This is a genomic window from Brevibacterium sp. FME17 (assembly GCF_014897515.1).
Taxonomy (GTDB): Bacteria; Actinomycetota; Actinomycetes; order Actinomycetales; family Brevibacteriaceae; genus Brevibacterium.
The window spans coordinates 1-57,671 of record NZ_JABUYD010000023.1 but is presented as its reverse complement, the minus strand read 5'-3'; the positions used below and the strand labels follow the sequence as shown (position 1 = coordinate 57,671).

General features: G+C 59.0%; 52 protein-coding genes and 1 pseudogene (1 of these 53 running past the window's edge). 12 read left to right on the top strand and 41 right to left on the bottom strand.

Annotated elements, in window-relative coordinates:
• Positions 1-1,120, bottom strand: the 5' portion of a protein-coding gene (locus INT40_RS16995; protein ID WP_193072854.1) for an MFS transporter. Its footprint begins 407 nt before the window's first position; only the first 1,120 of its 1,527 coding nucleotides appear in the window; it begins with the start codon at positions 1,118-1,120; the stop codon falls past the left edge of the window.
• Between the two features lie 951 nt (positions 1,121-2,071).
• Here INT40_RS16995 and INT40_RS16990 point away from each other — a divergent pair.
• From INT40_RS16990 to INT40_RS16975, 4 genes are all read left to right on the top strand, one after another.
• Positions 2,072-2,464 carry a nuclear transport factor 2 family protein gene (locus INT40_RS16990; RefSeq protein ID WP_096161382.1) on the top strand — a complete coding sequence of 131 codons (393 nt, stop codon included), beginning with the start codon at positions 2,072-2,074 and terminating at the stop codon, positions 2,462-2,464.
• Between the two features lie 195 nt (positions 2,465-2,659).
• Complete coding sequence (locus INT40_RS16985; protein ID WP_096161381.1) at positions 2,660-3,547, top strand: proline iminopeptidase-family hydrolase; 888 nt, start codon at positions 2,660-2,662, stop codon at positions 3,545-3,547.
• 842 nt (positions 3,548-4,389) lie between these two features.
• Positions 4,390-4,857 (top strand): Panacea domain-containing protein, encoded by a 468-nt coding sequence (locus INT40_RS16980; protein WP_193072856.1) that lies wholly within the window; start codon positions 4,390-4,392, stop codon positions 4,855-4,857.
• 146 nt (positions 4,858-5,003) lie between these two features.
• Positions 5,004-5,576 (top strand): helix-turn-helix domain-containing protein, encoded by a 573-nt coding sequence (locus INT40_RS16975; RefSeq protein WP_193072857.1) that lies wholly within the window; start codon positions 5,004-5,006, stop codon positions 5,574-5,576.
• Here the strand turns inward: INT40_RS16975 and INT40_RS16970 are convergent.
• The 8 genes from INT40_RS16970 to INT40_RS16935 all read right to left on the bottom strand — a co-directional run bounded on the left by INT40_RS16970 (position 5,525) and on the right by INT40_RS16935 (position 15,601).
• Positions 5,525-6,163: an RES domain-containing protein gene (locus INT40_RS16970; protein ID WP_193072865.1), complete on the bottom strand. Its 639-nt coding sequence runs from the start codon at positions 6,161-6,163 to the stop codon at positions 5,525-5,527. The genes INT40_RS16975 and INT40_RS16970 overlap by 52 nt on opposite strands.
• Before the next feature lie 631 nt (positions 6,164-6,794).
• Positions 6,795-7,985, bottom strand: coding sequence for a low temperature requirement protein A (locus INT40_RS16965; protein WP_319020941.1), 1,191 nt, complete (start codon positions 7,983-7,985; stop codon positions 6,795-6,797).
• A 251-nt stretch (positions 7,986-8,236) separates the two neighbouring features.
• Positions 8,237-8,704, bottom strand: a complete 468-nt coding sequence (locus INT40_RS16960; RefSeq protein WP_193072869.1) for a hypothetical protein — start codon at positions 8,702-8,704, stop codon at positions 8,237-8,239.
• Positions 8,705-9,009: 305 nt separating this feature from the next.
• On the bottom strand, positions 9,010-9,450 hold the full coding sequence (locus INT40_RS16955) for a hypothetical protein (protein WP_193072872.1): 441 nt from the start codon (positions 9,448-9,450) through the stop codon (positions 9,010-9,012).
• A 373-nt stretch (positions 9,451-9,823) separates the two neighbouring features.
• Complete coding sequence (locus tag INT40_RS16950) at positions 9,824-13,129, bottom strand: hypothetical protein (RefSeq protein WP_193072874.1); 3,306 nt, start codon at positions 13,127-13,129, stop codon at positions 9,824-9,826.
• Positions 13,130-13,132: 3 nt separating this feature from the next.
• Complete coding sequence (locus INT40_RS16945; RefSeq protein WP_193072876.1) at positions 13,133-13,987, bottom strand: hypothetical protein; 855 nt, start codon at positions 13,985-13,987, stop codon at positions 13,133-13,135.
• 75 nt (positions 13,988-14,062) lie between these two features.
• A complete protein-coding gene (locus INT40_RS16940) occupies positions 14,063-14,410 on the bottom strand; it encodes a hypothetical protein (RefSeq protein ID WP_143924337.1) in 348 nt (115 codons plus the stop codon).
• 90 nt (positions 14,411-14,500) lie between these two features.
• Positions 14,501-15,601 (bottom strand): hypothetical protein, encoded by a 1,101-nt coding sequence (locus tag INT40_RS16935; RefSeq protein WP_193096555.1) that lies wholly within the window; start codon positions 15,599-15,601, stop codon positions 14,501-14,503.
• A gap of 272 nt (positions 15,602-15,873) precedes the next feature.
• Here INT40_RS16935 and INT40_RS16930 point away from each other — a divergent pair, with 272 nt between their 5' ends.
• Positions 15,874-17,511 carry a glycoside hydrolase domain-containing protein gene (locus INT40_RS16930; protein WP_193072880.1) on the top strand — a complete coding sequence of 546 codons (1,638 nt, stop codon included), beginning with the start codon at positions 15,874-15,876 and terminating at the stop codon, positions 17,509-17,511.
• Between the two features lie 6 nt (positions 17,512-17,517).
• Here the strand turns inward: INT40_RS16930 and INT40_RS16925 are convergent, their stop codons facing one another.
• The 22 genes from INT40_RS16925 to INT40_RS16820 all read right to left on the bottom strand — a co-directional run bounded on the left by INT40_RS16925 (position 17,518) and on the right by INT40_RS16820 (position 37,577).
• On the bottom strand, positions 17,518-17,967 hold the full coding sequence (locus INT40_RS16925; RefSeq protein WP_193072882.1) for a hypothetical protein: 450 nt from the start codon (positions 17,965-17,967) through the stop codon (positions 17,518-17,520).
• A 368-nt stretch (positions 17,968-18,335) separates the two neighbouring features.
• Positions 18,336-18,959 (bottom strand): hypothetical protein, encoded by a 624-nt coding sequence (locus tag INT40_RS16920; protein ID WP_193072884.1) that lies wholly within the window; start codon positions 18,957-18,959, stop codon positions 18,336-18,338.
• Positions 18,956-19,627: a hypothetical protein gene (locus INT40_RS16915; RefSeq protein ID WP_193072886.1), complete on the bottom strand. Its 672-nt coding sequence runs from the start codon at positions 19,625-19,627 to the stop codon at positions 18,956-18,958. The genes INT40_RS16920 and INT40_RS16915 overlap by 4 nt, the downstream gene beginning before the upstream one ends.
• Positions 19,602-23,036: a M23 family metallopeptidase gene (locus tag INT40_RS21260; protein ID WP_193072888.1), complete on the bottom strand. Its 3,435-nt coding sequence runs from the start codon at positions 23,034-23,036 to the stop codon at positions 19,602-19,604. Before INT40_RS21260 ends, INT40_RS16915 begins: the two co-directional genes overlap by 26 nt.
• 45 nt (positions 23,037-23,081) lie before the next feature.
• The gene (locus INT40_RS16905) at positions 23,082-23,564 is read right to left on the bottom strand and encodes an HNH endonuclease (RefSeq protein WP_226831578.1); all 483 of its coding nucleotides are present in this window, start codon (positions 23,562-23,564) and stop codon (positions 23,082-23,084) included.
• A complete protein-coding gene (locus INT40_RS16900; protein ID WP_193072891.1) occupies positions 23,564-24,013 on the bottom strand; it encodes a hypothetical protein in 450 nt (149 codons plus the stop codon). The genes INT40_RS16905 and INT40_RS16900 overlap by 1 nt, the downstream gene beginning before the upstream one ends.
• A 3-nt stretch (positions 24,014-24,016) precedes the next feature.
• A complete protein-coding gene (locus tag INT40_RS16895; RefSeq protein ID WP_193072894.1) occupies positions 24,017-25,081 on the bottom strand; it encodes a hypothetical protein in 1,065 nt (354 codons plus the stop codon).
• The gene (locus INT40_RS16890) at positions 25,068-25,658 is read right to left on the bottom strand and encodes a hypothetical protein (RefSeq protein WP_193072897.1); all 591 of its coding nucleotides are present in this window, start codon (positions 25,656-25,658) and stop codon (positions 25,068-25,070) included. Before INT40_RS16890 ends, INT40_RS16895 begins: the two co-directional genes overlap by 14 nt.
• A complete protein-coding gene (locus INT40_RS16885) occupies positions 25,655-26,035 on the bottom strand; it encodes a hypothetical protein (RefSeq protein WP_193072900.1) in 381 nt (126 codons plus the stop codon). Before INT40_RS16885 ends, INT40_RS16890 begins: the two co-directional genes overlap by 4 nt.
• 5 nt (positions 26,036-26,040) lie before the next feature.
• Positions 26,041-26,334 carry a hypothetical protein gene (locus INT40_RS16880; protein WP_193072903.1) on the bottom strand — a complete coding sequence of 98 codons (294 nt, stop codon included), beginning with the start codon at positions 26,332-26,334 and terminating at the stop codon, positions 26,041-26,043.
• Positions 26,335-26,479: 145 nt separating this feature from the next.
• Positions 26,480-26,887 (bottom strand): hypothetical protein, encoded by a 408-nt coding sequence (locus tag INT40_RS16875; RefSeq protein ID WP_193072906.1) that lies wholly within the window; start codon positions 26,885-26,887, stop codon positions 26,480-26,482.
• Positions 26,888-26,901: 14 nt separating this feature from the next.
• The gene (locus tag INT40_RS16870; RefSeq protein WP_193072909.1) at positions 26,902-27,900 is read right to left on the bottom strand and encodes a hypothetical protein; all 999 of its coding nucleotides are present in this window, start codon (positions 27,898-27,900) and stop codon (positions 26,902-26,904) included.
• A 362-nt stretch (positions 27,901-28,262) separates the two neighbouring features.
• Positions 28,263-29,450 (bottom strand): hypothetical protein, encoded by a 1,188-nt coding sequence (locus INT40_RS16865; protein ID WP_193072911.1) that lies wholly within the window; start codon positions 29,448-29,450, stop codon positions 28,263-28,265.
• Positions 29,451-29,722: 272 nt separating this feature from the next.
• Complete coding sequence (locus INT40_RS16860; protein WP_193072914.1) at positions 29,723-30,106, bottom strand: hypothetical protein; 384 nt, start codon at positions 30,104-30,106, stop codon at positions 29,723-29,725.
• A 13-nt stretch (positions 30,107-30,119) separates the two neighbouring features.
• Positions 30,120-30,323, bottom strand: a complete 204-nt coding sequence (locus INT40_RS16855; protein ID WP_193072916.1) for a hypothetical protein — start codon at positions 30,321-30,323, stop codon at positions 30,120-30,122.
• A 68-nt stretch (positions 30,324-30,391) separates the two neighbouring features.
• Positions 30,392-30,673, bottom strand: a complete 282-nt coding sequence (locus INT40_RS16850) for a hypothetical protein (protein ID WP_193072918.1) — start codon at positions 30,671-30,673, stop codon at positions 30,392-30,394.
• Between the two features lie 81 nt (positions 30,674-30,754).
• Positions 30,755-31,774, bottom strand: coding sequence for a hypothetical protein (locus INT40_RS16845; protein WP_193072920.1), 1,020 nt, complete (start codon positions 31,772-31,774; stop codon positions 30,755-30,757).
• A gap of 35 nt (positions 31,775-31,809) precedes the next feature.
• A complete protein-coding gene (locus INT40_RS16840; RefSeq protein WP_193096553.1) occupies positions 31,810-33,000 on the bottom strand; it encodes a hypothetical protein in 1,191 nt (396 codons plus the stop codon).
• A gap of 76 nt (positions 33,001-33,076) precedes the next feature.
• On the bottom strand, positions 33,077-33,754 hold the full coding sequence (locus INT40_RS16835) for a hypothetical protein (protein ID WP_193072925.1): 678 nt from the start codon (positions 33,752-33,754) through the stop codon (positions 33,077-33,079).
• Positions 33,755-33,767: 13 nt separating this feature from the next.
• Positions 33,768-34,526 (bottom strand): L,D-transpeptidase family protein, encoded by a 759-nt coding sequence (locus INT40_RS16830; protein ID WP_193072933.1) that lies wholly within the window; start codon positions 34,524-34,526, stop codon positions 33,768-33,770.
• Positions 34,527-34,716: 190 nt separating this feature from the next.
• Positions 34,717-36,648 (bottom strand): hypothetical protein, encoded by a 1,932-nt coding sequence (locus INT40_RS16825; RefSeq protein ID WP_193072935.1) that lies wholly within the window; start codon positions 36,646-36,648, stop codon positions 34,717-34,719.
• Between the two features lie 164 nt (positions 36,649-36,812).
• Positions 36,813-37,577 (bottom strand): HNH endonuclease family protein, encoded by a 765-nt coding sequence (locus INT40_RS16820; RefSeq protein WP_193072937.1) that lies wholly within the window; start codon positions 37,575-37,577, stop codon positions 36,813-36,815.
• Positions 37,578-37,689: 112 nt separating this feature from the next.
• Between INT40_RS16820 and INT40_RS16815 the strand changes: the two genes are divergently transcribed.
• Positions 37,690-37,932, top strand: coding sequence for a hypothetical protein (locus INT40_RS16815; RefSeq protein WP_193096552.1), 243 nt, complete (start codon positions 37,690-37,692; stop codon positions 37,930-37,932).
• A 77-nt stretch (positions 37,933-38,009) separates the two neighbouring features.
• Here the strand turns inward: INT40_RS16815 and INT40_RS16810 are convergent, their stop codons facing one another.
• Positions 38,010-38,240, bottom strand: coding sequence for a hypothetical protein (locus INT40_RS16810; protein WP_193073200.1), 231 nt, complete (start codon positions 38,238-38,240; stop codon positions 38,010-38,012).
• 6 nt (positions 38,241-38,246) lie between these two features.
• Complete coding sequence (locus INT40_RS16805; RefSeq protein WP_193073197.1) at positions 38,247-39,404, bottom strand: hypothetical protein; 1,158 nt, start codon at positions 39,402-39,404, stop codon at positions 38,247-38,249.
• A gap of 1,779 nt (positions 39,405-41,183) precedes the next feature.
• Between INT40_RS16805 and INT40_RS16800 the strand changes: the two genes are divergently transcribed.
• Complete coding sequence (locus INT40_RS16800; RefSeq protein WP_193073196.1) at positions 41,184-41,666, top strand: hypothetical protein; 483 nt, start codon at positions 41,184-41,186, stop codon at positions 41,664-41,666.
• A 367-nt stretch (positions 41,667-42,033) separates the two neighbouring features.
• Here the strand turns inward: INT40_RS16800 and INT40_RS16795 are convergent, their stop codons facing one another.
• Positions 42,034-43,527, bottom strand: coding sequence for an MFS transporter (locus tag INT40_RS16795; RefSeq protein WP_193096551.1), 1,494 nt, complete (start codon positions 43,525-43,527; stop codon positions 42,034-42,036).
• Between the two features lie 71 nt (positions 43,528-43,598).
• Here INT40_RS16795 and INT40_RS16790 point away from each other — a divergent pair, with 71 nt between their 5' ends.
• Positions 43,599-44,480 (top strand): helix-turn-helix transcriptional regulator, encoded by an 882-nt coding sequence (locus INT40_RS16790; RefSeq protein ID WP_319022016.1) that lies wholly within the window; start codon positions 43,599-43,601, stop codon positions 44,478-44,480.
• Positions 44,481-44,732: 252 nt separating this feature from the next.
• Here INT40_RS16790 and INT40_RS16785 read toward each other — a convergent pair whose 3' ends face one another.
• The 3 genes and pseudogenes from INT40_RS16785 to INT40_RS20745 all read right to left on the bottom strand — a co-directional run bounded on the left by INT40_RS16785 (position 44,733) and on the right by INT40_RS20745 (position 46,103).
• Positions 44,733-45,092 (bottom strand): hypothetical protein, encoded by a 360-nt coding sequence (locus tag INT40_RS16785; protein ID WP_193073193.1) that lies wholly within the window; start codon positions 45,090-45,092, stop codon positions 44,733-44,735.
• Entirely contained in the window at positions 45,082-45,210 is a 129-nt protein-coding gene (locus tag INT40_RS21055; protein ID WP_264298427.1) for a hypothetical protein, read from the bottom strand. Before INT40_RS21055 ends, INT40_RS16785 begins: the two co-directional genes overlap by 11 nt.
• 602 nt (positions 45,211-45,812) lie before the next feature.
• A pseudogene (locus INT40_RS20745) lies at positions 45,813-46,103 on the bottom strand (helix-turn-helix domain-containing protein).
• Positions 46,104-46,314: 211 nt separating this feature from the next.
• Between INT40_RS20745 and INT40_RS16775 the strand changes: the two are divergent.
• Positions 46,315-47,646: an NAD(P)/FAD-dependent oxidoreductase gene (locus INT40_RS16775; RefSeq protein ID WP_193073190.1), complete on the top strand. Its 1,332-nt coding sequence runs from the start codon at positions 46,315-46,317 to the stop codon at positions 47,644-47,646.
• 44 nt (positions 47,647-47,690) lie between these two features.
• Here the strand turns inward: INT40_RS16775 and INT40_RS16770 are convergent, their stop codons facing one another.
• The 3 genes from INT40_RS16770 to INT40_RS16760 form a co-directional block, all read right to left on the bottom strand.
• Positions 47,691-48,902, bottom strand: a complete 1,212-nt coding sequence (locus INT40_RS16770) for a PucR family transcriptional regulator (RefSeq protein ID WP_193096550.1) — start codon at positions 48,900-48,902, stop codon at positions 47,691-47,693.
• Positions 48,903-49,003: 101 nt separating this feature from the next.
• On the bottom strand, positions 49,004-50,506 hold the full coding sequence (locus INT40_RS16765) for an aminopeptidase P family protein (RefSeq protein WP_193073187.1): 1,503 nt from the start codon (positions 50,504-50,506) through the stop codon (positions 49,004-49,006).
• Entirely contained in the window at positions 50,503-52,587 is a 2,085-nt protein-coding gene (locus INT40_RS16760) for an alpha/beta hydrolase family protein (RefSeq protein WP_193096549.1), read from the bottom strand. Before INT40_RS16760 ends, INT40_RS16765 begins: the two co-directional genes overlap by 4 nt.
• 303 nt (positions 52,588-52,890) lie before the next feature.
• Between INT40_RS16760 and INT40_RS16755 the strand changes: the two genes are divergently transcribed.
• Both INT40_RS16755 and INT40_RS16750 read left to right on the top strand, forming a co-directional pair.
• Positions 52,891-54,045: a serine hydrolase domain-containing protein gene (locus INT40_RS16755; RefSeq protein ID WP_193096548.1), complete on the top strand. Its 1,155-nt coding sequence runs from the start codon at positions 52,891-52,893 to the stop codon at positions 54,043-54,045.
• 101 nt (positions 54,046-54,146) lie between these two features.
• The gene (locus tag INT40_RS16750; RefSeq protein WP_193073181.1) at positions 54,147-54,509 is read left to right on the top strand and encodes an MFS transporter; all 363 of its coding nucleotides are present in this window, start codon (positions 54,147-54,149) and stop codon (positions 54,507-54,509) included.
• 984 nt (positions 54,510-55,493) lie between these two features.
• On the opposite strand, the gene INT40_RS16745 is transcribed toward INT40_RS16750, so the two are convergent.
• Complete coding sequence (locus tag INT40_RS16745) at positions 55,494-55,763, bottom strand: hypothetical protein (RefSeq protein WP_193073180.1); 270 nt, start codon at positions 55,761-55,763, stop codon at positions 55,494-55,496.
• Positions 55,764-56,811: 1,048 nt separating this feature from the next.
• Between INT40_RS16745 and INT40_RS16740 the strand changes: the two genes are divergently transcribed.
• Positions 56,812-57,636 (top strand): hypothetical protein, encoded by an 825-nt coding sequence (locus tag INT40_RS16740; protein WP_193096547.1) that lies wholly within the window; start codon positions 56,812-56,814, stop codon positions 57,634-57,636.
• Positions 57,637-57,671: the final 35 nt, after the last annotated feature.

Here is a 57,671-nt window from a genome sequence, read left to right as displayed (position 1 = left end):
CAAGACCGATGACTCCCAGGGAGATCCCCATTCCAACGTAGCTTGGCATACTTTCGCTCAGCCCCAGGGTGGCCAACCCAATCGCTCCGATCAATAAACCAGCAGCAATAGCGCGACCCAAACCCAGTCGGGATAGGACAAACCCCACGATTGCGATGACGGCCACTGAGGCGATGGTCGCGGGCATTTCGGCCATGCCTGCCCAGAATGGTGAATAGCCGCGTACCAGCTGCAAATACTGGGAGAAAAAGAACAACAACCCGAAGAACGCGAAGATCGACAGTGTGTTCGACGCCACGGCTCCATTAAACGCCGGAATTCGGAAGAGACTGATGTCAACCAATGGTGTTTGCAGCCGGCGCTGGCGACGCACGAACAACCACCCCGACAGGGCCCCGATCAGTAAAGAAGCCAGTACTGACCAGTCCAGTCCTTGGCCGATCGCATGTTTGATGGCATAGACCACCGGCACAATGGCCAGCACCGAAAGCACCGCGGACAACAGGTCGATCCGCCCGGCATGCGGATTCTTAGACTCCGGTAGCAACCAGATACCCAACACAACAACGAGCCCGATCACGGGCACGTTGATCAGGAATACCGACCCCCACCAGAAGGATTCCAGCAACGCACCGCCGACCAGCGGCCCCACTACGCCGCCGGCCATGGCCCCGGCCGACCAGAAAGCGATGGCCTTGGTCCGCTGGATTGAGTCATGAAAGAGATTGCGAATGATCGACAATGTCGAGGGCATGATGGTGGCGCCAGCGATGCCCAACAACGCCCGGGCAGCGATCAGTACTTCCGCAGACGGTGCGAAAGCAGCCAGAACCGAAGCCAAACCAAACGCCATACTGCCGATCAACAACAGCCGCTTGCGCCCGACCCTGTCAGCCACGTTACCCATGGTCACGAGGAGACCTGCTAGTACAAACGAATAGATGTCGCCGACCCACAGGATCTGCGTAGCGGTCGGCGCGAGGTCGGCGGTGAGCGCGGGCACCGCCATATAGAGAACTGTGCCGTCGATGGCCAGCAGTATGACGGCGAGGATGAGCACGACGAGCGAGAGCCATTCCTTGGCACCGGCTCTAGGTGGAGTGATAGATGGGGTGTTCACGTAAATCAGCCTAACAGACCATATGGTTTGTTAGTAAGTCCGATTGGCTTGTTACTAACAGGTGCCAACATTAATGTGTGGGTGGAGGAGTTGGGGCGACTTCTTTCCCGGTCAAAGGACGCCACTGTTTGGTGGTCACGGACCGATGATCAGGGTCAAAGGCGTTTGTTTTTCGGTGAGGGAACGTTGTGCGGGTCGCCACAGTTGCAAATGTGCCACTGTCGACATCGACTGCACTGTAAACGGTGTACGTCCTCGCAGGGCTCACTCCAGAATTTGACGGCAGCACGGTCGCCTTTGCTCAGTGGTTGCGCAGGGCCGCGAAGACCAAGTCATTTAAGGTTCTAACTCACACTTTTGCCTGCGAATGGCGATGCCGCCATTCTGCGGCGAACGAACACCGTTACCTGTCAGCCAACGCCACGGTTCGGCGTAGCTTAGTCGGTCGTGGCCGCGGCCAGATCGGCGGTGACTGTTGGCGAGCCCGGTCACGGGTGGCGACGAGGCCCTCCACACGGGCAGTGATCGCCCGATAAGCGTGAGCGGCCTGTTGGGATTCCCGTTTCCTCGCCGTCGCCTCCTGGCGGAAAAATTCTGCCCCCTTGGTTGCGACCAACTTCCGAGCGCTAGCGAGACGGGCTTCCTTTTGGGGTGACGTCGGCACAGTCTTCGTCGAACTGTTCCGAGTAGGCGACTGCATTCGGCGAGCAGGAACTGTCGTGACCTGGCATTTTAGGCCTGCTGCTCTCACTGCTTGAGAAAAACAAGACTTATATTCCGAAGTTCCTGTCCCTAAACTTCGAATCGTGGCCGAGAAGGCACGGCCAGAGGGCACCGTGGACGAAGGTGCAGTTGCGCCCAGATCAGGATGGTCGGCGGTGGCGTCTATTCCTCGAGTCGCAGACATTATCAATACCTCGTTTCGGCGAGAAATAAGGAAGGCACGATCGAATGACAGTTCAGAATATCGGGGAGACGGCAATGGAGTGTTTGCGTAGTCTGGAAGAGTACGACTTCGAACGTATGCGGGCCCTGTGTACAGAGACGGCAACTATGTGGCACAACGACGGTCGCGGAGACCAGTCGGTTGACGAGAAGATCGAACAGCTCAGACCACTTGTCGCGGCCGTCGATTCGTTACGCTACGACGTTATCCGACAGTTTCAGAAGCCGGACGAGGTCCTTCAACAACAGGTGCTCCACCTGGCGATGGCTGACGGCTCTCGCAGCGACGTAATGGCGACGATGTACTTTCGGTTCAAAAATGGACTGATCGACAGAATTGAGGAGTCTGCCTACCAGCCACCAGACGTGAACAACCCGGCTACTAACAAGAGCACGTGAAGTTGGACCTTCTTGATTTGAAGCCCTATTTCTGACCGCCCGGGTTCGTGTCCTGCTAAGCGTTCAGGATATGAAACATCCATGTTGAAATTTACAGCGCCTGCGCTGATGGGGTAGAAGCTCAACTTCTGGGAAATGTTGTTCCGGTGCAAGGCTGGATGACTGGGCTTCGGCCCGTTGGTTTGTATATGACACTTGATTGAATACGAGGTTGACATGATTGAAGGGTATATATCTGTGCCGGGAGGAGACGTCTGGTATCGCAGGATGGGTAGTGGTGGTGTGCCGCTGGTACTCGTTCATGGTGGACCGGGCTATCCAAGTGATCCATTGTTCGAGGCCTTCGAGCCACTCGCGCGGGAACGCGAAATAATCTGGTACGACCAACTTGGAGTCGGACGTTCTGATCCGATCAACGACACGTCTTTATTGACTGTGGATCGTTTCCTTGACGAACTCGGCGCCGTTATTGAAGGTCTCGGTCTTGACCGTCCGCACGTTTATGGGCACTCGTGGGGTGCGATGCTTGGCCTCCAATATGCCGCCGAGCGGGCGCCCAACTGGACAAGTCTGATTAGTGCCAACGGTGTGGCGAGCATACCTCGGTTCCAAAAGGAAGCCCGAGAATTGATGGCCAAACTTCCAGGCAACGTGCTTGACCGCACATATGGCCGTGAGCTCCGGGGACAGACCGACGATCCCGACTATTGGCTAGCCCAAGAAGAGTACCTACGGGCGTGCGTGGTACGGACCTCTCCCGTAAACCTCGACTCGGATCGCATGAGCATGCTCACGTTCCGGACGATGATTGGACAGTCTGACTACCATGTCACAGGTACTCTTACGGAATGGGATATCTTCGAGAGTTTGGAACGGATTCGGGTTCCTACATTGGTTCTCGGTGGGGAGTTTGACGAATGCGTACCTGTGCACCTCGCAGACATTGCAAGTAAAATTTCTGATTCCCAACACATCACCCAGACCGGCGTCGCGCATATGGGATATCTCGAGTCGGAGCCGCTTCGCAGCGAGTACATTGCAATAATCCGGAACTATCTGACTCGTATCGAAGCTCGTCCGTAACCACGAACCACAGCTGGGGCGAGGTGAGCAGCGTTTCATCATCACCGGGCTTGGTGATATTCCGGGCCCGTCGGGCAGTCTTGATGCGCTCTTCCCGAAGCGAACCTGGGCCTGAGCACCGGTGACGTGAGTGTGACCAGTGATGGTGCCGCATGTGACGCTGGCCTCATTGTCAAGAGCATCGCCACGTGGATATCTGCAGACGCTAACCTCTTCAGTGGGGAGATCGGAGTCTCTTACATCATGACAAACCGCACCCATCAATTTGGGGCCCGTAACTACGCCGAGACCTCAGTTGCCTCATTCGCCCACGCGTTCAAAGCCACAAGACGGCGGGGAGCCGGCGCGCCGAGAGCCCCACCACCATTAGAGCCGCCGCGCAGCGCTGCGATCCGTGGGCGCTGAAAGGTAATATCGGTGGCGCTTAACTGCAATAGTCGTTGGCACTCAACACGCGGCAAAGATTCTCGGCGTCGCACTGCAGGTCCTCGTCAATCTCAGCGATAGCGGCCAAATTCCTTCCCACGGTCGCTTCGCTCACCGACGGGTTACCCTCCTCGATGTTCTGGCGTATCGAGACGAGCGGAAAGCGTGGCAATACCGAGCACTTGAGGCCCTGGGACAATACGGCGACGAGATGGAAGAGAGCCCTGGCCTCGCAGTTGCGCGGATGAAGGAAGCTTGAAAGATCGTCGCGCACAAGCGTCGAGCCCAGGAAGAGATCCCCGCAACCGAGGACGCCTGACTGTAAGGTTTCAGCCCCAAGTTGTTCTCTTGGCCGACGAGCCATGTCAGGGGCTGCGGCTAGTGTTGGCCTAACTGGCGAGTTTGAGAGGGGCACGATGGTACAGACAAATGCTCATGATGTAGCAAACTACATCCTCAAGAAGACCGGGCGAATCCAGGCGATCAAGCTCCAGAAGCTCTGTTATCTTGCGCAGGGGTGGAGCCTGGCATGGCTTCGGGGACCTCTCTTCAACGATGAGATCCGTGCATGGCGTTATGGCCCCGTTGTCTACTCTCTCTATCAGGAGCATCGTGGATTGCACTATCTCGAGGAATGGACCCACGGGAATCCTGACGACTCCCATCTGAGTGCCGATCAGAAGAAAATTATTGATGCAGTGATTCAGCAGAATGCGCACAAGGGTGGGCTCGACCTGGTGTGTGAGACTCGCTCCCACGAGATATGGAAGACCAAGTTCGAAGAGGCAGAGCCGAGTCGGCGCGGTTATGAGGTCCTCACGGTCGAAGATATCCGAAAGGAATTCGACCGGCTCGACGACGAGCTCATGAAGGCCACGAGCTAAGCGCTCTTAGACGCAGAGCCCGACACGGATTGATCAATCTGTGTCGGGCTCAACGTATAACTTGCGAAGGATTCGGTAGACGCGGGAGTTGGCGACGGTCTACGATGGGTAAAACGCAAGAAACGAAAATCGAGAATCGAGACATCATGAGCACGAGTGCAGCAGCGCAGGACACCTTCTACGTGCCAGGGGACCAGGGCACAGGTGAGGTTTACGACTTCATCGAAGCTCACGCAGCGAAGACTGGCTCTCGGCCTGAACCTCGCTTCTACCTCTCGGGACCAGACGCAGGAGATCAGGTAGAGCTGCCGCATGAGATCTACGAGATCCTGGTCAAAGCTGTGGACGCAATGCGATCGGGCATGGCAGTCACCATCACTCCCAACTCTCTAACGATGACAACGCAGCAGGCGGCCGAGATTCTCGGAGTCACGCGCCCAACGCTCGTGAAGCTACTCGACGAGGGCAGGATCCCCTTTGAGAAGCCCAATACACACCGCCGCGTTCGCTTGGCGGATGTCCTCGAATACAAAGAGCAGCGGAAGGCTGAGCAGCACGAGGCAATCGCTGAAATGAGTGACTACACCGACGACGAAGAAAGCCGGGAGCAGGCGCTGGCGCGGATGAAGAAAGCTCGAAAGATCGTCGCAAATCGGCGCCACCAAGCTCACGGGTCGATGACGATTGATCCTGAATCTGGAACGGATTCCACGTTGTAACCTGCCATGTCTGCAACGATCGTGTTTGCAGAGGCTGATTCGCTGTCGAGGATGTCGCCGAGCTCATGTTCGCCCTCGCTGCCAAACATGAAGAGGCATTGAGGGTCGCGCCCGGCGCCGCATCGTGAGCGGGTGCGAATACCGCCCATTCCGGCTCTGTCGAAAGTGTGGGCCCAACGGCGAGTGATTGTGTAGGTGGGGTCCATCGGCGCAGATGCGTCTGCGGCCAACACCCCGAAAGACGCCGCTGCTTCGTGAAGAAAGTCGGCGGCGCTCAGTTGGGGTATTTCAAGACATGAGACTTCCACGCCAGTCAGCGCGGTCTCTGGGATTTCACGGCTGCCAAGTAGGACTGGACCGAGTCTCTCCCTGAGTGCTGTCGTCGAGGACGATCCGAGATTTAATGTGCCTCTCGGGCTGAAGAGATTGAACCGTCCAACGCTGCTGGAAAACCACCAAGGAGACTGCTCTCCCTGGTGGGCCCGATACCACCGCAGCCGATCCTTATGCTCGAAGGTTGGGAATTCAGAGTAATCCACGTCGAGATCGGGTAGTGACAAAGAGCTTTCTGCTCGTTCCTGACTCATGCAGATTCAGTCCGCCAGGAAGCGGCGTCATCCGCCGCCTGCATTAGCAGCCGGCGTCGAGCGTCTGCACCGTCACCGACTACTTCCACCGCGGTCCTGCCGTCAAAGGAGTTCATCGGCGCAGTGAGCCAATAGGCCACAGTCCATGGGTCGGCACCAGAGTTAAGGAGTGTTTCTATCACAGGAACTAAGTTGGATCGAACACCAGTGGCAGTGAACTGGAAGGCAGGGAAGACCTTCACCCCATCGGATGTAGTCACACGCAGGAGCCTGTTTCTCCGTGCTCGTTCTGACACAGCCTGCCTACTGACACCGAGCAGTCTCTCAACTCGTCCAGACGTGTAAAACGGGCCAATGCGATCATTGACTCGGCCAGCCGATTGGAAGGCATCGCGCATCGCATGGATCTTCACTTCGACCGCTGCCTCGGAGTAGTCTGAGGTTTCGTCAGATTCGATGAGATCGTCGACCATTTTGACTGCTCGACGCTTGAGAGCCTTGCGATAGCGGTCTTTCGTGTTCACGGCGATCAGCCTCCAGGCCTTAGTAGTTTCAACACCCATTATCTCGGATCTTGTCAAGCCTTGTCAAAAGAGTTTGGTGTCAGGTGGCTGGTATCCAACGAGACCGATCACTCAGCCTTTTCATCGAGCTTTGCAAGCATTTGCCCTTGATGTGTGTGGCCGATGGTTTCGTAGCCGACAACGGTGACAAACGGGGCCGCCATGATCAGTAACAGGCATACCGACATTGGTGCTCCGAGGGCTGCCATACCGACTGTCGCGGCGAGAATCGCCAGCGTGGTGCCTAAGAGAACGGCGTGAAACGTGCCTCCGGAGAAGAACAATAATGTGTGGAGGATGTAGACCATCGCTACATACAAGGCAACGGGCGCAGCCACAGCCAACACCACAGTCGTCTCGTTGAGTGCACTGTCGTGTTCAAGATATAGCCCAGCGACATGCAATCCGGCCCCGACACCGGCAGTACCGATGAATAGCGGAATGTGGCCGTACCCAAACAAGTACCCACGACGCTTGCGATGCTGGAGTACTTCTCCGAACGGGGTGGCGAAATAGACCCACCACATTCCAAAGGTCAGTCCCACACCGGCGATGACGACGGCAACCGTGTTGGTCGTCCAGGTCAGGCCGTCGGCGCCGCCAAGCAGCCCCGACGACGAAGCCACAGTCCCCACGACGCTCTCTCCTAGCGTGATGATCGCAAACAGGCTGAATCGCTCCGCCATGTGATGAGGGTGCCATGGGATACCATCGGCTGCACCCTGCGTGATCATGGGCAGGAGCAGCTCGAAGACTCCTATCATGAGGAAGAGTGGCACCATGACGAGAGTCGGCAGACCTGAGAACGACAGACCAACCCATGCGACCTGGATGAACACGGTCCACCTAATGTGGGAGTGGGCGACTTTGCGGTACTGCGGCGCGGATCGGGCCACCCGCCACCACTGGAAGACGATGGCAATACGCATCACCACATAGCCGATCACCATCAGGCGCAGGTCGAGGTGATGACCCTCCTCGACCGACCGGTACATTGCTGGCAATCCGAGCGCAAAGACTACGACGCCCATCATCTGGACCATAGTCAGAATCCGGTACAGCCAATCGTCGGTATCGAAGGCCGACCCGAACCAGCTGAAGTTGATCCAGGCGATACAGATGGCGAATGAGGCGAGGACGAACGCTCCGATTGCAGAAGCCACATGCCCTGCACTGGTCATTTCGGCCAACTGCGATGCAGATGTGCTGATGGCGACGACGAATGTTAGATCTAAGAGCAGTTCGAGTGGGGAAGCCACCCGTCCTTTTTCGCGTGGATCTCTTCCCACCATAGGGCTCAATCCATGGGCTATGCGGCCTGTCGGCGGCTGCCCTGGTTCTGTGTTGCTCAATTTTCCTCGAAACATTGTTGCTCGTTGGGGGCGGTCAATTGTCCGATCCTGAGGGATAGAGGCTGGACTGAAGAGGCGCGTAGTGCGGGACCTTGTGCGTCGATTGCCAGCCCCTCGGGTCGTGAACCTGCATCAGGAGCATGGAGCGGGCTCGGGATCTAACCTTCGCCGCAGAGCTCCGTGATCTGGTCGACGGCGCCCTGGACTGCGTCGGTGAGTCTGTCCTGGGCATCCTGGACCTGATAGAGCTCTCGCACCGTTCCGCTACCGCCGAGTGCGAACTTCGAAGGATCGAACTCGCTTAGTTCGTCCTCGGCCTTTTGCAAGATCTCGCCGAAGTTCTCGAGCTCTCCGACAAGGTCTTCATTGTTCACGTCCTCGCCCACCTTCGCAATGATGTCGTGTGTGGTGACGAAGTACTCCGACACTCCGGCGTCGTCACCCCTGAGGATGGACGCGACAGCTTCCCGAACGCTGGTCTTAGCGTTGACGTTCAGTGCGCGCTCCTTGTCCATCACGACCTGGCAGGCAGCCTTAGTGCTCTGGCCCTGGGCGCATGCCGACAACGCGGCACTCACCCCGACCACCAGGAATAACCCGCTGAGGCGGTGCAGTCGTCTCTTCATATGCGAGTTTCCTCATCTCTGTATATCGTCAGCCGCCCCAATTTCGCGCTGCACGGACATGGCTGCTCTTATTCTGGTTTGCTCAATTTCCTCGAAACGCCGATGCTCAACGACGCGTCTCGATGTCAGGTTCTGAGGGATGGAGGCGCGCCCGAAGAAGTACCGTGATCGGGGCCTTGAGTGATCGTTGAGGCCCCCTGCGCTTGTGCGAATTGCCGATTGAGTTAGCGCACACTCCGTGTCGTTCTATGCTCGTGTAACGATGGGCAGTGCAGCGATGATGGTGAGATGTCATGTTGGCGACATCAGGGTATGTACTGTGGTGGGTTCGGGTCTATGTATTCCTCTTCGAACTGAAAGTCGTTCATGACGCCCTGCTGATCGATAAAGAGACTGGCTTCGGGGCCGTTCTCCAACCCTTGACCACCCGGCAGCGGGTCCTCACAGGAAACCGTCACAGACACCATTTCGTCGTTGGCTTTCACCGTGTCAGGATCGGGCTTGCACTTCGATTTTTCGCCGACAACTCCATTTCCGATGTCTTCGAGATAGTTGCTCCCCGACATATCATGAGGCGGGATCGCCTCTGCCACTTCGTCAGAATGACCATTTGTGAAGTTCTCGACTGCCCAATATAAGGCCTGCCGATGGTCCTCGGGCATCTTCCCGGCACCTCCGCACGCTGTCAGAGCTGCCAGCATTAGTGCTGTCGCGGTCAGAGCTACAGGTCTCGTGTACTTCATCATTTGTCCTTTGTCGCAGGTCGACCGTCACACAGCCTCTCTAGGCACATGATAAGACGGGAAGTTGTTAGGTCTATGGTGACTACAGACTGACTACGCTCGGTTGTTCAATAGTCAACAGTGCTTGTTTGTCGGCGCGAAATCACGTAATAAGTGTTGGGATAACCCTCATGCCCGAGTTTTACGTCGGACCCACAATCCTTCGGCATCCTGTTTGGTGCTGACCTGCGCATATGTGCGACAACGACGATTCGCCGCACCCATGCGTGCCGGGTGCGGCGAATCCTGATATTGGTGGCAACTGTGCCATGACGAATGCCAAGATGATTCCTCCCATGTAATCTCTTGATTTCGCCAATTTATCACGGCTTTGGGTTCAAATCTTCGGTGGCATATCTCCTACATCTGGTGTCATTGATGAACGGGCGGGACGACCCACGACCGGAGATTCCGGCTTGAAAGGTTCCCGCCGCGGCTCTGCCGGCCGAGGTGGCTGGGGTGTTGGAATCGGCTCAGCTCGCGGTTCCGGCTGGGGTTCAGGGACCGGCTGCGAATCCGGCTGGGGTTCAGGGACCGGCTGCGAATCCGGCTGGATCGGTTGCGGCTGGGCCACCGGCTGTTGGGGCTGGACCGGCTGAGTTGGGCCAGCGGGCGGACCGTTGACGTTTGGGGCTCCACCCGACATTGCCTCACCGGTCGTTGGAATGTCCGCATATGGATCGTCGAAGTACTTACCTTCCTGTGCATCGATGAACTGGTCTTCGGCGAACTGGTCTGGACGAGTGTTCTCCGACGCCCGCGGATCCATCTGGTGATCGCGATTTCCGCCCGCGTTAACCTCGTTGATGTTGACCGGTCCAGGCATATCACTATTGATGACCCCAGCTGAGGCCTGCTGGGCCATGCTGGCCATAGTCATGCCGGCATCAGCTTTAGCCGCCGACGCCTGCTGCCCGGCGATTGCGGCACTGCCTGCGGTGTTCATCAAATGCGACTTCATTTCCTTGTGAGAGTCGACAGCGGCTCGACGATCTCGGCGAATGGCCTGACCTTCTTTGAACTTTTGCAGTCCTGAAGACTCGCGGGCCTTCAGCGCGTCCTTGGCATCGGACTTCGCTCCGGCGATGCCTCTGCTGGCATCCTCCTTGGCGTAGTTCTTGAGCATAGTCTCGCGTTGCTTGGCATCCTTTCGCTCGAACTGCCGGGCACGTTTGGTTTCCTGACGCATCGCCTTGTTGTTTGCATTAGCCTCCTTGCGAGCCGTCTCGTCGCCCTCTCGCTTGGACTTGGCCTCACCAAATGACATCGGAGTACGTGGAGGCAGCAGAGTGTCATCGATGCTCGCATTCGCGGCATCGTTGGGCCCGCGAGTCCCATCTGCTCCGGCGCCAAGACCACGAGCACCAGCGCCGGCCACTGCGGGGGTCTTCGGGCCCGACAGACCCTTGGGATCCATTCCATCTTCGCCATCGAGACCGCGGTTGCTGTTGGGAATGTCGCCAGAGCCCTTGTCACCACCCGACCCCAGTCCGGAAAGCGGGTTGCGACCACCAGGGCCGCCCTTCCCACCTCCTTCGCCGCCACCGGTCAAGGCATTCGCTCCCTCTCCGAAGGCTTCGCCGGTTGGCTTGCCACCTGCCCACGCCATCGCGCCAGACGGCGTGAACGGAGACGGTTTCTTGAACCACTTCTTGAACATGATGTGCAAGACCACAATGGCTAGGATCGGAGCAAAACCGGTCCACAGCATCGCCGCCAAAGATCCGCGTCCCAAAAGCTCGAGTCCGCCTGCCGTGAGTACCGAGGCAATCATGGTCACCACAATGAAGATCAGCGAGGCGAAGACAGACACAATCGTGGCCCCGACGAACGTCAACGCGGTCTCTTTGACTGCCGAAGCAATCGCAAACGGCAGGACATCCTTGATGATGGCTGCAATCAAGGCAATGAGTGCGACGACGAGCATAACCTTTGCCCCGAGGATGAGGACCGAGATGAGTCCGAATGCGAACATGGTCAAGGTCGCTGCCAGCAGGTAGAAGAGCGTCATGGTCTGGAATCCACCGCGGTCATAACCCATAAAGCGCTGGACGAAGCTGTTCACACCAGGGTCGGCGCCGAACTGTTCTGAGATACTTTTTTGACCTTCGGTGGAAGGTGTAATCGCTTCCGGTAGCGATTTGTCACTCGCAGCCTTGTTATACCAGTCGTCACAATTAATGTGCTTTGCGTCCTTACCCAGAGCCCGCTTCCATGCAGCACTGAGTGACCAGTTGTCATCCTCGTCGAGGGTGCACGCAGCCCACATGAACTGGCTTGTCGAGCGCTCCTGCGGGTCGGGGTAGCTCCCCCACGGCGACAAGCTGGTGGGCTTTAGATCGTGGTCTTCCAGCGGGGCGAGGTATCGCTCATTGGCTGGAATATTCCCGAGGTCGTCGAGGAGTCGGCAGTAGGTTCGAGACTCGTACGTGTCCATGTCTGTACCGTATTGCGAGGTCATCCACGCCATGAGACCCGTGTTTTCCCACATCGCCGAGATCGTCTGAGCCGTCGAGGCGTTGCCACCGGCCTTCTTGGCATAGTGCTTGTAGGCATCCTGCATGGACTGTCGCTGGGCCCAGCACGAGTTGACCTTCTCGTGGTAACCGTCCTCGGAGTTGGGATGGAAGGGTTCGAGCGTCTCTGTGACCAATCCTTGCACTGGGTCAGCCAGCGTCTCGACGGATGTGGTCAGGGTCTTGCCCACCCACCACGGGGAGCCGGTGCCAGGTTTCGCGTCATTCGTCTTCCCATCCTTGACTGTGTCTTGAGCTCCGGAGGTGAGGACGACGAAGACGACGACGAGGATGAGGGGCTTGAGCAGGAGGGAAAACAAGCTCACACCCGCCCCACCGCGCCGGTAGTAGCGCCAGGCGGCGATGACGATGGCGGCAACGACGGTGAGGCCGACGAAGCCGTTGAGGAGCATTTCTCCGATCTTGGCGAACGACAGGTCGACGTAGTATCCGGCAACGTCGAGGAAATCGAAGTCTGAGGCGGTGCGGGCCAACGTGGTCGTCATCGAGAATTCGCCGTTGCCCACAGCCATCACACCGCCGTTGATGATGGCGTGCGAGTTTGCTTGGGCGTTCGACATCTGGTTGCCGGCAACGTTGTTGAAGATGGTCGTGGTGGCGTTGTCCCAGCGGTAGAGAGGCAAGAGACGTGAGCTCCACGTCTGGGAGCCCAGCTTTTCCTTGTTGGACGTGTCTGAGAAGAACTGGTGCCATGGTTCGGTCCACGATTTCTTACCGACAGTCTTCACACACCCTGGATCATCGACAATGCCTTCTTTGTGATCCTTGAGGTCGGGCTCAGCGAAGCAGTTCTCGTACCAGCCTCCCTTTGTCGGGTCATCTTTGTCATCACCGGCTGCCAGGATGAAGTCGCTGGAGGCCTGAATCGAGGTCCGGTGGCCCGAGGTGTCAGCGAGGTCTCCTCCGATCCAGTCTTCAGGTGTATCAGCCGAGGGTGCGGCACCGATGATGAATGAGAGCAGAACGGCCCCGAGCAGTGACCACTGGAGAGCACGAAGGAGCCGGTCTCTGAAATCAAAGCCGGATGCTTTTGAAGCTGCGGTGGAACGCGCGGCCTTTGCCTTCGGTGCTGGTAGATCCAGCGTGGTGCGGGGAACGAACGCCATAACTTACAGGAACCCTTCAAGAGCGTCGTCGACACGTCCGAGATCGGTTGTGCCTGGGGGAGTGGCGGGTGCCGAGGTTGAGGTCTTCTTGGCCTTCCCGCGCTTCTTCCGTGGCGGGGGATCGGGTGTCTCCGTGTCGGCCGACAGCTCCGGCAACGGGCCGTCGAGCTCGAGCCCATCGAAGCCGGGGTCACTGACTTCAGAGACTGTGAGGTGGCCGGCGACCGCGGCCATTTCGACCTCGTCGGCGTTGGGGGCATGAGGGTTTCGTCGCCCGAACTTGCGAGGCTTGGCAGGAGGAGTCGCCTTGAAGTGGGGCAATTCGGTGCTGCGCCGAGTGATGGACTGAGCATCCTCGTCGCCGACAAGATCAGAGAAGATGTCGTGGACCTCATCGATGTCTCCCGAACCGAGCCCAGGCATAGATGAGGCCTTGTTCATCTCCCGGTTGCCTACATCAGTAACGACAGTCGAACGGTAGATGACGCCGGGGGAGTAGGCGGCGACGGGGATGCGCTTTCCGCACAGGATGAACTCGTTCTCAATGGCTGTCACTGAGTCGTAGACCGTCTTGTACAACCGCTGCTTCAATCCGGTGCGGGACCGCCACTCGACCATGACGATGATGGAGACGATGACGAAGGCAAATGCGCCAAACGCGTATACCCCGAGGAGGGGGGCAGTGATCGCCATGGCAATGATGCCGGGGAAGAAGCCAGCGACGGCCAGGTAGACGTAGCGGCGAGGTACTTCTGTTCCCCACATGACCGTTGTTCGCCCAGTCTGTGCTTCCTTGCCCGTGAGGTCGGTGAGAGTGAAGATGATCGGATACGTCTTCTTCTCATCTGTACTGGCCATCAGCAATCACCTCCATTTTCTCCTCGTCAGCCCTTGCCCACATGGGCAAGGGCTTGCCTGGTCCTGCCTGCGCGGTCAGAAGATCTTTTCGAACAGGCGGATACCGACATTGCCGACGAGGTCAGCCACACCCAGAGCAAGTGGAAGGATCACCGACGGTGCGGCCATGAGGGTGCCGACGACGAGTGCGCCGATGAGGAACTTCGTCCGGCCCTGATGAGCGTTTCCACCGCCACCACCGCCACCATCACCGCGGCGCTTGGCCCAGATGAAGCCGACAATGGCTGCGATGACGATGATGGTGCCGAAGATGCCAAGCAGCTTGGTGACATCAGAGTCTCCGGAGATGGCTGACCAGATGGTGTCCCAGTTGCCTCGGAGGTTGAGTTCTGCTGCCATGATGACGGGTTCTGAGGGGGTCACTGTTCTTTCCTAACTTTCGCGTACGAGGACCAGGCTTTGATGCCTCTACTACTGTCTATGCGCCGATTTTCGTCGCAGTCTCGATACTGCCTAGAACCACGCGAACGAGGGCTGAGGATCTTGGGCCTGCGCATCGTGAGTTGACGCCTTCGGCTTGGCTTTCACACCTTCGTCTTTGTTGTTCGTGGCCGTGTCAGAGACAGCTGCGCTGCCTGTCCACAAATCCCAGGCGTACTCGCCGTCACCGGTTGAAAGAGCATCGACGATCGCATCCTTCTGGTCGACTGACAGGGTGTTGCGGCCTGACCAGGGAGTGAAGAGCGCCTGGGTGCCATCAGTGGAATAGCCGTTGTTGTGGTCCTGCATCGCCTCGTGGATTCCCTGGGACTCGAGAACTTTACGAGCAGCGTTGCGGCGGTGGGACTTCACCGAGTTGGGAACGACTGCCGGCGCCCCGTGGTGGGCAAGAATTGCAGTGGAAGCTTTACGGCGCAGACCGTAGGCGTTGTGCATCCCTCGTTCCTCAGCCTCGCTCAGCAATGCCTCAGATCCTGCGACCTCCGGTGCCTCACTGGTGAAGTAGGCCTCTTCGGCTGAGTCCACGTTCGCGGAATTGAGCTCGGCGACCAGGGTGATGTCATCTGTGGCTGAGACTGTCATCTTCGACCGCGCCAGGCGGTCCTTACTGGGGCGATCATGCTTGTCTTTCGAGGCCCGGACCTCTTCGGTAATGCGATCGACTTCTGACGGGCGAAGACTGCGGCCCAAGTTCTGAGACATTGCCGCTGACCTGGCGTCGATCTCCGAACGGGTCTTGATCGTGCGGTAGTCAGACCCGTTGCGGAAAGCCTCGGCAAAACAGTTCTTCACCAGCTTCGTCACATACGCCTTTGGATTCTTCGCACGCTTGCCATCAGCAATGGATTCCATGACCTTGACGTAGGAGTTCTGCATCATCTCCTCGCGCGTGTAGTCCGGGTTCGACGAAGAGGCGCCGTAGCGGTTCCAGAGGTAGTTGACCGGCTTCTCAACATGGGAGAGGTGATCGTTGGTCAGAGGCTGGCCAGCATCACCGTCGTCATCGGTGTCGACAATGAGATCGGAGACATCAGGACGTGACCGGGCCGATTGCGCGAACTGGCCGCCTTCGGGGATACCAGCCTGGACACGGTTGGTTGTGAAAGTGCTCATGCCCGGTATACGTGCGGCAAAATGACAATCCGTCACAGGACGCCGGTAGCTTCGCGTCAGAATTGGCCCTGATGCCGGGGTCAGGGCGGCTATACACGGTGGTGAGCCTGCTGTCGGAGATGTCCTTCATCCGAGGTCTTGACTCAAATCAAAGGCGCTGAAATGGTGTCTAAAACCGAACATAGGCTTATACATTCGAATTTCACGCGCCAGATTCCAGGCCAAGGGGGTTCGTCTAGTCACAAGCTCAAATTGAGAGGAACGTGATCGTCATGGCTGATGGGCGCGACGACGTACAAGAGATTCAAGCTTGGTTGAACAGCGTTTTTGGTTCGAACTCAGAGTGGGAGAGCCTCGACGAGGATGGAATCGCTGGGTGGGGGACTATCCGAGGCATCATTCGTGGCTTGCAACTGGAGCTCGGATTCTCCGGCACTGACGTTGATGGCGTCTTCGGCAATGACCTCAAGGCTGCCGTGCCCGACCTCACGCCACCGACCAGTGAAGACCAGACATTCATTTCCATCGCGCAGTCAGCACTGCGGGTGAAAGGCTACAACGCTCCGGCTGTTGGGACGGGAGAGTTCGGCCACTTCTCCGACCTCACTGTAGAGGCGCTGCGGACGATGTGCGATGACGCAAATTATCACGCAACTGAAAACGACTACGGCAACCCAGTGATCACCGACGAAATCTGGAAGGGGCTGTGCAGTCAGGACGCGTACGTCCTCGTCTCAGGTGGGGACACCGAAATTCGGACCATCCAGAGGCGCCTAAACGGACCCGGATATCAGCCGCAGCTCGGACTCGCGCCAGCCGACGGTATTGTCACGCCACAGATGACGCGAGCATTGATCAGCGCCGTACAGCTCATTTCAGGCATCAAGAATCCAGACGGGTATTGGGGCGACAACACTCAGGCTGAGATCCCGTCTGTCATGACAGAGCAGGACGATTCTTCAGGCGTTTGGGCTGATGTCTTGACTTATGGCCTTTACTTGAACGGATTCGATTTCGTGAATGTGCAGTCTCCAAACTGGATCGATTTGGAGAGGACCCTGTATCAGTTCGCGAGCTTTATGCGCCTCAACGTTATTGGGGAAGGAGTGGCGACGGAAGACATGATCACGGCTCTTTTCATTAGCCACGGAAATCAGTCGCGCGGCTTCGACGACATCATCGCCGAGCCTGGAGAGCACGTGATGGGAATCGATCTTGCGACTCGGTTGGAAGACAAGACCGACACGTTCTCGAATGACGATGCGGCGCTGAGTTCGATGCACATCTCGTTCGTTGGCCGGTATATGCAAAACGCTCCGGACCCGGTGCTCGATAAGGAGATGACTCTCGAGGAGATCGACCAGCTTCTTGAGATGACCGTTGAGGACCCCGACACCGGCATGATCATCGGCTTCGGTATCGCTCCAATATGGCAAACCTCAGCCAATGGCCCCGACTATTTCATTCCGGGGAGAGGGACCACAGACGCACAACTGGCTCACACTAGGGCTGACGCACTCGGGATGCCGGGCGACGTGACCATCTTCTATGCAGTTGATTTCGACGCTTTCGGATCCACGATTGCGGATCTCATCGTGCCGTACTTCGAGGAGCTCAATGCTGAATCAACAGCTCTGGGCAGTAACCCGGTAGGTGTTTATGGTCCCAGAGCTGTGTGCAACGAACTTCACGACAAAGGCTTGGCCTCGGCGAGCTTCGTCGGCAACCTGTCGTACGGATGGACTGGAAATCTCGGACAGCCAATGCCAGATAACTGGGCAATCGACCAGTTCAATGAGATCGACGTCATGCTGGTCGACGACGATGACGGTACAAGCGAAACAGTCGGCGCCGACCAACTCATCCGCAATCCTGCCAACGGGAAACTGTGGACTCGTATGTCTAGGTAGTCGTGCCTAGCGGTTCTGATAGTAGAACTTGAGGTCATCGAAAGCGGGGGCTCTCTTTGGCGTGCCAGGGTCCCCGCTTTCGACTTTCTGCTGACGCTTTACGTACCGGTCGGGCATCCCTTCGATACGGGCTTGTCGGATGGTGAGGCTCACTTTTCCGAATTCAGGTTCGCGATAGAACTCTTCGTCGGACGTAATCTCCCACACTGACGCCTCCTGATTGTTGCCGGCGTCGCGATTGCCGATGAATCGCACAGTGGTGTCGAGTGCGTCCTCACAAACAGTGTGTGCTCCATCTCGGTGGATGGGTTGGAATGCAAACCTTGTCAGGTCGTCGGCTTTCAATGGGAGGCTTGAACTCTTCAGCGCGACAAGGATCAGGCGGTTCGGGTCGAATTCGTGCGAGTAGTTGTCCCATCCGTCCGAGCGAGTGTCGTCATACGACACCTCATCCATATTTGGAGACCCGGCGAATACAGGGGAGATGTTGACATTGACGCTGCTGCTGTCAGTCCAGACGGGCTCTCTCAGGCCGTCGCCTGACTGAGAGCACGCATTCTTAGGAGTCCGTGACGCTGGCGTGTCTTTGGAGGACTTCGAGTAGGTCCGCTCCTCACTCGATTCTTCTCCTTTGACGGGAGGCCCGTTGGGTTCCGGGGTGCACCCAGCCAAGAGGGTTGATACACATGCGAGTGCGGTGAAACTTAGTGCCATTGCTCTGTACTGCATAATGAGTCCACTGTACTCATTTTGTCGTGGGCGAGGGCCTGGTGGGCGACCGGTGCCGGTTCGGCAGTGCGATGACGCGTTGTGAGCCAAGAACGTCAGTGATCATGGCCTTGATCAAAGAAGCCCTTCTGGGCCTCTTCGCTCGTGCCCTCACCGTCGACCAGCCATTTGTCACCAGACTTGACCACGGTGACGACTGAGAAGTCGCCTGTGAGGAAGCGGCCGCCATCGGACTCGTTGACCAGCTGATATTGGACATAGACCCGGTAGGTCTTCGCATCGTCCTTCTGGACGTAAGTGTTATCGAACTCCGGGAACTCGCTCATATGGCGACGTTCCATTTCGCTGACCATCGTCCCACCATCATCGGGATCGACACCTTTGGTGCGGGAGTCATAGAACTTCGAAGTCGAGAACTCTTTGATGGCATCCACCCACGGATTCGGAGAATCGTCTTCGTATGACAGGCTCACGTAGGCGCGAGTGAAGTCTTTGGCGACCTCTTGAACCGCGTCTTCTTCAGCACTGGCCGGATCCTGAGTCTCCTCGGGTGCCGGTGTCGCCTCCTCTTCGACGTCGCCTTCAGAGATTGGAGTGGGAGCCGGGCCGGCATCGTCTTCGTCGGCCTCGGGGCCTGAGAAAACGAGGAAGGCAGCAACGATGATTGCGATGATAGCCGCTGGAATGCCGATGACGATGAGGCTTGTCTTGAGGTTCATAGCTGTCCTTGTCCATCGGTGTTGTCATAAGCGTCAAAGTGGTCGACTTTCCACGGCTGCTTGTCCTTGCCGCGGCTGATGGCCAGGTCGAGCATGAACGTAACCTCGGTCGTCTCTGAGCCCTCGATTTCAAGGGTGAGATCGAAGGTCGGCATCTTGAGGTTCTTCGCCGCGCCTTCACCGAGCTCCCCACCATCACCGACGGCGGTTGCTTCGATGCCGGTCACTTGCCCCTCATGACCGATGACTTCGTCCCAGTCAAAGCTCTCAGGCACTGTGGGAACGACGGCGCCCATGGATGAGAACTGGCCCTTGAGGTCACCAGTCATGAGCTGCGTGCAATTGCCCACAGCATCGGAGACCGAATGCTGCTTCGCCCCATTGAAGGTGTAGAGGCAGCCGATCGCCTGCTCGGCGGCCTTGGTCTCATCTGTGCTGAGCTTCTTGACCACGGCGGGCGTAATCGAAACCGGTGTCTCCTCTTCTGTCTCACCAGTGGGTTCTTCGTTTCCAGGTTGGGCCTGCGTGGCCTGTTCCGGTGCGCCGGGGTCTCGTGAGAGTGTGTCGTCATCGCCGGACTGGCATCCGGCCAGTGCCAACGTCAGTCCCATGAGACTCGCAGCGGCTGTCAGAGGTAGGCGCTTAGTGCTTGAGTGAGAAGTGAACATGGTCCTTATGATTCTGTGTTGGCGATCCGCGGTCTTCCATCTGTTTCCAGTCATCAGGGGCCTTGCCCGGATACCAGATCTTCTGATCCCAGATGACGTACTTCATGTTCAGCTCCTTGGCGTTTTGTTGCAGATACTTCGCCACTCGGTCGCCGAGCTCGGCGTCATTCTTGCCGGAGTCGTTGATCATGATGTCAAGGGCGTTGCCGGTGTAGTGGTCGGATTTGTTGCCGATCCACGATGATTTGCGCACACCGCCGAAGGACTTCAGTTCCTTTTCGTCGAACTCACCACAGATGGCTCGTGCGAGACGGATAATGCCGGGCTGGGCGCCTTCGATCTGTTTCTCAATTCGTGGGCACTCCTCATTGCTGAGATCCCCGCTCGTGGCCTTATCGCCAGGCTCTTTGCCCGCTGTCTCGCAGGCGGCGTTGTCAGCGCCTCCATTGTCGGGCTTGGGCTTGTTCCCGCCGACCTTGGCACCGTTGGAGTTGAGGAACTCGTCAGCATCGGCAGTGTTGTGCTCTCGACCTGGGCCTGTGAACTCACTGGTGCGCAACTCCAAATGCAGGTGCGGGCCAGTGCCGATGCCGGTGTTGCCGGAGACTCCGATGATGTCGCCAGCCTGAACCTTGTCACCGACTTTGACGTTCTGCTTGTCCTGGTGGGCATAGGCGTAGCCAAGGGTTTCGCCCTTCCACGTTCCCTTCACGATCGTGTAGTTGCCGTAGCCGTTCATCCACCCGGAGAAGGTCACTGTGCCATCGAACATGGCCGGCAGGTCGGTGCCGATGGGCATTCCGTAGTCGGTGCCTGCGTGGAACTTGCCCCAGCGGGCCTTGCGGTCAGAGGTTTTGGGGTGCTTGCCCTGAGGCTTGACCAGCTTGCCCGAGGACTCGCCGCCGTCGCTGCCCGAGTCATCACCGGAATCTCCTGGCTCATCGGCGACAGTGTCAGCGTTGCCTCCGTCGGACTTCCCACCGGGCTCGCCACCGCCGTATTCCTTGAATTTCTTGCGGAACTCAGAGAGATAGCTCATCGTTACTGCGGGCAGATCGGGGTATTTCTGCAGATTGCCCTCACCGGAGTTGTGGGCAATCATCAACGCTTCGAGCTCTGTGAGGTCTTTCGTGTAAGCGGCGCCCGGATTGGCTTTGCGCATACCGCGGACTGTGGCCAATCGCTTGTCGAAATACTTCGCCCCGTATTCGGAGTGGATGAGGGGTTCTTTGACGTCCCAGGTGCCGTTGTTGTTCTTGTCGGTGGAGAATCCGCCCCCGTAGATTTCCGTCCAGATGGCCTCATTGATCTGGAAGAGACCCCATGTGCCGCCGTTGCTGTCGCTGGCGAAGATGTCGGGACGGAAGTCGGTTTCGCGGTCCATGATGTAGGCGAAGAATGCGGCAGGGATCTTCGCCTTCGAGGATGCGGCTGCCTTCTCGATCCACGGGATTGCCTTCTTCGGCACACCCTTGCCATCAAATGATCCACCGTCACCGGAGCCCGACCCGCCTCCTGGAGGCTCGCAGTCGACGCCGAACCACCAGTTCTGGGCATTCTTGACCAAGGTCTCGGCAGTGTCCTCGATGCCAGTCAGCGGCAGCTTCTTCACCGCGTTGGTGTAGACATCGACCATTGAAGCGTTCTCATCTCGGGCGGTGTCAGGAATGTAGCCTTTGCCCTTGCCATCGCGGTGTGCGCCGTGGGACAAGGTAGCGATGAGTCCCGGCTTCTTGGTGTTCTGCTTGATCTCTTTGGCTACGACCTCGGCCATGAACGTTTCGAAGGCAGCATCGTTGACGAGATCGCCTTTATCGGCGCCGAGGGATTCGACCTTCTCCAGATCAACGTCGTAACTCAGCGTTCCAGTGATCTCATCATCGCTCTTGGCTGCGACGGGGACTGCAAGGGGAGCCGATGTCGGTGATTGACTCAGAGTCGTTGCAGCAATATTTGTGGGATCAAAGCTTTGAGGCTCGACAGTCTTGGTGTCCTCATCGCCGGAATCGTCGCTGTCGTCAGAGCCGTCGTCATCGCCGCTGGGCACATCAGCAGTTTCTGGCTTGGCCCAGTACTTGTCGATGATCGACATGCCCAGCGAGAATTCAATATCCTGGCCCTTGCCGTCGAACATGTGCACGGCTTTGTTGCCCACACTTCTGGCGTGGTCGTGGATGGATTCCGTGACAGTAGTCGATGTCTCGTCGACCTTGTCCTTGATCTTGCCTTTGACCCATTTGCCGCCCTTGTAGGCGAAGACGCCTGTGTCTTTGACCTGCTCGACACCGGCTCCAGCAGCGTCACCAGAGATGGCCCGTTGGTAGTTCTCATATGTGCCGAAGGCGAATTCGCCCAGGGTTGAATCACCGATCGACTTCAGTGACGTTGTGAGCATGGTCAGAGCCATGAAACCGGCGATGAGTGCCAGAGCACCTGCACCGGCGAGGCCGAAGATCCCGACCTTGAGGGTGTTCTTAAACGTCCGGGTCTTGAAAACGCCTTTGAGCGCACCGACGCTGGCTTTGACGCCGATGGTCGTCAGCTCGCCCTTACCGGTCTTGGCGCCGTCGTAGGCTCCGCGCGCAGTTTCTTTGGCGACCGTGGAGATATCAGACTTAGCTGCCTTGCCTGCCGATGTCTTCGGGTTCCACTTCGTCATCCCGGTGGCTGAAGCCATGCGGCCAGCAGGTCCGCCCAAACCCTTTGCGGGGTCGTCTAGGGCCTGATCGATGGCGGTATCGGCAGTGCCGATGACATGAGCATCGACGGACTTCTCGCCTTTGCCAAGTGGATTGGTGGCACCTGAGCGATCCGGCGACTTGTCAGCGGGGGAGGAATCGGGTCCAGGCGAGCTCGTTGATGGCTTGGCATCGGGGGTCGAGGAGTTGGTCTTCTTCGGGCTCAGACCATCGGGCGTCGAGGGGGTCTTGCCCTCTCCCGATTTGGCGTCGGCGGAGGCGAGATCGCTGATGGCACCGGTGCCTGTGGCAAGTCCTTCACCAATGCTGTCGGTGACCTTGTCGATACCAGTGGCGTCTGGATCCTTCGTATTGAGTTTGCCGCCCGTGGCCTGAGCCTGATCGATGTTGTCTGCTAAGTCGTTGAGGCTTCGAGTCTTGTCCTCGCTGGACGGCAGAGGAGAGGATTCCGCGGCACCGGCAGCTTTTCGTAAGCCATCGGTTGTCTTCTGCGAATCGTAGGCAGGGCGGGCTGGGGTCGAGGGAGCAGAACCCTCTGGGCCGGTTGATTCCTGCCGATTCGCAGCCTCTTCGTCGAGAGCAGCCTGCTTGCGCTTGGCGCGTTCGGAGTCAGTGGGCGCAAACAGGCGACCGCTATCGCCCGAGCCGCTTGAAGTCGGCCCAAGCGCGGGTGTTGGCGGCCCATTCGTCGTCTTGTCGTCGTTGGTCAAAATTCCCCCTCAACCTTGTCTATGCGCCGAAAATCGTTGCAGTGCTCAAACCCCCTGATATCGCTGGCCCGGCCGGATCGGGATGCCGTCGGGGAAGTAGCGGCGTCGACGCATGGCAATAAGGAAAGTCGTGAGACGGGTGGGCACATGGTTGGACTTGGCGAGATTGCATTTGGCGCACGCGGCGACATAGTTGTCCATCGTCGTTGCCCCACCGCGTGACCAGGGGAAGAAGTGGTCACCGTGTTCGGCTCGGCGCCGGCACCGTTTAAGGCCGAAGAATTTCGGCATCTCGCACCGGTTCTCGGCCCGGACCATTCCCTCTCGGCGTTGGTCGGAAGTGAAGAGCCGGGTGGGGTCAGTCGTCGACGTTCGCCGTGCCATCGTTCGGGCAAAGATGATCACGGCGAGAACGGCCACCAGGAGGAGTGTTGCCATCGTGTGTGCTGACAACCAGGTCATCGCCGTTCCAATGACGTCGATGAGGCTACCGGCTCGGTCGATGAGAGCATCGATGTCGAGATCCATTACTCGTCCTCAGTGGGGTGGTCTGCCAGCCACTTCTTTACGTTGGGCAGTGACCTCAGTCGGGACAAGACGTTCTTTTGGTCGTCGGGAATGGGAACCCAGAAGTCGTCGTCGTCTTCGCGCTCATCGATGATGTCCAAGGGCGATGAGTCGATAATCTCGATGGCGAATCCTCCGATCGATGTTGCCTCGAGCGCGATGTCGGTGTGCATACCAGTTCCGAGGAGTCGGAGCCCTGTCGTGTGATCGGCCAGACGGAACCAGTGAACAATTCCGAGGCACCTTGTCGCCATGCATTCACAGGGCAGATGGGCTGCCAGATATGGCGCTCCGGTTTCGGGGTCGTGGGCGACGATGGAAAGTCGTGGGCTTGCCCCAACGGTGTTGCTCTGTCCGATGTAGAGCATGATCTCGCCGTCTTCGGAGGTGATCTGTTCGAAGTCGTTCATTTTTCATTCCTCTTCGCTGGTATCGGTTTTGGTCTCTGCCCAGGCCGGATCACTGGGATCGCCGAGGTCTTCGTAGGCGTGGATGATGTCGAGGAGGACGCGAAGGAACCCGACATACTCTGTCCGAATCTCGGTGAACAGGTCGGTCAGGTCTGGCATGATCTCGTTGATGAACCCGTCATGGGTGCCGGAGAAGTTCTCGACCTTCGCCCGATGCTCGCTCAGCACGTCGACCATCGTGGTGTAGCCCTCTGGCAGGTTGAAGTCGGAGGCATCGACACTGCGATACATCACCTCGGCCATCTTCAGCAGTGACGTCACCTCAGTACGCAACGGGGTGAGCGAGTCCCCGTTGTGGGCCGGGTCTTTGTAGCGGACGGGGTCTGAGAACACATCGAGGATGGTCAGTGAGTCCTCGGCCACCCTGTAGTAGGAAGCACCCAACAGAGGTTCGCGGATCTCGGTCGTCGTTAGCAGCGCCCAGTCCTGGGCTTCGGGGTAGGCGAAGTACGGGCTGAGGTCGATGGAGTCGAGCACTGGATCTGCCTCACCTGCCAGCCAGGCAGCAACTCGCGAGTGCGTGCGTTCATCGGTTGAATCGAGTCCGTAGAGTCCGAGCACATCGAGCCAGCCACCGGTTGCTGTGTCATATATGCCCGCTGCCGAGAGTTCGAGGAAGATGCGCACCATCGCCGATTCGCTGTCTTCGATGGCATCGACGTAACCGTTGTCATTTTCTGAGAACCGGGGTTTGGTGAGTTCCGTCGGCAACCACATGATCGGATGCCACATGAACGAGGCGTTGATGTGTCTGAACCGTTTGCGGATGTCATAGTCATCGCCGGGGTGAATGAGGTGGGGATGGAAGAAGGGCAGAGGCAGCTTCGACATCGGCGAAGTCATCAGCTCTTCGTGATCGATGCCCGAGGCCTCGTGGAAGGCCATGTAGAGCTTCGATGTCGTCACCGGGTCACGGGGGAGGAGTGCCCAATCGTCGGCACGCAGAAGGAATTGCCTGCGTGGGGCATCGGCCGACAGGTCTTGGCGGGTGGCGCTATACAAATTCAAGGGTGTCTCCTTTTGCGTGTGTGGGCATCGGCAGGGTGTGGGACTCAGTCAGGGCCCGATACGAGGCCTCGAAGGCTTCGAATGTGCCCACGATCGTCACCGGGTCGCTGGTCAGCGTTGCCCACCGGTTTCGGCGGGGGTGGGTTCGGTAACCGTGTGGTCCGACGTCGTCGGCAATCCAGGCCTTGAGTTTCGAGATGGTTCCGAAGTCGGCGACAGGATCGACACCAGGTATGACCAAGGCCATGTCAGGGGTGTAGGAAGCAAGGACTCGCACACTGTCTTTGCGAGCTCCTTCGATGATCGACATCCCGACGCCGTAGTCCTTGAAACCATTGGCAGCCTGCGCGGCGGCTCCATAGGCGGCCTGCCTCACGGCACCACCGAGGTTGGAGGCCTTGAAGTACTTGACTTGGACGGCGAATCCGTCGAGGACGAAGAGGTCACCGCGATCATGGGGTTGGCCAGCATTCTTCCCGCGTTGCGCACCGGGAACGAGGTGATCGGCAAGCCGGGCCTCGAAGAGAGCGAGGACTTCACGCTCGCCGCGGTCGCCCTTGTTCTTGGAGGAGTTCATGACGATACGTGTTCCTTTCGGACTGGTTGATTGGGGTCAAGGCCGTCTGTGGCTACGTGGTCGCACCAGGCGGGAAGGCTGCGTTCTTCGACGTCGAGTCCTGCCCGAATGGCGGCCTTGATACCCAGGCTCATGCCGGGTGTGATCCCGCGATCGACGTAGACGGCAACACCTTGAGCTCCGGCCATCCATTCGAGATTCGCCTCGATGCCCACTCCGCGCTCGTATTCCTTGGAATCGTCGAGGACACCTGGCTGGGTATAGAGCATGTGGGAGGCGAACGGCGCCTCTCCGCGCATGAGCGAGTCGCGCATCGCCGCCCTGGCGTAGGCCAAGTTCGTCGGGGTATCACCAGCGAACGGAGATTCGAGGACCATCCGCCTCACCGCCTGGCCCCGGCGACGTCAGCGGATGGTTCATCAGAGTTCGAGGCCCGTAGTACCGCAAGGGCGTTGTCTTGGTGCCCGGCATCGATGCTCTCCGATAGTGAGTCCAGTAGGTTCATCGACGACTTGTGCGAATCTGCCAGGGCTTTGATGACGGGGAAGACTGGCCCGTTCGTTGCACGCCAGTTGGTTACGGCATCGTTGGCAGCGTAGGAGGTGGTCATGAGGTTGAGCAGATCGCCGGCATCGACGGTGATCTTCGTGGAGGTATTGGTGGGGTTCGTTGTCATACTCCATACAGAGGACGCCTATGCCCGTGGCTACTCAAAACGACAACTAATGCAAGCAGAATCGGATATCAGCTTGAATGTTCGAATGTATGGAGGGAATAAAAATCCGGCCTCCTGGAAGAAGGCCGGATTGGTGTGAGTGAGGTCAGGATCGGCGGGCGGTGATGAGCTCTCGGCGCAGTCTCTCGCGCGGACCAGTCATGACTCTCACGCTTGACCGGGCGCTACAGTGTTCAACGGCTGCCGATGTCTCGGGGGAGTACTCTCGACCCAGTGACGGCGATGGTGTCGGGGCGAACGGGGCGGGCATGTTCCTGATCGTCACGACCTCGGATTGGCCTGAGCGGGTGAGGATCTGTGAGACCGAATATGACGGACCGATCGGCAGGCGTCCAGCAGCAAGTCCGGCGTCGAGAAAATCACGCGTCGGTCCATCATCAGGGCCGAAGTCTTCTTCGCCGTCCAGGCTGAAACCACTGACGTTGGGGCGTGTTTTGGCAGTCTCGGCGTACTGACCACCATCGGGGACTCCTGAGCCAATTCGATTCTGCACATTTCCATTGTGCCTTATCTGCCTGCCTTGGTCGGGCGATTCGCCGCTTGACGCTCCTTTTCGCGTTGCCGGAATCGGGCATCGTCCTCGTCTTCGATCCGTGAGAAGGCGTAGAAATTCGTCTCGAAGTAGTCGGTCATGGAGTCTGACTCGTCCATTCGATACGAGTTGGAGATCCGGTCGATGCGGTCCTTCAGTTCGGCTGCTTCCGGGCGGTGGCGCCTGCCAAGATAGGCCGGTTCCATGTCGTCGGCGGGTGCATAGATCTGGTCGTTGGTGAGACCTTGGACCTCAATGCTCATGGCCGATGCGCTGGACTTACGCACACTGTAGGTGAGGTCGTTGGGCAGGTATCCAGTCGTCTTGGCGTCTTTGATGTCGGCCCGGATAGCCTTGGCCGCCTCAGTCGTCGACATGCCCTGCTCGTATCGGCTCCCATACATCGCGGGAGACTGATACCCGTACCGGTTGTCGGAGACCCTGACTCCACCCGGATTGAAAGGTCGCCGAGAGACATTGAGAATGCCCATTGCAGTGTCATTGTCTTCAACGGCCTGAGCAATGATCTCCTCGTCCTCGCCTGGCTCGCCATTGTCGCCGGCCTCCAGGTAGCGATTCAGGACCTCCTGGCGATCCTGGTCAGTAAGGCTCGGGAGCCGGGACTTCAGATGCTGAGCCGCTGACTGCCTGTCTTCACCGCTGTCAGAGGCCCACCGGGCGTCGAAGAAGGCGTTGCGGGTGCGCGGATGGACGAATCCGGGCAAGTCGATGGCACTGGGATTGTCGGGGTGTTTGCCGGGCAAGACGGTGCCAGCCATTGACTCCGAGTCGCTGGCGATATGGCGGGCTGGTGGCTCGGGCTCCTCGAAGTCATCGATCGTGAGCTCGGGTGGGTCGTCGGTAAAGGAATCATAGAATCCGCCGAGGCCATCAATGCTGGGTCGAGCCTTCGTTGACTCGGCGAACTGGCCGCCTTCGGGGATACCGGACTGGACGCGGTTGAGATTGCTCATACCCTCACTACGTGCGGCAACGTGAAGATACACCACCGCCCACCTCGTGCGGCGTGCCGGGCACACAAGGTGGGGGGTGATGGGAGAGGCGGACGGCCAAGGGTAGGAGAACACTGGATTGGCCGCCCGTACCAGCTATAGAGAACGCTGCCAGTCGTGGTTGCGCATAAATTGGAAGAAGGACAGCCCGCGCTCCTTGCTTTCGAAACGCGAACCATCCTTCACCGACTACTGATATGGGCCTGTGGCATGGCTCACGCTCGGGTGGTTTGCGGGCCAGACGGAGAGGAAGGGCGACCCGTGCATGGGAGTACACGCGCCGCCCTTCAAATCTCATTGTCGTGGGGTTCTCTGGTGGCTCGTTAGTCCTTCTTACTCCGACGAAGCGTCAACAAAATAGTCATCGTGCCACCAACGACGAGAACTAGTCCGGCGATGAGCCCGGTGAGACTGGCACCAGTGAAAGGCAGCGTGGAAGTCGCTGACTTGTCTGTCTCATCGTCGCCCCTTGTATCGGCCGAAGTGCTATCAACTGATGTGTTTGAACCATCACTGGATGAGCTCGAGGTGCTGGCACCGTCTGACGTCGCCGAGGCAATTGCGCCCGCTGAGCCAGAATCTTCGTCTGTGGTCTCATCCGGTCTGGGATCACTGTCGCCTTCGTCGCTGTCATCCTCGCCGGGGGCTGGAGGCTCGCCTCCATCTGATGATGAGTCTGCATCGGCCCCCGTCTCATCAGTCCCGTCCTTTCCTGATGCATCGTCATTGGCGCCAGAGGCATCATCTGAAGCGTCGGTGGTTGCTGCTGAATCCTTCTCCGCACCTTGATCGCCGTCGTCACCCCCAGCGTCGGCTGAGTCGTCTTGATCGGCGTTGCTGCTGGGGTCTTCGACCTCGGTGACAGTGAATGTGCCGGTGGCTGAGCCGTCGCCGCACGTAGCTCGAACACTGTATTTGCCGACGTAGAGGTTGGGGTCCTCGGATTCGAGTGCGAAGATGCTGACCGCACCGGTGCCCTGGTCGTCGATCGCGACATCGGTTTCAAAGGCTTTGACGTCGAGATCGTCGGCTGGACTGACGATAATGTGGGCCCCTTTCTCCGGTGCGCAACCGGAGATTGTCATGACCGGCGCCAAGTCCTCGTCAGTGAAGTCCGTTGCCGAGACTGTGGCTGGCTCGATATCGAGACCAACGGCGATGTCGGCCTCAGTGACAGTGAACGTTCCTGTTTGGGAAGTATCCCCACACGCTGCTGTGACGGTGTAGTCGCCGACGAACGCAGAAAGTTCGTTCTCACCCTGACTGGCGGAGATTTTCAGTGCGGCGTTGCCGATGTCGTTGGTTGGCACTGTCTCCTCCAGCAGCGGGACCTTCGGATCTTCAGCGCGGGCGATTGTGAAAGTGACATCGGCTTTTGGTTCGCAGCCTGTCAGCTTCATGGACACTCCCTCGGCGGAGTTGGTGAAGTCTTCGGGGCTCAGTGATTGAGGGCTGATCTCAAGAGCCTGGTCGGCTTGTGCTTGCGCCAACTGTGCAGGTGCAGCAGGCACGTGTGCCGTATCTGCTGCATGGGCAGGAACTTGGGTTAGGACTGACATACCAAGGATCGCGGCAGCCGAAATTGTGACCACAGATAGGCGGGTAGTCTGGGCGCGGGGTTGGACGACATGGGGCATGGGACTCCTCGTATACATGTGTTGGACCTTCACTTCTTGCTATGCGCTGACAGCGACTCCAGGCCAGAGGGACACTGATGTCGACTGTGCTGCCGGATTTCTCATCTCCCGACAGGCATGGGCCCAGGAACGGCTGGGCGGAGTCTTTACCCGTCGTGATTGCCTCGTGCCAAATCTTTGGTCTCACGACGATCAGCGATGACGCTCACAAGTGCGATGATCGCGGAGCCGATGAGCACGACAAGTCCGATGATCCACCCGAATTGGTAAAGCGGTTCCACGGTGTATGTCAGGTAGGCGGCGAAGAGGCCGACCGCAGGCGCGTAAAACGCGAAGATCACTTGCGGACCGCCACCAGAGTCAATGCGCGGCAGAAAGAAGATGAGGAAGACAACGACAGTAGCGGCGAGGCCGAGCGCCGGAAGAATTGCGTTCAAATCGGTGGCTTGCCTAACGGTTTCTTCCCACTGCTGTTGCCAGTAGCCATTCCCGGCCCGCCCTTGGGAGAGGACGATTGTTGGCGCGTACATGTGGAGCACCTCTTCATTTCGCGTGCGGTGAACTCTGGGACATGTTGGCATCGGCAATAGAGGCTGAATCCGGCTGGGCTGCCGGCAGCGGTGGGTACTCCCATGTGCCGGAGTGCATGGTCACAATCACGGTTTCGCCGCGACGCTGATGAGCCATCCGATGCCGGGTGATGCCGTTGGGCTCGTACACCCGGTCGCAGTTGTGACAGGTGGGCATAATCTTCTCCTTGAACTTGTGAGAGGGATAGTTCTTATCCCAATCAGAATTGGGAACCTGACCTGGTGCTATGCGTTGCCCTGCTCGCGCAGCGAGTCGAGAATCCCCTGGGGCAAATCGGTCAGCCGCTGGACGATCGGTGACGGTGCGCGGCGATTCGACTGGTGATCATCGCTACGTCGGCTCTCTCGCATCATCTTCTCCACGTGTGCAGCGCCATAGCCGTTGAACATGGTCCAACTTTCATCAAGCAAGACCACCAATGCCTTCGGGTTTCGGCGTTGATGCTTTCGCACCTGGGCGGTGAGTATCTTGTTCTGCCTGCGGATTGGTTTCGGCGTGCACGACATGAGATCTCTTTCTCCTTTCGGATGATGGGCTCGTGTTTCTCACTTTCACCAGGAGTGGGAACCTGTCGTGGTTCGTGTCTATTACTTGAACATGCGCATGGTTGCCCTCACGCTGCCGCGCAGAATGTCATAGGAGCCACGCAGCACCCAGTAGGAGACAACGCGACGTCCCAGCCTTCCACCACGACGCCGGCCCTTGCCCAGCTGTGACTGAGGGAGAGGCTGACCCTTCTCATCGAGGCCCCGCTTGGCCATCTTCTTCACATGCTTGCGGTAGGCCTTCTGGTCCTTGTTCCAGGCTTTGGCTTCGTAGACGTCTCTGCCGTCGTAAAAGGCTGAGCTATGGTTGCGGCGCTGTGCATCGATGACTCCGGCAACGTTGGGATCTCCTTCGCGTTCCAGAGTGCCGAACGTTCTCGCGGGTACATTCGGGTTCGCTGCCACAGCTGCTCGAATGGCCGGGTTGGAGTGGGCGGAGAGATAGTTCAGCGCCTCAGGTCTCGCAGAGGGGTTAGCCGCGATCTCGGCCTGAACAGTGTCGTCTCGAACAGAGGCCAACTGCGACAGCGTCTCTGGTGGAGTCCTGGAGTTGGCAGCCACCGCTGCTGCGACAGCAGCGTTGTCCTCGCGCCCGGTCAGGCAGGCTCGCAGCTCATCGTCACCGGCTCGAGTCTTCGCGTATTGGATGACGGCGTGGTCGCTCATGTTCGGGTTCTCCAGCGCTGAGACCCTCACGAACGGGTCCGGGTCATCGCGCATCGTCACCAGCGCCCGCTCATCCATCGACTCATTGGCAGCGACGGCGCCACGCACCAGAGGCGATGGATGAGAGGCTAGTTCGGTCAGCTCCTCAGGATCAGTCGAATCCAGGGCCTGTTCCTCAGTCTCCAAGAGCTCACGGCGCTGCTCATCGCTCATCTGGGCAATCGAGTCCTCCAACGAGTCCATCGAAGCATCAGCATTGACTGAGGGCACGTATTCCTGAGACCACGTTTGGGCCAGGTTCTCATCCAGTGGTGGTAAGTCCGGACGCGACTTCGCGGCCTCAGAGAATTGCCCACCCTCGGGGATGCCTGCCTGTACGCGATTGAGATTGCTCATACCCTCACTACGTGCGGCGATAGCGCAAGTTGGTCTCAGCCCTCATCTTGCGGCACTCCGAAGTGCTTGATCGAATGTTGGCGTGCTGAGCGTTGGACCCATGAACGGTCCAGGCTCACCTCGTGAGGCTTGAACGTCTGGGGTCCCGCAGGGGAGTCGATCGTATTGCCGACTGCCGTAATCGTTCCGCTGGAATCGATGTCGCTGATCTCGAAGGTCGCCCCATCTCCTCGCGCGATTTCGTCACCAGCCTCATAACCGTCCTTGTTCGGCGTCCTCGCAGGGCTGAGGATTGTCGAGTAGTCGGTTTCCATCTTCTCGCGAAGGATTGAAAGGCGCCCGGTAAGTGCCTGATATTCCGCACGCTGTGTCGCGGTGACTCCGGTAGACCTGATCGTGTCGAGGCGATCGCGAATCGATTGTCCTTGGCTGATGACCTCCTGATTTGTCAGGTCTGCGTCGTCCCCGGTGGTGTCTAAATCAACGAACTCTGTGGTCACCTGGCCGCCAGTTGAGGAGTGGACGAGATAGGTGTTTTCTCCGGCATCAGTTGATTGGTAGGCGAATGCGGACTCTGGGTCCTCCAGCCGGCTGCACAGGTCTGCTGAGACTTTCTCCGTTCGGTTGATGGCCGACTGGTCCGGCAGGTCGTCGAGCTCGCGTGTGCGAGTGACCAAGAACGTGTGCTGGTTGCCCTCGTCGGCCCGATGAAACGGGGACGGTCCTCTCACGTACTCTCCTACCGAAGTGTGGACCTCCTCAGCATCGAAACCGGCATGAGCAAACTCGGCGTTGAAGCGTTGCTTTTGTCCGACATCGATTCCCAAGTCTTCGCCACGGTCATTGAACGCGTGCACGACTGTGGCATTGGACAGTCCTATGTCGGGTTCATCGATGCTGATACGAACGGTCCTCACCCGTGAGTCGATGTTGGCCATTGCATCGGCGGCAGACTTCATGCGGATCCGACGTTGGCGGAACCCGTCTTCGTCAGAGAGGAACTGGGCTGCTGCATTCCGGTCGGCGCCAGAGAGACGGTCGAGTCCGATGTCCTCACGTACCGAGAACCCGTCCATGTCGTCATCGAAGTCCATCTCGTCATCGTCGGCGGCGGCCACAGCCAGGCTCGCAGAGAGCTCTGCCAAAGCCTGCGGACGTGACTTCGCAGCTTCTGAGAATTGCCCACCTTCGGGGATGCCTGCCTGTACGCGATTGAGGTTGCTCATACTCTCACTACGTGCGGCAATGGCAGAGAGCACCGACCGTCCGAGTTAGACGGTCGGTGCTCAATGTGAGCTCAGATCAGTCGGAGGAAGTACTCGAGTCAGACTCGATCAATTCGTTTGAGTGAGCGATGATGATGACGTTTTCGACCGATTTGCCCGCTGTGCGCTGCAAACAGGTGAGAATGACGAGCTTGCCCGGCTCGTCTGACCACACATCCTCCTCGTCGGAGATATCAGACTTCGTCACCGAATATGCCTTGTCGATGGTGAAACTGCGGTCTTGCGCAATGACTTCTTGGCCCGCACTCACCGCGGGGGTTCCGGCTGCCACGTTGATGAGCTTGTTGCCTGGCAATGTAGCGCCTTGGACCGAGTGCAAGGCGATGATCGTCGTGCCGTCCTCGGGGGTTTTCGGCGTGGCACGGCCATTGATGACAAATGCGGGGTAGAGCTCGGGCGGGTTGATGACTCCGCCGACTTCGTTCATCGTCTTCAGATCAGTCGACATGTCCACCGCGGGGACCCTGAGGTCGCCGCTGGCAGGTTGAGGATCCATCTGATCAATCTCGGTCTGCGACGGCGGATCATCGAGGACGATCTTAGGCTCCTTGGCTTCGGCTGCCGAATACTTCGAACCAGGATTGAGTCCGGAGAAAACCAGGTAGCCGCTTGCGGCCAACAGAGCCACGATGAGCGCAGTGATAACCCACGGCACCCATCGGCGCCGTCGCGTGGACCGAGATTGATCAGACATCAGATTGTGCTCCTTACTTCACGATTGCCATCTGGGCCGAGTCGGAGCCTTCCCAGTCCAACAGGGTCAACATCGCCGACTGGGACACTGAGACGCATCCGGCTGTTTTGCCGCTGCCGGTGTTGACGTGGAGGAAGATTCCCGAGCCCTTGCCGGGAGTGTTCTTCGGGTTGTAGTTCACGACCTGGCCATAGTTGTAGGCCGGTGTCTGGTACATCGACTCGCCCTTGTAACCGTCGGACTTCCGCTTGAGAGTGTTGTAGCCCTTCGTGGCATTGCCATCGACCCACACATGATCCTTGGTGACCTTGACATATTTGCTGCCACCGAACTGTTTCGGTTCAGCCTTGACTCCGAATCCGTAGCCCATGTCGAAGACGCCCGATGGTGTCTTGCCATCACCTTCACGCTTTTTGTTCTTGGCCGCGATCCCGTTGTAGCCAACGTGGCCTTTGGCTTTGTGAGCTTCGTAGTAGTTGCCCTCCCACTTCTCACAGGCTTGAACGGTGGCGTTAGCCCCGCCTGTGCCGTTGACGTAGATGACCTTCTTAGCCTTAGCTCCTGATGGCACCTTGCATTTGCTGCCCAGATCTTTCGGCTTATGTGGGGTTCGATCGGTGATGTCCTTGCCCGAGAGCGTAAAGCCCGTTTCGACCCTCTTCGGATGGTCAGCGGTGCTGCCGCCAAGCCCGACTGCCTGAGCCGGTCCAGCCCCCATGAGCATTGTCGACGCGACAGCGGCAGTCGCGGCAACTGTGGCCGTTCGAGTCATGGTTTTTGCAATGGATCGTGTGCTGATCACTTTATATACCTCCTGGTCAGGTCCGTGTTCGATGGACACCAAACACACGTGCGGCAATTCGAGAAGACGACAAGCCGCACAGACACCTCTGGGGTCCACCATGATCGATGAACCCCAGAGGTGAGTCGTGCGAGGTGACAACGCTGAAGCGAAAAATCACTCAGCTCTCGTTGTCAGCCTTATTGCGGTTGCGCCGAACCAGGGCCCAGGTGGAAGCACCAGCGGCTGCCAGAAGGCCAGCCAGGCCGCCACCGATGAGGCCGACGTTCATTCCTCCTTCTGCCTCAGCATGTGCACCGGTCTTGACCTCGTGGTCTTCGGGTGCCGGAGCATCGGGAGTCTCAGGCTTCGGAGCTTCCGGCTTCTGCGGAGTGGGGAGTTCGATCGAGACAACCTCACTAGGCACGCCGTAGTCATCGGCGAACTCAGTGTTGAACTCGTTCTCTTCGCCCGAGACGACAAACGCCAAAGCACCCTTCTCACCGGACTTGATCGCGTCTTTGTCTATTTCCAGAGGAGTCGTCTCGTAGGTGGCGGTGCCATCGTCGTCGCACTCAACCTTCTGTGTGACTTCATCGACCTTCTTCGCGTCAGCCGGAACTTCCTTCGACTGTTCGATGACGCCATCAGACTCGAAGTAGGTCTCCGTCTTGATCGTGATCTCAGAGCCAGGGGCGCAGTCTTCAATTGTGCCGGTGTCGTGGACCTTGGCTGGCAGGGAATCGACTGTGCTCTCAGAAGCCTGAGTCTTCACCGTCGGCTGGTATTTCGAGAAGCCGGTCTCCTCCGAGATACCGTACTTACCCTCCCAGCCTTCGTTGTTGTCGTTTGGCTTGATGCTCTCAGTCCACACGACATATCCGGCGTAATTATCGGGCAAGGTCACGGTTGCCGATTTGTGGTCACCATTTCCGACGTTCTTGGAGATGACAGTGCCAAGTTCCTTGGCATCGGCAGGCACCTCATCAGAAAGCTTGGGTTTGGTCTTCGAGGCCCAGAGCTTGTGCTCGACGTCGACCTTCTGTCCTTCAGCCAGGCCCGAGATTGTGAAGTTGTCATAGACATCGTCACCTCCGATGAAGGACTCATCAGAGATGTTCGTTGTCACCTTCGGGCTCGAGTTCGCGTCCAGAGTGTCTGCGGCCTCAGCGGCCGCTGTCTGCTTGGTCACGACCTGCTGCAACGAGTAGCGGTCGTAGTCCTTTGCGTCATAGTCCTTGGGCTTGTGGACGTTCACCGAGGAGCTGGGCAGAGAATCAAAGGATGCGTTGACTTTGACCGCCTTACCCTTGTCGAGATCCAGATCGATCGTCGTCGGTTTGGTCGCAGACTTCACAGTCGCCGACTCGGCCTTGCCACCATCGACCGAGATCTTTCCGGTGAAGCCTGGGACATTGACACCGTCGGAGTTCACGAGGGACACCTCAGCCTTTCCGGTGGCCCCGTCCTTGTCCTTCGTCACGTCAACCTTCACCGTGTACTGACCGTTGCCGGCGTACTTCTGCGCCTCGGAGCTCATCGTCTTTGAGTATTTGACTGCATCCGGAAGGACCGAATTCTCAAACGTCGACTTGCCTACTGCCTTGACGTTCTTCGACGTCATGTCCCAGCCAATTCCGCCCGCGACTTCCGAGACCTTGCGGGCCTTCAAAATATCGCGATGGTTGAGGTTCTTCGAGCCGTGTACGTGCTCGGAGATCGCCATGTCATAGGACATCTGCTCGGCTTTGTCACCGCGCTCCTTGTCCCACTTTGCCAGGATGTAGGCCAGCTCTGGGTCCTTCTCGGAGCTGACGTCCTTGGGGGAGTAGCCGTCGGCGTAAGGCCAATCGAGTCCGGCGTCCATGCACCAGGCGCGCAGACCTTCAAGAGTTCCGACTGAGGGGAGGTAGGCCCCGAACATTGTGGCGTTTTCCTTCTCGCCCTGCTGGTCGGTCTCTTCATTGGTCGTGACTCCGGTGAAGCTGGGGTCGCCCTTGAATTCTCCTTTGGCAGCCATGGCGGGCCCGGAGAAGGCTGTGCCAGCCAGCACGACCGAGGCGGCAGCGATGATGCCAGCCCGTCGTGCTGTGGTCTTGAGGGGTGTGCTCATTCAGTTTTAACCTTTCACTTAGCAGCCCAAGCTAGGGTTGCCGTTCTGTCATGACATAGCGGCGCTGAAGCCACTACTACTGTCTATGCGCCGATTTTCGTCGCAGTCGAAGGGTGAAAGGAATCTGTCTACTCCTCGGTAGTGTTTGAAGACAACCGGCTTTGTCAGTTCTCACAGGTCTCGATCGTCGACGTCATGGCCTGGCGATCTGCCGGTGTCACAGGTAGTTCGTACTTGTCGGCGACGAATGCGTACCTGGCAACGAATGTGCAGTCGTAGGCGGGGTTGCCTGAGTCGGTGGGCATCCAGTCTTCGGGCCCGAGGTCGGATTTCGCCTGGTTGGCCGGACCGTCGACGGCGATGAGGTTGTCGGGATCATTCGCGATTGCTTCGCGCTTGTCCTGGGACCAATCTTTGGCGCCCATGCGATAGGTGTACCCGAGTGCCACGATGTGTTCGATCTGAACCTCTGAGGAGGTCGACGGGCCGCGAGTGAAATCGATGGTCTCACCGGTGTAAGGGTCATCAAGTGTGCCGGTGGCTACTTGGCAATCATCGTCGTGGGAATAGGTGACGTCGTCGAAGTCTCGGTTGAGGATGTCGTTTCGCGTGTCGCCACAAAACGATGGATCTGACGAATCATCACCGGTCAGCCAGTTTCCGTACTGAGGGACACGATCGTAGCCGCCCATCGATGAGGCTTCCTTGGTCTCCAGCGATGCGATAAGGGCGGTGGCCTTCTGCCGGTCAACGGTGCCGATGGTGGCTGTACCGTCCGATCCGATGAGGTCATTGAGTTCGACAGAGACCGAAGGGCCGGCCGGTGCGGCTTCATCGGCGGCCTTCGTGGAGTCAGTGTCGACGACGTTCGTGTAGAGGAAGAATGCGGCGATGGCCGCGGCGACGAGGGTGAAGATTGCTTTTCTCATACTGGCCACTGACGTGGGGAGACTGAATGGGTCCCCACGTCAGTTGTCAGTGATGCCTGGAGAACCTATTGACGAACATGATTGTCTAGAGGAAAAACGAAAGGGGCATGTGATGGTCAGCGTCACCACCGAACTCAGTGACGATCAGGCATTGAGGCTGATCATGGGACGACTGAACTATTCGCCGGCAAAAGCCCAAGCCTGGTTGGCTAGCTTCAAACGCAGGCACGGATCAGTCCAACTCGGAGCCCTCATGCGGGCCATCACTAGCCAGCGCGATCAGAACGCACGGGAATTCAGTACACCGCCACCTGGGGGACCCTCACCGGATATCGGACCTAGCTTCGGCAGCTGAGACCTCTCACATTGCAAAACACTGAAGCGGAGGCTCACGAGGAGTCTGCGCTTCAGTGTTCATTGAGGTCGTCGAGCCTATGCCTGCTGTGCAGACCTGGCGTTGATCGCTGTGATGGCGCACAGAACCGGCTGGAGAGAATTGGGGTGGGCTACCGATTCTTGGATCCAGGCTTTTGAAGCAGCATCGAAGTCGCTCGGTGCAAGTCTCGCCAGAGACTCATCGAGACTCGCCTTCAGTCCTGGCTTGATCCAACCGAATGAGGCCAGTCGATCGACACCGGTCATGAAATCGTTGAGGTTGCTCATCGTTGGTCAGACCTTTCCTGCGGCAGGTTCTGTCGTGGACCGGGCTTTGAGAGTCTCGGCCATCGAGGTGAACTGGCGAATGTTGTACTCCACGTCATCGATTGCACGGTGGACGGTGCCCATCGCGACATCTGGTGGGTCGAGGAGAGTGCTGACCATTGTTGTCACCGAGGTGGCATCGAGATTGATGGCTGGGATGAGTTCGTAGGAGTCGAGGTTGGCTGCCAGGAAGTTCCTGTCCAGTGTCATCGAGGCTCCGCCGAAGTAGCCCGGCTTGGCAGGTAGAGACGTGATGAACTCGGCCATTGCTTTATCTGCCTCGACTGTCGTGGGTACTGGGCCAGCCAGGTAGTCGGTGGTCAATCCTGATGTGGAGTGCATATCGGCGATGAAGTCGGAGAAGCCGGCAACAATTATCTCGGGGTCGAGTCCTTGAGGTCGCAGGAGAGTCTGGAAGCGGCCGATCTCTTCCATGCCTGACCCGCGGGTGGCGATCATTCCGACTTCGAGCAATGTCTCATCCAGATGGCTCAGTCCCGTTGTCTCCACATCGGTAAACAAGACGATGGCGTTCTCGTCTGTATTGGCGGGGTGAGCCGGGCGCTGCCAAATGATGCGGCAGTCGGCCACCGCGCGACGAGTGAGTGAGATGGCCGACTTCGGATCCAGAAGCCTTGGGCTCTGAACCAGACGAACGCGAGAGCTGTTGAAGAAGATCGAGGAGAAGACTTCGATGGAGTCAACGTCGATGCTGCGGTAGTGCAGGCGTGAGAAAAGCTCCGGGAAGTTGGATTCAAGCTCCGACCTCAGCGATGAGACGTTCGCCGCGGCCAAGTACAGGGGCCCAACGTCGCCGAGGTCGTCGATGAAGGAGGCCAGTGCAGCATCTGTCTCTGCTGGTAATGGTGCTTGGTCGGAGAAGTAGGCGTCGAGGAATCCGCTGGGTCGAAGAGCTGCCGCTTCGTTGTCGTTGAGGTTGGCGATGATTTCGGAGACCGGCACATCCCGGCTGGGCTTGACGAAGACGGTCGTGGCGGCCACGGGAGTGAAATCCGATCCTCGTGTGACTTCGATCCTCACTGCGATCGGAGCCGGTGACGACGAGACGGTGGTCGTTGATATCCATGCGAAATGTGTCTGTGGGGTGATGGCGATTGTGCCCATGGCGAGTCCTCTTGGTAGGGCGTAGCTGTGTTGTCTCCGTTGACTGAGGTGGGGTGAGCTCGTGGTTCGAGCGACTGCATGTTCGAATAGCTCTCCGGCATCGGCGATCTCGGTGGGTAGGCCGTGTGTTCGATTAGTCGCTTGCAGGGGTCCGGACTGTTTCCGGGTATCTCCGAGCCTGGCAGGCGCCCGCCGAACGCGAAGAGCCGGCTCTGTGAGCCCCCAGAAGCCCTCAGGCGCGCATAGAACATCCCAGCCCGCACTGGTGCCGATTCGTCCACGGTGGGAGCTCCTGAGGGGCCCCAGGAGGCGATCGCAGGCCCGGAATGGCCCCTGGGGCTCTCACGCTCGATTTCACGACGGAAAGCCCGGTTGCTGGGCCCGACGTCAGGCGAGGCAGACCTCGAGCCTGTGCGGACAGTCTCGTCCGTGCCGAGAGACCTGGAGCAACTATTGGCGGCAGGTGAGGATCGTGGGCCTGTCGTCGTTTGTATGGTGGCTGCTTTTTTGGTGGTCGCGGCCGGGCTTGTCGGGGTCGGGTGCAACGGTGGCTAGCTACTGTTTCATCAGGGTGCCACCGGCGTTGTAGCAGCGTCTTTTACTCGTTTGTCCAGGTCAGACGGCCTGTGTTTGGTCCGATTCTGTTATTACTACGTTCCTCACGAACCCATGCACCCCCCTATAGAGAAAAAGAGAGACACCCTGGTGAAAATAAAAAGGCATACATGCGTGAACTAGGGGGCTGTAGTAATGTAGTAATTCTTCTTCTTTAGGAAAAGATATAGATATAAGCACTCTGTCTCACCTTGGGTTTTGTCTCGACAATCGAACGCTTGTCTGATTAAAAGTTTCCTACGGTTGTGGTGATTGCCTGTAGTGTTTGGCCAAATCGGGGTCGTATGAGCCGGTTTTTACTACCAAGTGGCGTGCGTCACATCGTGTCGTTTGATGCTGTTTGTTGCAGTTCAGTTCGGCATGGCCACTGGTAATCAGTTCTGAGATAGTTTGCCGATCTTTGATCTAGTACATGGAAGTACGTGATCGTTAACTGACGTTCATTACCGTTTGATCGCTAAAGCATTACAGCGGGCATCTAGACTGCGTCTGTGAACGTTTGATGTCTAGTCGTATACCGTTGTCACTGTTTGCGTGTGTTTTCTTAGTTGGTTCGCGTTTGCAAACGCAATCAAACTGCATCAAACGGCATAGTGGGACGTGCGTCGATGCTGCCTCTCGGTCCTAAGATGTGTTCGCATGATGGGTTTTTGCCTGTAATGCCTGGTGAGAGCACCCGCGTCATCGAGCGGTCGGGTTTTCGTGTTTCTGTGTGCCGGCTGTGGTTGAGCTGTGTGTGAGTGCTTGATGCGGTGGTTTCTGAGAGGTATACCCCCTGGGGGTGTTGGTGGTTGGTGCGAGTCGTTTTTGGCTCGAATGTGCTGTTTTTCGCTCGGATCGTCAGTTGCTGCATCAGTGGGGTCTGGAGGGTGGTTTTCGGAGCTGTTGTGCGTTCACATGGTGGGATTTTGCCTGTAATGCCTGGTGAGAGCACCCGCGTCATCGAGGGGTCGGGTTTTTCGTGTTCTGGAGATCGGGCCAATTCGGCCACTTTTGGCCCACTTGGTGTCGCGAGTGTTTTGAGGGCAGTTTCGGGTACGAAATGTAGCCCGGATATCGCGTATTTTTAGCCCCCAGTTTCGACGCTGAAGCGGAGGCGAGGAACCACGTCGACACCCCTTCTCTTGTGATGGTGACAACGACCCTTCACGAAAGGAATTGGGCATGTCCATCATTACTGCACTCCAGTCGGCAGAGCATGGCCACGCGACCTCCGGGGCCACCTACCGCGCAGACCTCGACAGCATCCTCCATCAGGTCGACGCATCACCGTTCCCCTTTGTCCCCCAGGTTCTCCTCGAAGATCCCGCGCACGGTGTGGACTATGCTGCCGGCAAGGCTGTCGCGTTCTATTACATTGACGACGTCTACCGACACCGCGTGTTCGAATATTCGGACGACCCGAACGTCCACATATGTGTCGAGCTCACACTGTCGGCTCTGACCGTGTCCGGGCAGTGGTTCATCGACGAGCTCATGATCACATTCTTCGGACGCACCCACCTCATCGACGACTGCGACGAAGAATCCACGACCTTCCTCATCGACCCACTGACAAACCACAAGCCAGCAGCATCGAAACTCGCCGACCAGCTAGCCCTGGCACGCACGCGCCGGGTGGCCTCGAAACGCAGAAGGCTTCTCTGACAGCTCGCCCGACCAGACTGCAACATAGATGACGGCCACCAGCGAATAGTTCGCTAGTGGCCGTCGGTTGGTGATGAGACGGTTGAGATGTCCGCTGTCGTGCAGTGGACCACTCAATTGGGCGGGTCTTGCGTCAATTCGCTGGAGATTCTTAACTTAGATTCTCACCACGTCGCACGGACTATACGGGAACTTGGCACGAACGCAATGAAAGCCTGCCAACGCGGATTGGTTCGCCGGGAGAATGAGCGCGATGACGAATGAGTGATGTCAGCTGATGTCCGGTGTGAGGATCTGCAAACAACTCAGTCTTCACGCGCAGAGCTTTTTGGATGCAGTCCCGGTGGAACTGAGGGGCATCATTGGATTACCTCTTAGGTAGCGCGAGTGCACAGAGTGCGAAGACTATTGCGAACCCGGCTTGGACAAGCATGCAGACTGCCAGAGCCGTCGCATAGATCTGCCCTGATGTTGCTGTGGTCGATCCGGTCAAGGCCGTAGCCAGGAATCCGCCGGCTACCGCAACTCCTAGGCCCATGGCAGCCTGTTGCACAGTTTGGAGGACGCCGGATGCTGCGCCTGCCGAAGTTGGTGGAACGTCGGCGATCATGGCGCCTACCAACGGCCCAAACATGAGGGCCTGACCGATACCCACACCGACCAGCAGTGCTGCCAGCGTCAACGGGTTCAGGTCATCGCTCTGGACGTACACAGACCATGCGGTGACTGCCAACATTGCAGCTTGCACGATCCCGCCGATCGTGAGTAGGCGACGGAAACCGAAACGAGGTGCTAGCTTCCCCGCCCAGATCGATGCAGCGAAGAAACACAGAGCAAATGGGAGCAGCACAAGGGCTGCGTTCATCGGCGACCAACCTAGCCCAGTTTGCGTGGTCAGGGCATAAAGGAAGGTGAATGCGCCGAAGGCCGACTGGAGAATCAACGCCATTACCAGGCCGAGCCGGTAAGACCCCAGCCGCAACAGCGGAGGCGGCACGAGAGGGACGAGGTCACTGCGGTGCAGTGAATGCTGACGCATCCAGAACGCCGCGAATAATACCGGGACCGCTCCCAAGAGCACCCAGGACCACGCCGGCCACCCGAGCGCACCGCCTTGAGATAAGGGGATCAGCAATGCCAGCAGCGCCGAGCCAAGTAGCACCGTCCCGATGAGATCGAGAGAACGGTGGCCTGGAGCGTTAGTCGCTGGCATCCAGCGAAGGGCAGCAAGAAACGCGATGACGCCCATGATGACGCTCATTGCGAAGACAGTTCGCCAAGGTGCACCCAACAGCGGCACGGACAACAATACGCCGCCGAGGACTTGGCCTACTGCGGTAGCGCCGCCCGCAGTCGCACCAAACAGCCCGACGGCCCGGGCTCGTTCCCGTCCCTGCGTGGAGGCTGTGATGGTGGCCAGCACTTGAGGCACCATGGCTGCTGCGCTCACGCCGGCAAGGGCGCGCGCAACAATAAGAATCGTGATTGTCGGAGCGAGCATCGAGGCGAGGGACGCCATGGTGAACCCAGCCATGCCGATCAGGAAGAGGCGTCTCCTGCCGAACAGGTCACCTAACCGGCCACCGACGACCATCGGGGCAGCGAAGCCAAGGGTGTAAACCGACACCACCAGTGATTGTTCAGCCGCGGTTGCCTGCAGCGAAGTGCCTATGTTCGGCACGGCGATTCCAGTGGCGGCGAAGCTCACGACCGACAGAAGTAGCGCTGACAGTGCTGTCATCAGGCCTGCCAGGCCCAGAGTCGGGGGGGACGCTTCGGAGCCGGTGGGCACGGTGGTCTCGTTGAGGTCTCGGTTTATGGGCGGGGGCGCATCATTGTGCGCGTTCGTTCTTGAAGTCATGATTCGACTTTGACAGCAGTTTCATCCCGGTACCAGAAGCCTGTTTATAGGGGTATTTGCAGAACCTGGATATGCTGATGCGGGTATTGCATGATGGAGACATGACCGGCCTACGACCTCGTGAGACCCAACAAGAACTCGGTGCATTCCTGCGCAGCCGACGTGAACGGCTCACCCCGGATCAAGTCGGTCTCCCCGCTACCGGTCGACGGCGCACTCCTGGCCTGCGACGTGAAGAAGTTGCTGTGCTCGCCGGGGTCGGCGTCACCTGGTACACCTGGCTCGAACAGGGACGCTCGATCAACGTCAGCACTCAGGTCCTAGCCTCAGTTGGCAGAGCACTTCGCCTCGACGATGCGGAGCTACGGCACATGGAGCGTCTCGCTGGAATCCGAGCTGAATCGAACGGGCCAGTCGGCTTGGACGCACCCATGTCGGCGGCCTACCAGCCAGTGCTCGACAAGCTCGATCCGTACCCCGCGTGTCTGCAGACCAATGCGTTCGACATCGTTGCCTACAACAGTGCTTACCGCTTCCTATTCACTGACATGAACCAGATACCGCCACCCGAGCGAAACTGTGCGCTGCAATTCTTCACCGATGAAGAATGGAGAAGCCGCTACATCGACGACGAGGTCGTTGCATCAAGGATGGTCGCCCAGTTGCGCTCAGCTGTCGGTAGTACAACCAATTCTGGCGCGGGGCAGACCATCAAAGAGCTGCAACTGCGCTCTGATGAGTTTGCCGAACTATGGAGCCGTCATGACGTTTTATTCCAGCATTTGGAAACGAAGCGCTTGGACAGCCCCGTCGTCGGTGAGCTCGATCTCAATTTCGTCACCACCAACGTCGCTGAGACTGGGTACAGGCTCACCGTGATGACACCAGCCGACGAGACCACTTCACAGAGGCTTACTCAGTTGTCCGAACTGACCGCCGATGCAGGAATATGATTCACGAACACGAAATTGCCCTAGTGCCTATGGCCCACCCGTGAACGGTCTAGGCACTCCGATGGACAAGTGGCACCGTACCAATCAAGTAGCACCCAAGCGCCACATCCGTTGAATATTGGCTGAGCACTTCGTTGATTCTGGCCTCTAATAGTTGGCAGCTGTCAACTGATCAATGGGGATTGCATGAGGTAGCCTCATTAACTCCCTGCGCCACAGCGGACAGCGACGCGATTGAACCGTTTTCGTCGCTCATAGCTTCTCCTCTCGCTGTCTGAGGCTGAATAGCCGAATGTACTTACCCCACAGTCTGGCGAAGAGCTCATTGGCTACGGCCACATCGGCCTCATAATCGGGAGCTTCGGGCCGGGCAGCGATCCAGGCAATCATGGCGTCCATATCGTCGATACCGTCTTCAGCGACGATCTCCAGCGCACTGATGCGCGCGTGCGACGGATGGTCCGTTGTCACGATGAAACCGGCCTCAGACTTGAGCTCAATCGCAATACCCGCGGCTGCCACGCGCAGTGATGTGTGATCGACTTTGGCGCGATCCAATGCCTCTTCTTCGGCGATGTCGAGCGAAACCAGACCACTACTATCAATGGACATCAGAATCCTCCTCGTCGGCCTCAAACGTCTCCGGCAAGGATCCAAGGACCGGGGCGACACTGAGGACGAAGACCGCCACCATAATGATGACGATGAGTGAAATGGAGATGCGAAGCATGAGCCTTTCTCTCCTGTAGGAGTCGGGCACGGTTTCGCCCGCTTACCTACATCAGTCGGAGGGTCTCGGCCCAGTCGATACCGCAGTATGCGTTCATCGGTGCCTGCTCTTTCCATCGACGATGGGTACTTCAGTTCGGGAACGGGGTACGTGCAAAGCAGCGTCCTAATGGAAGGGCTCGTCGGCTCAGCATGTGATTAGCAGTACCTTGCCGTAGTTGCCGCCGGGATCTGATCTTGCCTTAGAGCTCTGTGGTCCGCGGTATCGGGCGGGATCTGATCCGAAATATTGTTCCTGTTGGCCACCTTAGGGGCCAAATGCGGAGGGAGCCAAAGACACGTCCCTTACGAGGACTCTTGGTACGGGGAAGACCTTACTGGCTCCCTCCAGCACCCATTAGGTAACGGGGGCGACCGCCGAGCCGGACCATACGAGCGCGTATCCGGTGTCGAGGACCAGCCCGACGACCGCCGAGGGAAGCAGGGCGAGATCCCTCCACTACTAAGGGCGGGACTCGGTCTCTGCGCTAGGTTCCGATGGGCTCCGCACCGGGACCGGCCCGCAGCACGCTTCGCCCGAGGGCTTCAGCGACTTCAGACTAATCAATCGCAGAGAGTTGGTCCGATTCTCCGCCGTCGAGCGGAGCGGCTCGACGTCCCCGCAGCGGCCGGCTCGGTGCATGCAGTGTCCCGGCACATTTCATTCTCGTCCACCGCCACCGCCAGCGCGACGTGCACGATCGCGGTCAGAGCGCCAGCGATGTGGGGGTCGGCGATCTCATAGCGGGTCTACCTGCCGTCCGGCTCTGCGACGACGATTCCGCAACCGCGCAGGCAGGACAGATGGTTCGATATATTCGTGCGCGCCAGCTCAAGATCCCGGGCTATCCTCATCGGACAGCCCTGTCATCCGTCGCTGTGATTGTTCGAGTGATCTACGACAGCGGATGGCACTGGCAGGATCTGCGAACTGGATGCCGGAGAACGATCCGATACTACCCATCCCAGCGGCGAGAGCGGCGACAGACATCTGTGCACGTTCTCCCCGCTGACTGTCAGCAGATGTCGCTTTTCCGGGTTCGGCAGATAAGAGGAGGATGAGAACATGTCTCACACCGCGAAGCTTCACTCATCTCATGCTCAACCGACCGACGTCATCATCGTCGGAGCCGGCGTCATCGGCACCTCCATCGCGCTGTCTCTGTCCCGTGCCGGGTTCACAACACTGGTGCTCGATCGGAATCATGCTCCCGGACAGGGTTCGACGGCCGCCTCGAGTGCGGTCGTGAGGTTCAACTACTCGGTATTCGACAGTGTGGCCGCGGCGTGGGAGGCCAAACTGCGATGGAAGGACTGGACGGATCACCTGGGAGAGGTTGACCCCGATGGCATGGCTCGATTCCGGCGCACGGGAATGGTCGCTCTCGATGTCGACCTTGCTCCGAAGGCACGCATTGCCAAGCTATTCAACCGTACCGGGGTGCCCTATGAGGACTGGACCGCGGATATTCTGGCCGAACGGATTCCCGGGCTCGACAACGGACGCTACTGGCCTCCCAGAGCGCTGAGCGATGACACCTTCTGGGACGAGTCCGCCGACGTGCTGGGCGCCCTGTGGACCCCGGATGCCGGCTATGTCGATGACCCTTCATTGGCTGCCCGCAATCTTGCCCATGCCTCTGCCACACTGGGGGCCGACTTTCGTTTCGGATCCTCGGTCACCGGAGTCAACGTAGTCAGTGGTCGGATCTGCGGGGTCGAGGTCGACGGTCGGGAGACGCTGAGCGCACCCATCGTTGTTAACGCCGCCGGCCCTTGGTCAGCCGATCTGAACGCTCTGGCGCAGGCAACGAATGACTTCACGATCACCACCAGGCCCATGAGGCAGGAAGTCCATCACGTCACGGCAACCGATGGCTATGTCGTCGGCGGAGGGCCGATCATCGCCGATATGGACTTGGGTACGTACATCCGTCCCGCCACCGGAAACGCGCTCTACATCGGAGGCACTGAGCCCGAATGCGATGAGTTGCAGTGGTTGAGCGATCCTGAGTCCGCCAAGATGCGGCCGACTCAGCAGGTCTTCGACTCGCAGGTGGCGCGAGCGGCGAAGCGTCTGCCCGACCTGGCAGTACCGAATCGGCCCAGCGGGATCGTGGGGGTCTATGATGTCTCGAGTGACTGGACTCCGATCTATGACCGCACCGAGATCGATGGCTACTATGTTGCGATCGGCACCAGCGGCAATCAGTTCAAGACCGCGCCGGTCATCGGCGACCTGATGGCCGAGATCATCACCGCGGTGGAGAACGGACACGACCACGACGGCTCTCCCGTGCAGTATTCGGCTCCGCGTTCTGGTCTGAGCATTGACACTGGAACCTATTCGCGCAAACGTCCGATCAACCCGGATTCCTCAGGCACGGTCATGGGCTGAGTAGGAACGGTTTCGCAATGGGCATGTCTGCGCCGATCCGATGTTCAGGTGGTGATGTCAAGTAGCCTGGCGAGTTTGAGACCGAGGTGCAGGGACAGACGGTCTCCTCCGTCGGAGAGGCTCATCCGGGTGATCGCTTCGATGCGTTGGATGCGCTGGTAAAGGCTCGCTCGGTGCAGATTGAGTGCGGCCGCTGCGGCCTGAGCGCTCCCGGCCAGATCGAGGTAGGTCTCCAAAGTGAGGGCCAGCTGACCCTCACGATCCTCACGCAGCAGACGGCGCAAACCCTCGGGAACCGCTTCGAGCGGAAGCTCGTCATGGGAGAGATGAAGCAGGAGCCGATAGATACCCAGCTCCTCGTAACGGGCGATCGCTGCGAAACCCGGCACCGCCGAGGCGACCCGCAGCACGTCCTCGGCCCCGGAAACCGTGCGGTGGGCTTCTGCCAGTCCGTGCAGAACTGGACCGAGTCCCACCTGCACTTGTGCTGCCTGATTGTTCTTCTCTACCGTCCGAATGAGGAGTTCCGCATGGCCGCGCAGCATGTCGTGACTGGGCAGGTAGGCTCCCGCGATGAGAACGGTCCCGAATCCACCCGAGCGGCTCAGCGAGATGGCCGAGGCCGGAACGATGTTGCGCACCATTCTTTGCAGCGCCAGATCGAGGGTGACCGCCTGAGCGCCAGTCGTATCGGAGTGCGGTGAGGTGACGCGGATGGCGACGGCCACCGTGGGACAGCCGTCAGGGAGGACATCGAGACGGACTAGCTCCGCGGCTGCGGGTTCGCGCACCGTCGGCTGGTTTGAGATGAGATCGCGCAGAAGATCCCGATCACGCGAATTGCGCAGACTGCCCAGCAGTTGCTGCCGGTGCATGAGCTGACCCATGGCTGCGGCAGCTTCGGAAGCGAGGACCAGCTCGGCATCCGTGACACTGCTACCTTCGTCGATGAGCCAGAGATAGCCGAAGAGTCGACCCTCACAGCGGATTGGAACGCAAACCCGGGCCAGGAACTTGAGGTCCTTTCGCGGAGGAATGCGCACCGGGGACGTCGCCTCGGCGATATGGAGGTCTTTGAGGAGCGACACGACCTCTTCGGGGCCCCGGCGCTCGACGAGGGACCGGATGCGGGTCTGATCAATGTCCTCGTCGTGCGCGGTGTGGGCAAGCAGGCGGATATTGGGATCGTCGATGGCGACTGATCGGCCCAAGCGGGCGGACAGACCTTCGGCGACGGCCTTCAGCTCGTCTTCCATGCCTCCGATTCTGCCACCGGGGACGACCACAGCGCTGACTTTCTCTAATCGGCAATGTCGATCACGTGCCCGGTTGGTCGAGCGCAGGCCGCCCCGGTCGATCATGGCTGAACAGTCGTTGTCCCGAGCACGCTCGCTGTCCCGGGGGCGGCCACCTTACCGGAAGCAACGGGGCGGCCCGGCACGGTTGCCTCGACGCCGTTCTGCAGTGCAGACAGCCAGTCCTCGGTCTCGTCGGCTGTGACGGGCAGCTCGTGGGAGAGTACGTCGATGCCCTCGTCAGTGATGACGACATTATCCTCGATGCGCACGCCGATACCCCGCAGACTTTCTGGCACGTATTCGTCGTACGGTGAGAAGTAGAGGCCGGGTTCGACGGCGAGCACATGGCCTGCCTCGATCGTTCCCGCGAAATACTCGGCCGCGATCGGCATGGCGTCGTGGGTGTCGACGCCGAGCATATGGCTCGTCGTGTGGAGGGTCCATCGCCACCCCCGCTCTGCCGGGTCCAGATGCTCGAACTCAGGATGGGGAAGGACGCCGAGGTCGGCCAGTCCGTCGATGAGGATGCCCCTTGCTGCGAGGTGCGGAGCGCTGAAGGCGGCACCGGGCCGGGCAGCATCGTGCGCGGCGGCGCGGGCAGCGGCGACGATGTCAAGGACATCTCGCTGCGGTTCTGAATAGCGTCCGGACACTGGAAGGGTGCGCGCGATGTCCGCCGAATAGAGCTCGTGGCCTTCCACCCCGGCATCGATGAGCACGAGTTCACCAGGAGTGATGGCCCCTGTGTTCGCTTGCCAATGCGGGATGGTCGCACGGGGGCCTCCGCCCACGATCGGGGTGAAGGACCCACCACGACCGAGGGCACGGGCAGTGGATGTGAACACACCCTCGATGAATGCCTCTCCGTGCGCTGGCGCGTTCGGCAGGGCCCTGGCGATGGCCTCGAACCCGCGGACGGTATCCTCAACGACCTGCCGCAGTTGGGCGATCTCGTAGTCATCCTTGAACAGGCGTCGTCGGGCGATCTGTTTTTCTAGCTCACCACCATCGTCGGCCACGAGCTCGTCGACCAGGGGATCCAGGTTCCGAACGGTACGGGCAGAGATCCCGCGCAGACGTGCCGGCAGATCGGAGAGATCCCGGGTCTCGACGCCGAGGCGAGTCGAGGTGTCCGAAACAGTCTCGCGCATGCCCTCCCACATTGCTTCGTGAGGGTCGAGTATCGACAGGGGATGCTCCAACGGAGGGTGGACGGGGATGAAGAGCACTCCTTCGTCGTCGGGGCCGATGACGAGTACCGAGTGCGGTTCGGCTTCACCGACGAGCCACATGAAGTCCGAGGACGGGCGGAATGGATGCGGCAACTCCTTGGTCCGCAGCGGTGCGGATCCGGCCGGTATGACGAGAGTCTCACCTGAGAAGTCGGTTGAGATAGTCTGCCGGCGCACTCGTCTGGGTGCGGTACCTTCCCATTCCTGTGCTGGATCGGTAGCCTGACTCCAGCCGCGGGTCATGATCTTGAGAAGTTCGGGTGAAATGCTGCGGATGCCGGGCGAGTTCTCCAGATGCTCGGTAAGTTCGGCGATGCTCCAGTTCTTCACAGCCCATCAGCTCCGGAGATTGCAGGCTCGGCAACGATTTTGGAGTTGACCGAAACCTTGGCTTTCGTCGAGGTCGAGACAGGCGTGGCTTTCGGTCCCATATGGGCGTCGAACCATTCCAGAGTGCGAGTGGTCTGATCGATGAGCGCGGGCAATTTCCTGATCCCATGACCTTCGCCTGGGTAAACGAAGCAGAAGGATTCCACCCCGGCAGCCAGCAGGGCATTGTGGAATTCCGTGGCCTGCCCGGGAGGCGTGCAGACGTCGACGCTTCCTGCGGTCTGCAGAGTCGGGGTGACCACCCGGTTTGCGAACCACACCGGAGAGCGTTCGAAGGTCAGGCTGGCAGGGTCTTCCGGACCACCGGTGAGGATGAGCTCATCGAAGTACGGGATGTTCGAGGTGTAGTGCTGGGAATACCAGTCCGTGACGGGAGCCATCGGCACCGACGCCGCGAAGCGCTGGTCCTGGGTGATCAGCCAGGCGGACATGAAGCCTCCATATGAGGCTCCGGTGACGCCGATGCGGTTCGGGTCGGCGATGCCACGGTCGACGAGGGCATCGATGCCGCTGATGTAGTCATAGGTGTCTGCTCCGCCGGGATCGCCGAAGACGGCCCTGGCGAACTCCTGCCCGCGTCCGCTGCTGCCACGAGGGTTCGGATGGAGCACGGCATAGCCGCGATGGGCGAGCAGGCGCGGATAGTTGATGCCGAGCGTCCAGTGATTGCGCCAAGCCCAGACCGGCCCGCCGTGGACGTTGAGGACGAGAGGGAAGGGCCCCTCGCCCTCGGGAATGACGAGCAGACCTTGGATCTCGGTGCCATCCGGGGCATTCCAGGACACCGTCTCGACCGAACCGGATCGACGAGCCACCTCGTCAATTCCGGTGTGTCGGAAGGTGGCGATCCGTGACACTGACCCGTTTCGCAGCCAGGCCACCCCATGATGGTCAGTGTAGGAGTTGTGAACGATCGCTGCTGACTCGTCAGGCAGGAACGACCCCACCGGATACCGATCACCGCAGGTGGAGTCGCTGGCCCACAGTTCGCGAGCTTCGCCGCTAGTGACGTCGTAGACACCGGTTACGGTGTCGAGCCCACGGACGCCCATGAAGGCGAGCCGGTCGTCGTCGAGCCACTGGAGGTGGGTGACATCGGTGCCGAGGGGGTGAACCGTCGTGGCTCCGCTGCGGTCGAAGAGGTGGATCTCTCCGGCGACCAGCCAGCGATCGGAGCAGATCGCCTCCACAATTGCCTGCCGGGCTCCGTTCGGGCTGGCCGCGGGCCAGCCAATCTGAGTCTCGGGACTGAAAAGGAGGTCGGTGGTGGCCGAATCGCAGTCGACGCTGAGCAGTTCGGCGGTGTACCAGGCACCTTCGTCAGGGGACTCGCTGGCGACGATGAGCAGTGACCCTGGCCCGTTCCAGCAAGATTCCCAGACGTTGAGGCCCAGATCGAGCTGCTCGACAATTCCCGTGTTCAGGTCATAGATCCACACCGCGCGCCAGTCGTCGTGACGGATTCCGGACTCGATCTGCGGCATCCATGCGGGCCGGTCTTCACTCGACTTCGCCGAGGTGGTCGTTCCCGACCCCTGCCCGCCCGAGAGGTCGGCACCTCGACCTGCGACGCCGAGGAGAATCTGTGTTCCGTCGGGCGACCAGCACAGTGATTCGATGGTCCCATCGACCTCCGGCGCCGAAGCGACGTCCTCGGTGGTGACGGTGAGCAGGGAGAGCTGCTGCGCTCCTGCGGAGTCGGCGTCCGAGGTGAAGGCGATGGTGGTGCCGTCGGGGGAGAACGCGGGGTTGAGTTCACTCACTCCTTCGCCGGGTTCTGTGAGTGTGCGGTGACCGTCCTCCGTCGTTAGTGCGATGCGGTAGGTGGGTGAGGAATGCAGGTCCTTGCGGACTTCGCCGGCGAAGGCGATGGCGCTGCCGTCCGGAGCCGCTGATGGCGCCGTGGCGGAACTGATCTGTGAGTAGCCCGGGGAGTGCCAGTCCTCGTAGAAGCTGTTGACGCGCTCGAATTCCTCGGTGTCGCGGATGTCGATCCGATGCTGTCGGAACTGTTCGGCCATGGGGATCCCTCCATTGGAATGTTGGTACCGTCGGCGGTGGCGGGTGTGCCGACGGTCGATGGATTGTCTGAGCCGGAGTTCGTCCGACACCCTCGAATATTCCAGACGACCCCATTCATTGGAACCGACATGTGTCGCCCCGATGCCAGTCAAGAATCAACATCGGTCTGAGGCGTCGGCGCTTGACCCTGAGTAGCGTGATCTCACCACCACGTAGTCGCTGCCGGTGGGGAAACCAGCGTCTCCGCCGGTTCCGACCAGCTTATGCCGGCTAACAGGCCGAGCAGATTGGGAGAGAGCATCATGACGTTCGACGTTGAACGAGTCAAAGAAGTCGCCGTAGCACAGCTCGAGTTCGATCCGGGCGGCGGGGCGGCGCTGAGTGTCTTCGTCGATGGTCAGCCGGTGCTCGACGAGACCTGGGGTGTGGCGGACCGGGAACGTGGTACGGCCTATGTGGGCTCGACTCTGCAGATCATTCAGAGCATGGGCAAGGGTGTTGTAGGAGCGGTGGCGGCCATGCTCGTCAGTCGTGGACAATTGGACGTCGATGCCCCAGTGGCATCCTATTGGCCGGAATTCGCTCAGTCCGGCAAAGGTGAAATCATGGTGGCTCAGCTGCTCTCTCACCAGGCGGGCCTCGCCTATCTGGACGGAGGCATGCCCCTGGCCACGACGACGAATTCGGCCAACGACAGAGAGGAACTCGGCCACAGGTTGGCCGCACAGGCACCCGCGTGGAGAGCCGGTGCACATCTCGGATACAGCCCGCAGGTGTCGGGCAACTACGCGGACTTCGTCTTCGAGCACGCCAGCGGCCGCAGCTACTCCGAGCTGCTGACCGAGCTGACGGCGACGGTGGGGCTCGAAATGTATGTCGGGCTCCCGGAGGAACAGACTTCCCGAGCCGCGACAGTTGCGATCACCACCGATCTGGAATCGCCGGTGATTATGCCGGGCGAGAACCCCGACCTCCCGAACTACTCGGAGATCATACAGAAGTTGGTGCACAACATCCCCGAAACAGTGGAGGATCCCATCGGAGCCTGCAACGGCGCTGCGATTCGTCGGGCACACTTCCCAGCTGCCAACATGTTCTCCAATGCCAGGTCGGTCGCCGGCCTCTACGCAGCAATGGAGCGCGTCCTCGCCGGCGAGGATTCCTCACTGTGGTCTCGCAAGGGACTCCAGATCGCAACCACAGAGCGAGTACGCAGTGTTGACTCACTCTTGGCGGTCGAATCGCCCTTCGGAGTCGCCTTCCAGAAACCCGGCCCCACCTACCCCTTTGCGAAGGGGCGAAATGCTTTCGGCCATGGGGGAGCTGGAGGATCATTCTCAATGGCCGACCCGGACATGGGGCTGGCCTTGTGCTGGCTGCCGAGCGGCTATTGTGTCGACCATTTCGACAGAAGGGGCGTCGCCATCGTTGACGCAGTTTACGCGGCCCTGGACTGAGAGCAGCCAGTCACCGAGTTGATCCGGGCAGCGGAACAGATCCGAGAAGTCCCGTTAACAGTGCAATTTGACGACTCAACACTCAAAGGAGAGTGCGAAACATGAGACAGACCGCGCATACGACCCCGACCAAACGGTCGAGTTCGGCCAGTCGAGTGATCGTGGCGACCGCCACCGGAAACTTTGTTGAATGGTTCGACTTCGGCATATACGGGTTGACGGTCATCGTGCTCGCCGATGTCTTCTTCCCACCAGAAGCCGGAGCCTCGGCGGTATTGGCCGCGCTGGCGGTGTACGGGGTCGCCTTCGTGGCGCGACCGTTGAGCGCCTTCTTCTTCGGCTGGGTGGGAGATCGATTCGGACGGCGGAATGCGCTCAGCTTGTCCATCCTCATCATGGGTGTCGCCACCGCGTGCATCAGTCCCCAATGTTCTTTCGTCGCGTCGCTTGCCCTCGGCAGATAGGGCATCCGCGTAGCCTTGGCGCCCGTCGCGCCTTGTGCCCGTTTTCGCAGGTGAAGACAAACTGTTGGCGGCTATTAGCCGCGACAGTGGCTGGATCTCTCTCGTCAGCCCAGTAGGCAAGAATCTCCGGAACGTTGGCGACGGACTTGTCCGCGTAGGAATCAGTCTCCTTCCGGTACTCAGACATCCGCCGTTCGATGCAGGTTGGACAGTTCCAAAGACCGGCCGGTGACGATACGAACTTGTGGCCATAGTCAGCGCACCGCCAATGGATCTTTCGCGTCGCCTTCGATGGTGTCGTCAGCCAATCCTTCTCTGAATTGAGGTCACGATCCCACCACGATAGAAACTTCGAGCCCGAGTCTTTGAATAGGTTCGAGGCTCCTGGCTGTCTTGCGGGAGTCCGACGAGTGCCGCTCTTCCTGCAAGAGCACGCCATGTTACCGACTCCACGAGCTTCAATCTTCCCGCACCTTCGGCACTGCACTCGATGAGGATCTCCAGACATCGAGGGTGAGAAACACGCCCCCAAGTACTCGTAGCCCATCTCGGCCGCGTGTTGACGCACTGCGTTAACGTCCTCGATCTCAGTCGCACGACTAACGAGCGGATCACGGTTCCATTGCCACCAGAAGCACGCACGACACGGCTTCTCGGAGTCCGCCTTCTCGATAATGTAGTCCAGGCGGTAGTGAGCCACCGTGCCACAGACTAGGCATTCGGTGAGCCAGTAGGCTGTCGCTTTGCCGGGGAAGTCGTCGACTGCTTTCAGCCCCGCTCGATTGAGCAATGACCCAAGATGCTCAAGACACCACGTTGGTTTCGTCCGAGTCGAGAATGCACCCAGCTCCGAGCACCCTTCCCACTGACAGACCGCTTGGGCCACCGCCACCCACCTCCGCCTTCACTCACCGTTGACGAGACTTCTCGCCCTCACCACCTCTGATCATAGACAGCAGTAGTGGCAGAAGAGGTCTTGACTGTCTAACGCTTGACTGACCTCACGGTTATGACCACCCAAGCAACGACAGACATCACCCACACGACGATCAGCACCTGAGCGATGATGAACGCCATTCCGAACGCGGCAATCGCAACGTCGCCAAGCACCGGCACCCACCGAGCCAAGCCGAGAGTGGCAACCATGCCGACACTGAATCCCGACAGCAGACCCCACGCCAGCTTCAACACCGAACGGACGAGAATCTGCGACCTCGACGCTGACCGAGCCTCGCCATTTCGGACAACAGACACGTGACCTCCATAGCAACAGATAATCCATCACCCGGATCAGAGATGCGACCACCGCCATGGTTCATCCACGACAATGCCGCACGTAGAGAAGACATGCACCCAACAACGACCACCCGGCAGCTCGGAGCAGACCACGGTAGTGGCAAAGTCACCGACGCGACCGGACTGCCCAGGCCGGGAGCAAACGCTGCGGCGGTAGCCGCCGAGCGTGATAGCCGACTAGTAAAGAGGGCTCCGCCCTGGCGGGCGTCGCCTTCAGCGCAGCGTTTCTTTTCGCCGCGAAGCGGCCTCGTTTCGTCCCTTAGTCCCAATGCGTCACCGACAGTTCAACTATTCGTCCCCGACAATCGGCGCGTACGTCAGCCAACCGGCAACACTGAACCTCTATAGACCAAGCCAGCAGGCAGACCAACCCCGAACCCAGCCACGCAGTCAAAGCAACACCTCTGACGCAACTTCACACCGGTATCGGTACGCAACCCACTCGCCTATTTCACATATCACCTGCACTCAGCCACGCACTTACTTGGTCACACGCTTGCGTGTGCAGCCGGAGGCTGAAGATTGACTGACGTCCTGATTGGTTACTCCTATTTCTTTATCGACTTCATGTCACACCTGCCGCAGCAGGCCACGCTGCGCGTGAGTCCCGTTCCGGCCCAGTTCGATCACCATCTAGGTCCTTTACGCCTTCCCCGCCATACGGCCAGTTGGGCATAGCCGGAGGCTTATTTGGAGTAGGGAGTGACCGGGAGGGAAGCCGGTGGGCGCACTTAAACCCCAGGAGCGGGGATGTTCGAATGAGGTTAGAACGGAAAATGTTGGTTTATTAACTCGCTCTTTTCGGCTCCGAATTTTCACCACCGATCCCTCGGTTTATCCCGCCTGGCTGGCTTCCACTATCGCGGCTGTGGCCTTACACGGCAGATGGGTTCACCCTGATTCTGCTTTGTGAGGAGCCACCCCTGTGGGTGTGATCGACAGATTGGACGAAAGACAACGCTGACACTCCCACGACTGCGCCGGACTTCTGCGCATAGATATGGGTATGGACAGTTTCGACTCATCTCACATCAACGTGCGCACATTTGTGCCGACCACCCAGGCCCGGCTGGACCCGGCGACGTTCAACCAATCGGCCCAGGCGGCGATCCGGGTGGCAGCGGAAAAAGGCTCGGCCGCTCTCGTGGTCACAAAGCGGGAAGCCGGTGTCGCCTCCTACCTCGTCGTCGATGGTGACCTCAACGCTCATCAGGCAGCTGGACTGGTCGGCAGAGCCCTCGGCGCCAAGGTCGAGACCGTCGATGAGACGTGGGCCGAGAACTTCAAGAGCTCCTACATTTCAGTTCTCGAAGTCGACGAGGACACTACTATCGGTCGCTACGCCCAGGTGGGTGCCGATCACTTGGAGTTCGCACGTCAGGTTGCAGCATCCCTGTCCGTCGGCGACTGGGTGGCAGTGACTTTTCGTTCCCCGACAAAACGGGAGAACAAGCGGTGGACGAAGTGGCTGGACTTCAACGCCGGGCACGGTTCAGGTTCCCACCACTCACGGGATACCAATGCCGTGATCGTCTCACTTTTCGCCGGTTCACATGAGGGCCACGACCATTCCAACACCATCTTGACGAATGTCGCAGGCTCCATGGTCGGTCTCGACCTCGATACTCATCCTCGTGCGGTGAAATCGTCGAGGCGGCTCCTGATTCCACAGGTGGCTGCGCTGTTGAGCCTGGGAGTCATTGGCTACCGCAATGCCATCAGTGAGAAAGTGGCCAGCCTTGACGGTGATTTCTGGGTGGGGTTGTCGGCATGGGTGAACCCGACGATGATCTTCATGGTCTTCGGGATCGTGCGCTCGTCAAGTTTTTGAGACAGTTCGTTGATGATTTCTCTTACGCCGCCAGG

Excerpts from the sequence above, each read along its gene's own strand:
- INT40_RS16970 (WP_193072865.1), bottom strand. The coding sequence starts at position 6,163 with ATGAGTCAGGAACGAGCAGAAAGCTCTTTGTCACTACCCGATCTCGAC.
- INT40_RS16990 (WP_096161382.1), top strand. The coding sequence starts at position 2,072 with ATGACAGTTCAGAATATCGGGGAGACGGCAATGGAGTGTTTGCGTAGT.
- INT40_RS16810 (WP_193073200.1), bottom strand. The coding sequence starts at position 38,240 with ATGAGCAACCTCAACGATTTCATGACCGGTGTCGATCGACTGGCCTCA.
- INT40_RS16915 (WP_193072886.1), bottom strand. The coding sequence starts at position 19,627 with ATGTTCACTTCTCACTCAAGCACTAAGCGCCTACCTCTGACAGCCGCT.
- INT40_RS16760 (WP_193096549.1), bottom strand. The coding sequence starts at position 52,587 with ATGGCCGAACAGTTCCGACAGCATCGGATCGACATCCGCGACACCGAG.
- INT40_RS16795 (WP_193096551.1), bottom strand. The coding sequence starts at position 43,527 with ATGACTTCAAGAACGAACGCGCACAATGATGCGCCCCCGCCCATAAAC.
- INT40_RS16830 (WP_193072933.1), bottom strand. The coding sequence starts at position 34,526 with ATGACTCGAACGGCCACAGTTGCCGCGACTGCCGCTGTCGCGTCGACA.
- INT40_RS16935 (WP_193096555.1), bottom strand. The coding sequence starts at position 15,601 with ATGAGCACTTTCACAACCAACCGTGTCCAGGCTGGTATCCCCGAAGGC.
- INT40_RS16900 (WP_193072891.1), bottom strand. The coding sequence starts at position 24,013 with ATGAACGACTTCGAACAGATCACCTCCGAAGACGGCGAGATCATGCTC.
- INT40_RS16950 (WP_193072874.1), bottom strand. The coding sequence starts at position 13,129 with ATGGCGTTCGTTCCCCGCACCACGCTGGATCTACCAGCACCGAAGGCA.
- INT40_RS16870 (WP_193072909.1), bottom strand. The coding sequence starts at position 27,900 with ATGAGCAATCTCAACCGCGTCCAGTCCGGTATCCCCGAAGGCGGCCAG.
- INT40_RS16840 (WP_193096553.1), bottom strand. The coding sequence starts at position 33,000 with ATGAGCAACCTCAATCGCGTACAGGCAGGCATCCCCGAAGGTGGGCAA.
- INT40_RS16790 (WP_319022016.1), top strand. The coding sequence starts at position 43,599 with ATGCTGATGCGGGTATTGCATGATGGAGACATGACCGGCCTACGACCT.
- INT40_RS16805 (WP_193073197.1), bottom strand. The coding sequence starts at position 39,404 with ATGGGCACAATCGCCATCACCCCACAGACACATTTCGCATGGATATCA.
- INT40_RS16945 (WP_193072876.1), bottom strand. The coding sequence starts at position 13,987 with ATGGCCAGTACAGATGAGAAGAAGACGTATCCGATCATCTTCACTCTC.
- INT40_RS16925 (WP_193072882.1), bottom strand. The coding sequence starts at position 17,967 with ATGGATGAGGTGTCGTATGACGACACTCGCTCGGACGGATGGGACAAC.
- INT40_RS16905 (WP_226831578.1), bottom strand. The coding sequence starts at position 23,564 with ATGGATCTCGACATCGATGCTCTCATCGACCGAGCCGGTAGCCTCATC.
- INT40_RS16740 (WP_193096547.1), top strand. The coding sequence starts at position 56,812 with ATGGACAGTTTCGACTCATCTCACATCAACGTGCGCACATTTGTGCCG.
- INT40_RS16960 (WP_193072869.1), bottom strand. The coding sequence starts at position 8,704 with ATGAAGAGACGACTGCACCGCCTCAGCGGGTTATTCCTGGTGGTCGGG.
- INT40_RS16975 (WP_193072857.1), top strand. The coding sequence starts at position 5,004 with ATGAGCACGAGTGCAGCAGCGCAGGACACCTTCTACGTGCCAGGGGAC.
- INT40_RS16755 (WP_193096548.1), top strand. The coding sequence starts at position 52,891 with ATGACGTTCGACGTTGAACGAGTCAAAGAAGTCGCCGTAGCACAGCTC.
- INT40_RS16885 (WP_193072900.1), bottom strand. The coding sequence starts at position 26,035 with ATGGTCCTCGAATCTCCGTTCGCTGGTGATACCCCGACGAACTTGGCC.
- INT40_RS16955 (WP_193072872.1), bottom strand. The coding sequence starts at position 9,450 with ATGATGAAGTACACGAGACCTGTAGCTCTGACCGCGACAGCACTAATG.
- INT40_RS16820 (WP_193072937.1), bottom strand. The coding sequence starts at position 37,577 with ATGAGAAAAGCAATCTTCACCCTCGTCGCCGCGGCCATCGCCGCATTC.
- INT40_RS16785 (WP_193073193.1), bottom strand. The coding sequence starts at position 45,092 with ATGTCCATTGATAGTAGTGGTCTGGTTTCGCTCGACATCGCCGAAGAA.
- INT40_RS16855 (WP_193072916.1), bottom strand. The coding sequence starts at position 30,323 with ATGCCCACCTGTCACAACTGCGACCGGGTGTACGAGCCCAACGGCATC.
- INT40_RS16845 (WP_193072920.1), bottom strand. The coding sequence starts at position 31,774 with ATGAGCAATCTCAATCGCGTACAGGCAGGCATCCCCGAGGGTGGGCAA.
- INT40_RS16880 (WP_193072903.1), bottom strand. The coding sequence starts at position 26,334 with ATGACAACGAACCCCACCAATACCTCCACGAAGATCACCGTCGATGCC.
- INT40_RS16850 (WP_193072918.1), bottom strand. The coding sequence starts at position 30,673 with ATGTCGTGCACGCCGAAACCAATCCGCAGGCAGAACAAGATACTCACC.
- INT40_RS16835 (WP_193072925.1), bottom strand. The coding sequence starts at position 33,754 with ATGTCTGATCAATCTCGGTCCACGCGACGGCGCCGATGGGTGCCGTGG.
- INT40_RS16815 (WP_193096552.1), top strand. The coding sequence starts at position 37,690 with ATGGTCAGCGTCACCACCGAACTCAGTGACGATCAGGCATTGAGGCTG.
- INT40_RS16920 (WP_193072884.1), bottom strand. The coding sequence starts at position 18,959 with ATGAACCTCAAGACAAGCCTCATCGTCATCGGCATTCCAGCGGCTATC.
- INT40_RS16860 (WP_193072914.1), bottom strand. The coding sequence starts at position 30,106 with ATGTACGCGCCAACAATCGTCCTCTCCCAAGGGCGGGCCGGGAATGGC.
- INT40_RS16930 (WP_193072880.1), top strand. The coding sequence starts at position 15,874 with ATGGCTGATGGGCGCGACGACGTACAAGAGATTCAAGCTTGGTTGAAC.
- INT40_RS16775 (WP_193073190.1), top strand. The coding sequence starts at position 46,315 with ATGTCTCACACCGCGAAGCTTCACTCATCTCATGCTCAACCGACCGAC.
- INT40_RS16980 (WP_193072856.1), top strand. The coding sequence starts at position 4,390 with ATGGTACAGACAAATGCTCATGATGTAGCAAACTACATCCTCAAGAAG.
- INT40_RS16750 (WP_193073181.1), top strand. The coding sequence starts at position 54,147 with ATGAGACAGACCGCGCATACGACCCCGACCAAACGGTCGAGTTCGGCC.
- INT40_RS16890 (WP_193072897.1), bottom strand. The coding sequence starts at position 25,658 with ATGAACTCCTCCAAGAACAAGGGCGACCGCGGCGAGCGTGAAGTCCTC.
- INT40_RS16770 (WP_193096550.1), bottom strand. The coding sequence starts at position 48,902 with ATGGAAGACGAGCTGAAGGCCGTCGCCGAAGGTCTGTCCGCCCGCTTG.
- INT40_RS16825 (WP_193072935.1), bottom strand. The coding sequence starts at position 36,648 with ATGAGCACACCCCTCAAGACCACAGCACGACGGGCTGGCATCATCGCT.
- INT40_RS16800 (WP_193073196.1), top strand. The coding sequence starts at position 41,184 with ATGTCCATCATTACTGCACTCCAGTCGGCAGAGCATGGCCACGCGACC.
- INT40_RS21055 (WP_264298427.1), bottom strand. The coding sequence starts at position 45,210 with ATGCTTCGCATCTCCATTTCACTCATCGTCATCATTATGGTGGCGGTC.